Source organism: Mesorhizobium sp. M7A.F.Ca.CA.001.04.2.1 (assembly GCF_003998485.1).
Classification (GTDB): domain Bacteria; phylum Pseudomonadota; class Alphaproteobacteria; order Rhizobiales; family Rhizobiaceae; genus Mesorhizobium; species Mesorhizobium ciceri.
The window spans coordinates 1-56,179 of the sequence record NZ_RZQT01000018.1 but is presented as its reverse complement, the minus strand read 5'-3'; the positions used below and the strand labels follow the sequence as shown (position 1 = coordinate 56,179).

General features: G+C 62.6%; 56 protein-coding genes and 1 tRNA gene (1 of these 57 cut by a window edge). 19 read left to right on the top strand and 38 right to left on the bottom strand.

Annotated features, from left to right (window positions below):
- On the bottom strand, positions 1-323 hold the start of the coding sequence (locus tag EN955_RS08615; RefSeq protein ID WP_013529302.1) for a response regulator transcription factor. The gene continues 379 nt to the left of window position 1, outside the view; only the first 323 of its 702 coding nucleotides appear in the window; it begins with the start codon at positions 321-323; its stop codon lies off the left edge, out of view.
- A 94-nt stretch (positions 324-417) separates the two neighbouring features.
- On the opposite strand from EN955_RS08615, the gene EN955_RS08610 reads away from it, so the two are divergent.
- Positions 418-1,143, top strand: a complete 726-nt coding sequence (locus tag EN955_RS08610) for a response regulator transcription factor (protein WP_024503023.1) — start codon at positions 418-420, stop codon at positions 1,141-1,143.
- A gap of 67 nt (positions 1,144-1,210) precedes the next feature.
- Positions 1,211-3,298, top strand: a complete 2,088-nt coding sequence (locus tag EN955_RS08605; RefSeq protein ID WP_024503022.1) for an ATP-binding protein — start codon at positions 1,211-1,213, stop codon at positions 3,296-3,298.
- A gap of 113 nt (positions 3,299-3,411) precedes the next feature.
- Here the strand turns inward: EN955_RS08605 and EN955_RS08600 are convergent, their stop codons facing one another.
- The 6 genes from EN955_RS08600 to EN955_RS08575 form a co-directional block, all read right to left on the bottom strand.
- Complete coding sequence (locus EN955_RS08600; protein WP_024503021.1) at positions 3,412-3,822, bottom strand: hypothetical protein; 411 nt, start codon at positions 3,820-3,822, stop codon at positions 3,412-3,414.
- Positions 3,823-4,031: 209 nt separating this feature from the next.
- Positions 4,032-5,342, bottom strand: coding sequence for a flavin monoamine oxidase family protein (locus EN955_RS08595; protein ID WP_024503020.1), 1,311 nt, complete (start codon positions 5,340-5,342; stop codon positions 4,032-4,034).
- Between the two features lie 98 nt (positions 5,343-5,440).
- On the bottom strand, positions 5,441-6,499 hold the full coding sequence (locus tag EN955_RS08590; RefSeq protein WP_013529297.1) for a dipeptidase: 1,059 nt from the start codon (positions 6,497-6,499) through the stop codon (positions 5,441-5,443).
- A gap of 140 nt (positions 6,500-6,639) precedes the next feature.
- Positions 6,640-6,939, bottom strand: a complete 300-nt coding sequence (locus tag EN955_RS08585) for a GNAT family N-acetyltransferase (protein WP_013529296.1) — start codon at positions 6,937-6,939, stop codon at positions 6,640-6,642.
- Positions 6,940-6,941: 2 nt separating this feature from the next.
- Entirely contained in the window at positions 6,942-7,562 is a 621-nt protein-coding gene (locus tag EN955_RS08580; protein WP_013529295.1) for an alpha/beta hydrolase, read from the bottom strand.
- Between the two features lie 4 nt (positions 7,563-7,566).
- Positions 7,567-8,499: a VOC family protein gene (locus EN955_RS08575; RefSeq protein ID WP_024503019.1), complete on the bottom strand. Its 933-nt coding sequence runs from the start codon at positions 8,497-8,499 to the stop codon at positions 7,567-7,569.
- 226 nt (positions 8,500-8,725) lie between these two features.
- Here EN955_RS08575 and EN955_RS08570 point away from each other — a divergent pair, with 226 nt between their 5' ends.
- Positions 8,726-10,297: an alkaline phosphatase family protein gene (locus tag EN955_RS08570; protein ID WP_024503018.1), complete on the top strand. Its 1,572-nt coding sequence runs from the start codon at positions 8,726-8,728 to the stop codon at positions 10,295-10,297.
- A 51-nt stretch (positions 10,298-10,348) separates the two neighbouring features.
- On the opposite strand, the gene EN955_RS08565 is transcribed toward EN955_RS08570, so the two are convergent.
- Positions 10,349-11,668 carry a PRC-barrel domain-containing protein gene (locus EN955_RS08565; protein ID WP_024503017.1) on the bottom strand — a complete coding sequence of 440 codons (1,320 nt, stop codon included), beginning with the start codon at positions 11,666-11,668 and terminating at the stop codon, positions 10,349-10,351.
- A 251-nt stretch (positions 11,669-11,919) separates the two neighbouring features.
- Between EN955_RS08565 and EN955_RS08560 the strand changes: the two genes are divergently transcribed.
- Positions 11,920-12,840 (top strand): diacylglycerol kinase family protein, encoded by a 921-nt coding sequence (locus EN955_RS08560; protein ID WP_024503016.1) that lies wholly within the window; start codon positions 11,920-11,922, stop codon positions 12,838-12,840.
- Between the two features lie 29 nt (positions 12,841-12,869).
- Here EN955_RS08560 and EN955_RS08555 read toward each other — a convergent pair whose 3' ends face one another.
- On the bottom strand, positions 12,870-13,073 hold the full coding sequence (locus EN955_RS08555; RefSeq protein WP_013529290.1) for a hypothetical protein: 204 nt from the start codon (positions 13,071-13,073) through the stop codon (positions 12,870-12,872).
- Between the two features lie 206 nt (positions 13,074-13,279).
- On the opposite strand from EN955_RS08555, the gene EN955_RS08550 reads away from it, so the two are divergent.
- Positions 13,280-14,755, top strand: a complete 1,476-nt coding sequence (locus EN955_RS08550) for an HWE histidine kinase domain-containing protein (protein WP_050580454.1) — start codon at positions 13,280-13,282, stop codon at positions 14,753-14,755.
- Positions 14,756-14,768: 13 nt separating this feature from the next.
- On the opposite strand, the gene EN955_RS08545 is transcribed toward EN955_RS08550, so the two are convergent.
- The 3 genes from EN955_RS08545 to EN955_RS08535 form a co-directional block, all read right to left on the bottom strand.
- Positions 14,769-15,227, bottom strand: a complete 459-nt coding sequence (locus EN955_RS08545; RefSeq protein ID WP_013529288.1) for a hypothetical protein — start codon at positions 15,225-15,227, stop codon at positions 14,769-14,771.
- A gap of 11 nt (positions 15,228-15,238) precedes the next feature.
- Entirely contained in the window at positions 15,239-15,565 is a 327-nt protein-coding gene (locus tag EN955_RS08540; protein WP_013529287.1) for a DUF883 family protein, read from the bottom strand.
- A 128-nt stretch (positions 15,566-15,693) separates the two neighbouring features.
- The gene (locus tag EN955_RS08535) at positions 15,694-16,455 is read right to left on the bottom strand and encodes a Crp/Fnr family transcriptional regulator (protein WP_024503014.1); all 762 of its coding nucleotides are present in this window, start codon (positions 16,453-16,455) and stop codon (positions 15,694-15,696) included.
- A gap of 168 nt (positions 16,456-16,623) precedes the next feature.
- Here EN955_RS08535 and EN955_RS08530 point away from each other — a divergent pair, with 168 nt between their 5' ends.
- Complete coding sequence (locus EN955_RS08530; protein ID WP_027163154.1) at positions 16,624-16,995, top strand: response regulator; 372 nt, start codon at positions 16,624-16,626, stop codon at positions 16,993-16,995.
- A gap of 13 nt (positions 16,996-17,008) precedes the next feature.
- Here the strand turns inward: EN955_RS08530 and EN955_RS08525 are convergent, their stop codons facing one another.
- A complete protein-coding gene (locus tag EN955_RS08525; RefSeq protein ID WP_013529285.1) occupies positions 17,009-17,560 on the bottom strand; it encodes an RNA polymerase sigma factor in 552 nt (183 codons plus the stop codon).
- 3 nt (positions 17,561-17,563) lie between these two features.
- Positions 17,564-17,767, bottom strand: coding sequence for a NepR family anti-sigma factor (locus EN955_RS08520; protein WP_032809255.1), 204 nt, complete (start codon positions 17,765-17,767; stop codon positions 17,564-17,566).
- A gap of 213 nt (positions 17,768-17,980) precedes the next feature.
- Here EN955_RS08520 and EN955_RS08515 point away from each other — a divergent pair, with 213 nt between their 5' ends.
- The 6 genes from EN955_RS08515 (at position 17,981) to EN955_RS08490 (ending at position 21,487) form a co-directional block, all read left to right on the top strand.
- Complete coding sequence (locus EN955_RS08515; protein ID WP_013529283.1) at positions 17,981-18,775, top strand: response regulator; 795 nt, start codon at positions 17,981-17,983, stop codon at positions 18,773-18,775.
- Between the two features lie 256 nt (positions 18,776-19,031).
- Entirely contained in the window at positions 19,032-19,199 is a 168-nt protein-coding gene (locus EN955_RS08510; protein WP_024503012.1) for a DUF1328 domain-containing protein, read from the top strand.
- 179 nt (positions 19,200-19,378) lie between these two features.
- Positions 19,379-20,410 carry a sensor histidine kinase gene (locus tag EN955_RS08505; RefSeq protein ID WP_027163155.1) on the top strand — a complete coding sequence of 344 codons (1,032 nt, stop codon included), beginning with the start codon at positions 19,379-19,381 and terminating at the stop codon, positions 20,408-20,410.
- Positions 20,411-20,533: 123 nt separating this feature from the next.
- A complete protein-coding gene (locus EN955_RS08500) occupies positions 20,534-20,713 on the top strand; it encodes a hypothetical protein (protein WP_013529280.1) in 180 nt (59 codons plus the stop codon).
- A gap of 121 nt (positions 20,714-20,834) precedes the next feature.
- Complete coding sequence (locus EN955_RS08495; RefSeq protein ID WP_013529279.1) at positions 20,835-21,161, top strand: hypothetical protein; 327 nt, start codon at positions 20,835-20,837, stop codon at positions 21,159-21,161.
- A gap of 83 nt (positions 21,162-21,244) precedes the next feature.
- A complete protein-coding gene (locus tag EN955_RS08490) occupies positions 21,245-21,487 on the top strand; it encodes a lipoprotein (RefSeq protein WP_024503010.1) in 243 nt (80 codons plus the stop codon).
- Between the two features lie 98 nt (positions 21,488-21,585).
- Here EN955_RS08490 and EN955_RS08485 read toward each other — a convergent pair whose 3' ends face one another.
- The 4 genes from EN955_RS08485 to xylF all read right to left on the bottom strand — a co-directional run bounded on the left by EN955_RS08485 (position 21,586) and on the right by xylF (position 26,689).
- Positions 21,586-23,214, bottom strand: coding sequence for a CHASE domain-containing protein (locus EN955_RS08485; RefSeq protein ID WP_024503009.1), 1,629 nt, complete (start codon positions 23,212-23,214; stop codon positions 21,586-21,588).
- A gap of 127 nt (positions 23,215-23,341) precedes the next feature.
- Positions 23,342-24,142: an ATP-binding cassette domain-containing protein gene (locus EN955_RS08480; RefSeq protein ID WP_024503008.1), complete on the bottom strand. Its 801-nt coding sequence runs from the start codon at positions 24,140-24,142 to the stop codon at positions 23,342-23,344.
- Between the two features lie 11 nt (positions 24,143-24,153).
- A complete protein-coding gene (locus EN955_RS08475; protein WP_024503007.1) occupies positions 24,154-25,506 on the bottom strand; it encodes a sugar ABC transporter permease in 1,353 nt (450 codons plus the stop codon).
- Between the two features lie 142 nt (positions 25,507-25,648).
- Positions 25,649-26,689: a D-xylose ABC transporter substrate-binding protein gene (gene xylF / locus EN955_RS08470; protein WP_013529274.1), complete on the bottom strand. Its 1,041-nt coding sequence runs from the start codon at positions 26,687-26,689 to the stop codon at positions 25,649-25,651.
- A 269-nt stretch (positions 26,690-26,958) separates the two neighbouring features.
- On the opposite strand from xylF, the gene EN955_RS08465 reads away from it, so the two are divergent.
- A complete protein-coding gene (locus EN955_RS08465; protein WP_024503006.1) occupies positions 26,959-28,206 on the top strand; it encodes an ROK family protein in 1,248 nt (415 codons plus the stop codon).
- A gap of 16 nt (positions 28,207-28,222) precedes the next feature.
- Here EN955_RS08465 and phoB read toward each other — a convergent pair whose 3' ends face one another.
- The 9 genes from phoB to EN955_RS08415 all read right to left on the bottom strand — a co-directional run bounded on the left by phoB (position 28,223) and on the right by EN955_RS08415 (position 41,385).
- Entirely contained in the window at positions 28,223-28,912 is a 690-nt protein-coding gene (gene phoB / locus EN955_RS08460; RefSeq protein ID WP_010911896.1) for a phosphate regulon transcriptional regulator PhoB, read from the bottom strand.
- 16 nt (positions 28,913-28,928) lie between these two features.
- Entirely contained in the window at positions 28,929-29,636 is a 708-nt protein-coding gene (gene phoU / locus EN955_RS08455) for a phosphate signaling complex protein PhoU (protein ID WP_013529272.1), read from the bottom strand.
- A gap of 26 nt (positions 29,637-29,662) precedes the next feature.
- Positions 29,663-30,481 (bottom strand): phosphate ABC transporter ATP-binding protein PstB, encoded by an 819-nt coding sequence (pstB, locus tag EN955_RS08450; RefSeq protein ID WP_013529271.1) that lies wholly within the window; start codon positions 30,479-30,481, stop codon positions 29,663-29,665.
- A 17-nt stretch (positions 30,482-30,498) separates the two neighbouring features.
- A complete protein-coding gene (gene pstA / locus EN955_RS08445; RefSeq protein ID WP_024503005.1) occupies positions 30,499-31,815 on the bottom strand; it encodes a phosphate ABC transporter permease PstA in 1,317 nt (438 codons plus the stop codon).
- Positions 31,812-33,278 carry a phosphate ABC transporter permease subunit PstC gene (gene pstC / locus EN955_RS08440; RefSeq protein WP_024503004.1) on the bottom strand — a complete coding sequence of 489 codons (1,467 nt, stop codon included), beginning with the start codon at positions 33,276-33,278 and terminating at the stop codon, positions 31,812-31,814. The genes pstA and pstC overlap by 4 nt, the downstream gene beginning before the upstream one ends.
- 96 nt (positions 33,279-33,374) lie before the next feature.
- Positions 33,375-34,403 (bottom strand): substrate-binding domain-containing protein, encoded by a 1,029-nt coding sequence (locus EN955_RS08435; protein ID WP_013529268.1) that lies wholly within the window; start codon positions 34,401-34,403, stop codon positions 33,375-33,377.
- 512 nt (positions 34,404-34,915) lie between these two features.
- Positions 34,916-39,481 carry a PAS domain-containing protein gene (locus tag EN955_RS08430; RefSeq protein WP_024503003.1) on the bottom strand — a complete coding sequence of 1,522 codons (4,566 nt, stop codon included), beginning with the start codon at positions 39,479-39,481 and terminating at the stop codon, positions 34,916-34,918.
- Between the two features lie 629 nt (positions 39,482-40,110).
- Positions 40,111-40,347, bottom strand: coding sequence for a hypothetical protein (locus tag EN955_RS08420; RefSeq protein ID WP_013529265.1), 237 nt, complete (start codon positions 40,345-40,347; stop codon positions 40,111-40,113).
- Positions 40,348-40,470: 123 nt separating this feature from the next.
- Positions 40,471-41,385 (bottom strand): DUF2865 domain-containing protein, encoded by a 915-nt coding sequence (locus EN955_RS08415; protein WP_024503001.1) that lies wholly within the window; start codon positions 41,383-41,385, stop codon positions 40,471-40,473.
- A 306-nt stretch (positions 41,386-41,691) separates the two neighbouring features.
- On the opposite strand from EN955_RS08415, the gene EN955_RS08410 reads away from it, so the two are divergent.
- Positions 41,692-41,904: a hypothetical protein gene (locus tag EN955_RS08410; protein ID WP_013529263.1), complete on the top strand. Its 213-nt coding sequence runs from the start codon at positions 41,692-41,694 to the stop codon at positions 41,902-41,904.
- 15 nt (positions 41,905-41,919) lie between these two features.
- On the opposite strand, the gene EN955_RS08405 is transcribed toward EN955_RS08410, so the two are convergent.
- The 7 genes from EN955_RS08405 to EN955_RS08375 form a co-directional block, all read right to left on the bottom strand.
- A complete protein-coding gene (locus EN955_RS08405; protein ID WP_224620216.1) occupies positions 41,920-42,249 on the bottom strand; it encodes a hypothetical protein in 330 nt (109 codons plus the stop codon).
- A 413-nt stretch (positions 42,250-42,662) separates the two neighbouring features.
- On the bottom strand, positions 42,663-43,520 hold the full coding sequence (locus EN955_RS08400) for a glutathione S-transferase family protein (RefSeq protein ID WP_024503000.1): 858 nt from the start codon (positions 43,518-43,520) through the stop codon (positions 42,663-42,665).
- 22 nt (positions 43,521-43,542) lie between these two features.
- Complete coding sequence (locus EN955_RS08395; RefSeq protein WP_013529260.1) at positions 43,543-44,124, bottom strand: VOC family protein; 582 nt, start codon at positions 44,122-44,124, stop codon at positions 43,543-43,545.
- A 274-nt stretch (positions 44,125-44,398) separates the two neighbouring features.
- Positions 44,399-44,575 (bottom strand): Flp family type IVb pilin, encoded by a 177-nt coding sequence (locus tag EN955_RS08390; RefSeq protein WP_013529259.1) that lies wholly within the window; start codon positions 44,573-44,575, stop codon positions 44,399-44,401.
- A gap of 249 nt (positions 44,576-44,824) precedes the next feature.
- Positions 44,825-44,899 (bottom strand) — tRNA-Glu (locus tag EN955_RS08385).
- Between the two features lie 90 nt (positions 44,900-44,989).
- Positions 44,990-45,397 (bottom strand): VOC family protein, encoded by a 408-nt coding sequence (locus tag EN955_RS08380; protein WP_023810974.1) that lies wholly within the window; start codon positions 45,395-45,397, stop codon positions 44,990-44,992.
- A 48-nt stretch (positions 45,398-45,445) separates the two neighbouring features.
- A complete protein-coding gene (locus tag EN955_RS08375) occupies positions 45,446-45,829 on the bottom strand; it encodes a fimbrial protein (RefSeq protein ID WP_013529257.1) in 384 nt (127 codons plus the stop codon).
- 27 nt (positions 45,830-45,856) lie between these two features.
- On the opposite strand from EN955_RS08375, the gene EN955_RS08370 reads away from it, so the two are divergent.
- Entirely contained in the window at positions 45,857-46,897 is a 1,041-nt protein-coding gene (locus tag EN955_RS08370; protein WP_024502999.1) for an RluA family pseudouridine synthase, read from the top strand.
- A gap of 201 nt (positions 46,898-47,098) precedes the next feature.
- A complete protein-coding gene (rpoH, locus tag EN955_RS08365; RefSeq protein ID WP_013529255.1) occupies positions 47,099-48,010 on the top strand; it encodes an RNA polymerase sigma factor RpoH in 912 nt (303 codons plus the stop codon).
- A gap of 139 nt (positions 48,011-48,149) precedes the next feature.
- Here rpoH and EN955_RS08360 read toward each other — a convergent pair whose 3' ends face one another.
- The 4 genes from EN955_RS08360 to EN955_RS08345 all read right to left on the bottom strand — a co-directional run bounded on the left by EN955_RS08360 (position 48,150) and on the right by EN955_RS08345 (position 50,699).
- Positions 48,150-49,022 carry an MBL fold metallo-hydrolase gene (locus tag EN955_RS08360; RefSeq protein ID WP_024502998.1) on the bottom strand — a complete coding sequence of 291 codons (873 nt, stop codon included), beginning with the start codon at positions 49,020-49,022 and terminating at the stop codon, positions 48,150-48,152.
- A gap of 143 nt (positions 49,023-49,165) precedes the next feature.
- Positions 49,166-49,825 (bottom strand): peroxiredoxin, encoded by a 660-nt coding sequence (locus EN955_RS08355; protein WP_013529253.1) that lies wholly within the window; start codon positions 49,823-49,825, stop codon positions 49,166-49,168.
- A 224-nt stretch (positions 49,826-50,049) separates the two neighbouring features.
- The gene (locus EN955_RS08350) at positions 50,050-50,415 is read right to left on the bottom strand and encodes a cell division protein ZapA (RefSeq protein WP_013529252.1); all 366 of its coding nucleotides are present in this window, start codon (positions 50,413-50,415) and stop codon (positions 50,050-50,052) included.
- 11 nt (positions 50,416-50,426) lie between these two features.
- Positions 50,427-50,699 (bottom strand): DUF4164 domain-containing protein, encoded by a 273-nt coding sequence (locus EN955_RS08345; RefSeq protein WP_013529251.1) that lies wholly within the window; start codon positions 50,697-50,699, stop codon positions 50,427-50,429.
- A 263-nt stretch (positions 50,700-50,962) separates the two neighbouring features.
- On the opposite strand from EN955_RS08345, the gene tkt reads away from it, so the two are divergent.
- From tkt to EN955_RS08330, 3 genes are all read left to right on the top strand, one after another.
- Entirely contained in the window at positions 50,963-52,954 is a 1,992-nt protein-coding gene (gene tkt / locus EN955_RS08340; protein ID WP_024502997.1) for a transketolase, read from the top strand.
- 158 nt (positions 52,955-53,112) lie between these two features.
- Positions 53,113-54,123 carry a type I glyceraldehyde-3-phosphate dehydrogenase gene (gap, locus tag EN955_RS08335; RefSeq protein ID WP_013529249.1) on the top strand — a complete coding sequence of 337 codons (1,011 nt, stop codon included), beginning with the start codon at positions 53,113-53,115 and terminating at the stop codon, positions 54,121-54,123.
- Between the two features lie 218 nt (positions 54,124-54,341).
- Positions 54,342-56,179: potassium/proton antiporter (locus EN955_RS08330; protein WP_127223403.1), on the top strand; the 1,838-nt coding region annotated here is incomplete at its 3' end.

The window sequence follows — 56,179 nt, the reverse complement described above, 5'->3', positions numbered from 1 at the left end:
TCGACGACGTCGGCCGCACCAAGCTCCAGCGCCAGCACCTTGTCGACAAGATCGGCCGGGCGGCAGATCAGAATGAAATCCGGTCCGCCCTCACCGCCTCCTCCTTGGCCGCCATAACGTCTGAGCAGGTCTCGCCCCTCCGCCTGGCTGAGGCTGTCGCCGACGACGACGACGTCGATGCCCTTTCCCGACAGCAGCGATTCGGCCTCCCAGGGCTGGCGTGCCTGATGCACGTCATGGCCGCGCCGTTCAAGATGGTCGGCGAGTTCGGTCGCGACCACTTCGGCTACCGAAACGAGCGCAATGACGGATCGTGCGGCCATGTTTTCCAACCGTTCCCTGGCAACCCCGATATGAGTGCTGGACATGATGTTTATACCCAATCTACTTTCCACTGAAAGTGGGAGCGAAAGCATCGTGCGGGCAAGAATTGTCATCGTCGAGGATGAGCCCGACCTGAGGGACGCTGTCGCCGAATACCTTGGCGCCGCCGGATATGACGTGGCCACCGCTGAAAGTGCGGCCGCCGCGCGCAGCCTCGTTGAAACGCAGTCGTTTCATCTTGCCATTCTCGACATCGCCATGCCCGGCGAGGACGGCCTCTCGCTTGGCCGCTGGCTGCGTTCGAAACTGCCGATCGGCATCATCTATGCGACCGCGGCCGGCACCGCGCTCGACCGCATTGTCGGGCTGGAACTCGGTGCCGACGACTACATCGTCAAGCCTTACGAATTGCGCGAGGTGCTGGCCAGGGTGCGCAGCGTGTTGCGCCGGGTTCCCCAGCCCAAAGAGCTGCAGGACAAGAGGGCCGGGGCGGATCGCCGTTCCGTTGCCTTCGGCCCCTTCCAGGCCGATCTCGACGGCAGGCTGGTCACCGGCGCCAATGGCGTGGTGATCGACATGGCCAAGAGCGAGTTCGACGTGCTGGAGATTTTCCTCACCCGCGCCAACCGGCTGCTGACCCGCGCCGCTATCTCCGAGGCGATCGGTTTCACCGAAGATCCGGAATCGTCACGCGCGGTCGACATTCGCATCATGCGGCTGCGCAAAAAGATCGAGGCCGATCCCGCCAATCCGAAATTCCTGCGCACGGTGCGCGGCGAGGGCTATATCTTCTCGCTGCCGGCCGGCGACGGCAACTGAGCACCGGGCCAGAAGGATGTGGTTGCTCGCCGGCCGAATTGGCGCGACTCCGGAATGACAGCACAAGATGATCGCTGAAGCAGCAAGCACCGATATGCAAGGGTTCCGGCAGGGCGCGGCGATGGCGGCCGTGCGCGTCGTTCGCCGGCTGCGCGAGGCCGGCGACTGGCAGCGCGAGATGGACGGCATACTGGAAACGCTCTGCCGGGCCATGGATTGCCAGCGCGGCATCCTGTTTCGCTTGCGCGAACTGCCCGGCCAGGGCTTCGCCCAATCCGTCGCCGCCTACTGGATCGACCCTCTTTTCGGCGGCGAACTGGCATCACCGACCGTCATCATGCAATCGATCGTCAATTCCGACCCGCTGCTGGAGCGGCTTGCCGAGGACGAGAGGCAAGGCAAGATCTTCGCCGGTCATACGCGCGACCTCGAAGGCTTTCTGAGGACCGATTTCGAGAAGCAGAACATCAAATCGTTCCTCTCGGTCTCGGTCTTCGCGCACGGCCATCTCTGGGGCACGCTGGCGGTCAATGACTGCATCAACGAGCGTGCATGGACCGACGAGGAAGAGGCGACGCTGCACATCATCGCGCTGGCCATCGGCGACGCCATAGAGCGCTCGCCCTCCGACGCCCACGCCAGCGAGGTCATTCGCCGCACCATGCTGCAGGCCTCGCTCGACGCCATTGTCGTCATCGACGAGACCGGCTCGATCATCGAATTCAATCCGGCCGCCGAGAAGATGTTCGGCTTCCAGCGCAGCGACATCCTCGGCAAGGACCTGCTCGATACGATCGTGCCGATCTACTACCGCAAGGGCTATGCCTCAGGAGCCGAATACATGTCCGGCCGCGGCGCGCCGATGGTCGGCCAGCGGCTCGAGACGGTGACCCAGAATGCCGCCGGCGAAGTGTTCCCGATCGAGCTGACGGCCACCGAGATGCGGGTTGCCGACCGCCGCCTGATCTTCGGCTCCATCCGCGACCTGCGCGACAAATTGCGCGCCGAGGAGGAAATCGGCCGGCAACGCGAGAAGCTGCACCAGAACGAGAAGATGGCGGCCATGGGTTCGTTGCTGGCCGGTGTGTCGCACGAGCTCAACAACCCGCTGGCCGTGGTTGTGGCGCAATCGACGCTGCTGCACGAATTCGCCTCCGATCCGCAAACCAAGGTGCGCGCCGAAAAGGTCCGCGCGGCCGCCGAGCGCTGCGGCCGCATCGTCAAGAGCTTCCTGTCGATGGTCCGCCTCCATCCCGCGGCACAAGCCGAGACCGACCTCAACCAGGTGATCCGGGCGGCACTTGAAGTGACCGCCTATGGCGCGCGCTCAAGCGGCATCATCATCGACACCGATTTCGCCGCAGGCCCGCTGCTGGCCATGGCCGACGCCGACCATGTGACGCAGGTGGCGGCCAATTTCCTCATCAACAGCCAGCACGCTTTGGCTGGCATTGCCGGCGACCGGCTGATCAAGGTGCGGACGTTCCGCAGCGACCGGGATCATCCCTGCTTCTCGGTCGAGGACAATGGGCCCGGCGTGCCGGAAGCGATCCGCGGCCGCATCTTCGAATCCTATTTCACCACCAAGCCGGTCGGCGTCGGCACCGGCATCGGCCTGTCGATCTCGAAATCGATCATCGAGCGGCACAATGGCAATGTCTGGTTCGAGGAAGTGCTCCCGAGAGGCGCGCGTTTCGTCGTCCAGCTGCCGGCCATCGTGGCCGGCCTCGCCACCGCCGGCGACAACCAGCCGCGATCGAGCGGCCTGCGCCATGCCTTGATCATCGACGACGAGCCGGATGTCGCCGGGTCACTCTCCGACATCCTCGAACTGATGGGCATCAAGTCGCGGATCGTGCCGGTCTGGGAATCGGCCGCCGCCACCTTGAGCGGCCATATGCCGCCGGACATCGTTTTTTCGGACCTGCGCATGCCCGGCGTCAGCGGCATATCGATCTATCGTGAGCTGCTCGCCGAAAAGCCCGTTTTGGCGCGGCGTTTCGTGCTGGTCACCGGAGACCTGATCGGTGCCAAAGCCGAAATCGAAGCCTTGCCGGCGCAGCAGCGACCGCAGATTCTGGAAAAGCCGTTCAGCACGCTGGATGTGCGCAGCGTGCTCTCCGCCATCGCCGAACAGGCGGCCTTGAAAGGATAAAAAAGAGGCTCCCGGGGGCGGGAGCCAAAAGGAGCGCACTGGAGGGCGCTCGGGGAGGTCAGAGCATGATCCACAAAACGGGAACGGTTTTCGGGACCATGCTTCGACGGAAATCAGAAAATATTCGGCGTGCCGGTCAACGGCGCGGCATTGGCGATCATGCGGATCGCCCGGCTTTTGTGTGTTCCGGACTGTTCGGCGATGGCGCGCAGGCAATCCATGCTCTCGGCACCCCAGGCCTGGCCCTTGCAGGCGAAGTCGGTCACCGGCACCGGCAGACGCGCGGTCCTGGTCGTCGTCTGCGCGCCGTCGATGAGATTGGCCGGCGGATTCAACGAAGCGAAGGCCGGCCCGATTGTCGGCGTGAACGCCATGCCGACGAAGGCGCAAGCAGCCAGCACCATGAACATCGCCATGGGGTGGTCGCTGGCCCGCTGGCGCAGCGCCAGTTTCGGACGGCGGTCATTGCGCTCTGGAGCCTGAAGGCGGCTCTCGCCGCGGATCGTCTGGATTTTCGCATGCATTACCTTCCCCTTCGCTGAGTTTCTTTTGGCGGCGAAATGAACTTATCCGCGCTTTGTAACGGTGATGGGGTGGCGAAGGATTGGCACTGTAACGAATTCGAAACAACATTGGGGCGAAGTCGGGCAAAATCGGGCATGGCTTCGACGGCGCCGAGGCTCGAGGCGCAACTTGACCGATCTTACCGAACAGTCTTTCGAAAAGATCAGGCTCAGCCCGGAGCTTGAAGCTCGGCAATGATCTTGTGCGCGGCGATGCGCCCGGCAATGATGGCGCCCTCGACATACCCCGGAAACGATGGCGAGAGTTCTGAAGAGACGAGATACACCGGCGGTGCGCCGGCAAGGATCGTTCGCTCGGCGTCTGTCGCTGTAACATCGACAATAAGATCGCTGTACGCGCCGCCGCTCCAGCGATCTCCTGTCCAGTCACGCAAACTGAAATCGATGACGTCACCGGCATCCGGACCAAGGGCTGCCTCCAGCCGGCCGGTCACCTCCGCACGCAGTTCCGCCTCGCCGAGGTCGCGCCAACGCAGCGCGAGCGAGCCGCCGGCGAACACGACGAGCGCCGCATGCTCCGCATCCTTGCCGGCGTCGCAGGCAAACAGCCCCGGCGGCTCGAGCCACATCACCATGCCGCTCAAATCCCGCGCCCGCCAAAACGGTTTGGCATAGCGCACCAGGATCTTGATAGCCGCGCCGCTTTCCCAGGCGCCGAGTGCCCGCCCCAGTCCGGCCGGCAAAGCGGGGGCAAAGGCGAGCTCCGTCACCTTCGCCGGCGGGACGGCAACCAGAACCGTGCGCGCCTCGACGGCACCCCCGGCCGAAACGACAAGAACACCTGGCGAACTGTGCTCGATGCGCGTGACCGGCTCGCTTAGCCGCAACCGATCGCCAAGGTCGCGGGCCAGATCGTCGGCCAGCGAATGCATGGTTTCGCGCACAGAATATTGCAGTTCCGTCACCTCGTTGGTGACCCGCCGGTCATTGTCGATCAAATACCAGAGAGGAATCTGGTCCAGCGCCATGCACCAGAGACCTTCGATCATCGAACGGAACGCCACCCTTGCATCGGCCGAATCGTGCTGGCAGGCAAGCCAGTCGGCGACGGTCAGTCCGGCAATCGAGGCATCGTCCGGATCGATCCCGTTCATGCGCTCGCGGATCGCCATCGCGGCATGATAGGTCCGCTCAGCTCGTTGTGCGGACATCGTCGGCTGGGTGATGAAGTCGCCATCGACATAGGTTTCAACCAGCGTCTTGCCGCGCGCCTCGACCATGGCCATCAATTCCGGCATGTCCTCGCACAGGAACTGGCCACCACTATCGATGCGTTCGCCAAGTCCGTTCAGTCGGGACTCGACGCGTCCGCCGACGCGGTCGCGTGCTTCGAGCAGGATGAAATCGATGCCGGCCTTCTTCATCTCAAGCGCCGCCGACAGGCCGGTGAAACCCGCACCGACGATGACGACATCGGTTCGCTCGAATTCGCCGCCCTCATCCGTGAAGGTCTTCAGCATTGCCGGCTATCCACCCAATCGTATCCGGCTTCCACCGACGAACTATGTCCTTGTCGACATATGCCGGCGGGCCGAACACACCATGCCGCAGGCTGTCTCTAACCTATCGTTTTCTCGAGCATATTGAGCCAGTTGCGATAGGCGATTTTTTCGATCAGCGCGCGGCCGAAACCGCGTGCCGCCAATGCATCGATCAGCTTCGGCAGGCCGGCGACATCGCCGATGACGGCCGGGATCATGGCGCCGTCGAAATCGGAGCCAAGACCAACGCCGTCCTCACCCAGCGCCTGCAGCAGCGAATCGATATGGCGCACCATGATATCGAGGCTGGTGTCGGCATTCATGCGACCGTCCTCGCGCAGGAAGCCGGTTGCGAAGTTCAGCCCGACCATGCCGCCGGTTTCGCGGATCGCGCCGAGCTGCCAGTCGGTCAAGTTACGCGAATGGCCGCAGATCGCGTGCACGTTGGAATGGGTCGCCACCAGCGGCGCATCGCTGAGTGCGGCGACATCGCGAAAGCCCTTCTCGTTGAGATGCGACAGGTCGATCATGATCTTCAACTGGTTGCAGGCCTTGACCAGCGCCTTGCCGGCATCGGTCAGGCCAGGGCCGGTGTCGGGCGAAGACGGGAAGCGGAACGGCACGCCGTGGCCAAAGGCGTTCGGACGGCTCCAGACGATGCCGAGCGAGCGCAGGCCGGCTTCATGCAGCACGTCGAGCATGGTGAGCTCGGGATCGATCGCCTCGACCCCTTCGATGTGGAACACCGCGGCGATCGACCCTTGCGCCATGGCATTGCGCACATCGCCGGCGCTGCGGCAGACGGTGAGCGCTCCGGCCCGTTCCAGCCTGAACAGGATCGAGGCCATCGCGATGGTCGAGGTCAGCGCCTCATTGCGCGGAACCTCGGGCGGCAGCGGTTCGGCGGCGCCCGGCGCCAGGGGCACGGCGCCGCGCCTGGATTTCTCGACAGGCGGCGGAAAGATGGCGAACATGCCCCCGGCGAAGCCGCCGGCTTTCGCGCGTGGCAGGTCGATATGGCCGCCCGATTTCCCCTCGATGAACAGTTTTTCGACGTCCGTGTCTTTCGACTGATGGAGTCTGAGCAACGTATCGTTGTGGCCGTCGAAGACGGGAACGAGATCGGTTTCGGTCATTGGGGGATCATTCGGTTCGTTTGTCGGCGCGGCTAAGATATATCCTATCTACTTAGGCAGGATGCGCCACCCGCGCAAATGCCAAAGCCGCCCCGGTGGGATGGCAGCCGCTTGCCGCGCCGTTTCCAAGCAACGAATCCCTACCGCTTCAGCACGTCGGCCCATTCCTGATGGCGGCGGAACTGGGCGTTGGCGAACGGGCAGAGCGGGATGATCTTCTTGCCCGCCGCACGCGCATCCTCGACGGCGCGGGTGACAAGCCGAAGCCCGGCACCCTGGCCGCGAAAGACGTCCGGCACTTCGGTGTGGTCGATGATGATCTGGTGCTCACCGATCTTGGTGAAAGTCATCTCGGCCTCGGCGCCATCGGGTCCACGCAGGACGTAGCGGCCCTTGGAACCGCGATCCTCAAGTTCGATCTCAGGCAGTTGGTCAGGCATTGCTATGCTCCTTGGGCAGTATCGGCAAAGAACCGCCGTGCCGCCTCGATCTCGTTTGGCCGCACCTCGTGCCCGCCATCGTGCCATTCCACTGTGACATCGGCGCCGTCGGCACGCAAATAGGCCTCGAGCCGCGTGGTCAGGTTCGGCGGGCAGATCGGATCGCGCTTGCCGGCGGTCACCAGGATATGGCGGCCGGCGAGGCTGCCCTTGACCTCAGGTTCGAACGGGATCAGCGGATGCATCAGCACCGACGCGTCGAACAGCGCTGGAACCACGAACACCACCGAGGCCAGGACATTGGCGCCGTTGGAATAGCCGAGACCCAGCACGGCCGATGGCTTCGCTGCTTCAACATGGGCCTTGACGAAGCCCGCCATCTTGGTCGTCGCCCGCGCCAGGTCGTCCATATCGTAGATGCCCTCGGCGGCGCGGCGAAAGAAGCGCGCGGCACCTTGTTCCGACACATCACCGCGCGGCGAGACGATGGTTGCCTGGGGCGCGAGATCGCGCCCCAGCGACAAAAGCTGATTCTCATCGCCTCCCGTGCCATGGAAGACGAACAGCAATGGACCGCCCGGCGAACCGGGCAGCACCTTGTGGATGTAAGCGTCCTTGCTCATGGTCTCAGCCTTCCAACTTCTGCAGATGCTGTTCGAGATAGGGCCGCAGGTGCTGGTGCTGCGTCGGCAGCTTCAGCGCCTCGCCCAGATGAGCGGTATCCTCGTCGCGATCGAAACCCGGCTCGTTGGTGGCGACTTCGAACAGCACGCCACCCGGTGTGCGGAAATAGATCGCCCAGAAGTAGTCGCGGTCGATCACCGGCGTCACCCCATAGCCGGTGTCCATCAACGCCTTGCGTACTTCCAGCTGCCTGGCGCGGTTCTCGACCGCGAAGGCGACGTGATGGACGGAGCCGGCGCCGAGGTCGGCGAAGGCAGTGCTCGGCAGCGATTCGATGTCGATGACATCGGCGCCATTGCCGTTCTTCACCGCCAGCCGCCTGAGATTGCCGGACTTGTCGACTTCCTCATAGCCCATGAACTTCAGCAGCTCTTCCGTGGCGCCGCCATCCTTCAGCCTGAGCGACACGGAATGAAAGCCTCGGATCGCCTCATCCGTGGGAACGCCGCCTTTCGCCCAGGGTGCTCTGCTGTCGCTCTTGCACTCGACCAGCGCGAAGCCGTCACCATCCGGTCCGGCAAAAGCCAGGCGCTTCTCACCGAAGGTTTCTTCGCGCGAGAGGCCGGTGACGCCCTCATCGGCAAAGCGTTTTTCCCAATAGCCAAGCGTGCCTTCCGGCACCGAGTAGACGGTGGTTCCGACTTCCCCGACCCCATGCCGGCCCTTGCCGATGTCGGGGAAGGGGAAATAGGTCATCACCGAACCCGGCGTACCGGCCTCGTCACCGTAGTAAAGATGGTAAACATCGGGCGCGTCGAAATTGACGGTCTTCTTGACCCGGCGCTGACCGAGTTTCCTGGTGAAGAAATCGTTGTTCTGGCGGGCATCCCTGGCCATCGACGTGACGTGATGCAGGCCCTTGATCTGGTCGAGCATTGTCTCGCTCCTTCCCTTGGTACATGTGCGGCCCTCGCCGCTGTCCACGCCAATATGAGGACCAGGGCAGTTTCCGCAAAGGCGGCAAACACAGAATGGACTGTGTCATAAAAGTGAACGATGGAACAAGGTTCGTTCACCAATTGGCTCGCAGGTCAGACTTGCGCCAAGGCCAGAATTCGGTTCCATAAACGGCGTTCGACATCCCGGGACAAAGGTATCGTGAGTGACTGGAAAAGCCAGGCGGCCTAACATTCTCCTGATCACATGCGACCAGTGGCGCGGCGATTGTCTGTCCGCCGCCGGTCATCCGGTGGTGCGAACGCCGAATGCCGACGCTTTGGCCGCGGAGGGCGTGCTGTTCAAGCGGCATTATGGCGGCGCGGCGCCCTGCTCGCCCGCCCGCGCCTGCCTCTACACCGGCCTCTACCAGATGAACAACCGCGTCTGCCGCAATGGCACGCCGCTCGACGCTCGCCACGGCAACATTGCGCTTTCGGCTCGCGCCCTGGGCTATGATCCGACGCTGTTCGGCTACACCGATGTGTCGCTCGATCCGCGCCTGCTGGCGCCGGGCGATCCGCGGCTGCAAAGCTATGAAGGCGTGCTGCCGGGCTTTACGGTGCGCCAGTTGCTGCCCGAGCATCAGAAGCAATGGCTATCCTGGCTGGAGCTGCAAGGTGTCGACGCCAGCGCCGGATCCCCCGACATCCATCGCCCGGTGGCGGACCGCGCGGTCGGGACCACTGTCGGCAACGCGCCGCCCGTCTACTCCGGGCAACAAACTCCGGCGGCCTTCCTGACCGGCGAATTCGCGCGTTGGCTTGGCGAACAGGAGCACGCCGCGCCGTGGTTCGCGCATCTTTCCTTCATCAGCCCGCACCCGCCCTTCATAGTGCCGGAGCCCTACAACACAATGTACGATCCGGCTGACGGCCCGGCCTTCCGGCGCGCGGCAAGCTGGCAGGAGGAGGCGGAAAACCATCCCTATCTAGCCTATGATCTCGGCCGGCAGAAACAGATGAAATTTCGCCCCGAAGCCAGAGGCAAGGTGCACGACTGGAGCGAAGACGATTTTCGCGTCCTCCGCGCGATCTATTACGGCATGATTTCCGAGGTCGACGCCCAGCTCGGCCGCATCTGGCAAGCGGTCAAGGCGGCCGGCGCGTGGGACGACACCATCATCGTGCTGACCTCGGACCATGCCGAGATGATGGGCGACCATTTCATGCTGGGCAAGGGCGGCTATTTCGACGGCAGCTACCACATTCCGCTGATCATCCGCGATCCGCGCCACGGCAAGGCGGCCGGCGGCAAGGTAGACAGCTTCACGGAAGCGGTCGACATTTTGCCGACGTTTCTCGACCTGCTCGGCGAAGAGCCCGCGCCGCATCTCGACGGCAGGTCGCTGAAGCCGTTCCTGAGCGGGGAAACCCCTGCGGCGTGGCGCGATGCCGCGCATTGGGAGTTCGATTTCCGCTCGGTTGCCGCGGGCGAGGCCGAACGCCATTTCGGCATCGCCTCACGCCAATGCAATCTCGCCGTTATCCGCACGGAGCGTTTCAAATATGTGCATTTCGGCGGCAACCTGCCGCCGCTGCTGTTCGATCTGGAAAACGATCCGGACGAATTGGACAATCTCGCGGCCGACCCCAGCCATCTCGCCGTGCGTCTGGAATTCGCCGAACGGCTGCTCGCCTGGCGAGCTGAACATCTCGACCAATCGCTGGCACTGGCCGAATTGACCGAGAACGGCCTCGTCGGCCATGCCGCTGGCCTGCCTCCATGCCACACATGAACACAGGCCCGCATCGTTGCCGGCGCGGGCCTGTATCCGACTGGGTGGAAACTACCTGACGATCATGCGCTGCTGATCGCGCTTCTCGGCATAGCTGCCCTTGTCATAGGCGGTTTGTGCCTCGAGCTGTTCCTTGGTGAAGGTCGTGTACAGGTATTTGTTGCCCGCCTTGTCGGTCATGAATTTGAGATTATCCATGCCGACCGCGACTTCCTTCTCGCCAATGCCGAGGAAGCCACCGACGTCGACGATCACCGCATCGGCCTTCTTGTCGGGCGCAAGCACGACATCGCCGATCTCGCCGACCTTGGCGTCGTTGGCGCCATAGACAGTCGTGCCCTTGAGGTCATCGGCGCGAATCTCACCAACCGGCATCTCGGTCAGCGTCGACTTGTCGATGGCTGCGGTCTTTGTCTGGTCCGGAGCCGAGGCATCGGGGGTCGTGGGCGCCGGAGCCTGTGCCGTCTTGTCGGACGGAGCGGCGGCAGGGGCTGCGGCAGGCGCGACTGCTGCCGGCGCATTCGAAGCCGTCGTTGCCGGCGCCGGGTCATAGGCCTTGCGGTTGAAATCCGGCTGCGCCTGCAATTCTTCCTTGGTGGTCTGGGCGACCAGCCAGCGGTCGCCATTCTTCTCGGCCCACTGCGCCTTCGAGAAGTCATAGGTGACGTTCTTGGCGCCAAGGCCTAGGAAACCGCCGACGCCGATGACCAAGTACTGCGCCTTGCCATCCTTGGTCAGCACAATGTCGTTGACGTCGCCGATGTTCTGGGCGTCATCGCCGGTGCCGTTGTAGACGTTTTCCCCGATGATGTTGGTGGCGAGATTGCCATCGGCGCGCTTGACTGGTTCTGCCGAAGCGGCGTTCATGTCGACAGGCTTTTGCGCTGTGTCCGTCGTCGCGGGTGCTGCCGGCGCTGTTGCGTCGGTCGATGCCGCAGGTGCTGGGGTCGGGCTGTAAGGCTTTTTATCGAATTCTGCCTGCGCCGTCAGTTCGTCCTTGGTCGTCTGGGCCACCAACCAGCGGTCGCCATTCTTTTCGGCCCACTGCAGTTTGCCGTAGTCGAAAGCAACGCTTTTGGCGCCGACACCCAGAAAACCGCCGACGTCGATGACAACGGATTTCGCCTGCCCATCCTTGTCGAACACGACGTCGCTGACCTTGCCGATGTTTTCGGCATCGTCGCCGGTGCCGTTGTAGACGGACTCACCGATGATGTTGGTGACGATGCTGCCCTCTGCGCGTGGCACAGGAGCGGCGGCGGGCTCCTGGACGGCGGGCGTGGCAGGCGCCGTATTTGTTGCGTTCTGCGCATAGGCGCCGGTCGCGACAAAGGTTGCGAGCGCCGTCGTGGCTAAAAGATTGCGGATCATGGTAGTCTCTCCTCGTGCCTGATCTCATGCGCCGCGTCTTCCTTGGGGAACGCGGCATCTACAGGTTCACAACGTCGTGACCGGGTCAGTTGTTCCGACAAAGCGCTGCGGTCCGGGAACGAAACCACGGAAATTATTGAGCCGCTGGGGTAGTCACCCCGCGGCAAGGGGAACCTTTCTGTCGACGCCGCGTTTCAGCCGTTGGCTGGGTACATCCCGGCCGCCTTTTGGCTGACCTGGTGGAGCGGGGCATGAGATTTGCAGCGGTGCTGAACCGGGACGGCGGCACTTTGCGCACCACCGACCTCGCCGCTTTCTCCGACAGGATGCATCAGACGTTGGAAACGGCAGGCCACTCGCTCAACATCGAAATTGTCGCCGGCAAGGATGTGGTGGAGACGCTGGACAACGCCGCTTCGCGTCGCTCGGTCGACATCGTGCTGGCAGGTGGCGGCGACGGGACCATTTCCGCCGCGGCCGCCCGACTGATGGGCACGAAGAAGGCGCTTGCCATATTGCCAGCCGGCACCATGAACCTGTTCGCACGCGGGTTGGGCATTCCGCAGTCGCTCGACGGGGCGCTGAAATCCTTCGCCGACGGCGAAATCATTGCTGTCGATGTGGCGACGGCCAATGGCCAACCTTTCGTGCACCAGTTCTCGATCGGCATGCACGCGAAGATGGTGCAACTGCGCCAGAAGATGGAGTTCGGTTCGCGGTTGGGAAAGATCCGCGCCTCGGCCAAGGCGGCTTGGGCAACGATCAACAATCCACCTGCGATGAATGTGACGCTCAGCATCGGCGATGCCGAAATGGCGGCACGCATCACCGGCATCGGCATCACCAACAACTTATTCGGTGAAGGCCATCTGCCTTATGCCGACAATCCTGCGGGCGGCGTGCTCGGTGTCTATGTCACGGTGGCGAAGCAGCGCGCCGAACTGGTCAAGTTCTTCTTCAACATGGCGCGCGGCAAATGGCGCGACAACGAACATGTCGAAATCCACCAGACAAACAGAACGGTGCTGAAAATCCATTCGGGCAGCCGCAAATTTCGCGCCGTCATGGACGGCGAACTGGTCAGGCTTGACCGTGAAACGGTAATCGAGATCCAGCCTGGCGCACTGAATGTATTGGTTCCGGCGAGCGCGGCCCAGTCGAGAGCCGCCTGATGAGGTGCGACGCAACGGACAGACCGGCTTTACCCGGCAGGAGCCTGCTCGGTGGTGTTGGGCGGTGTGGGGACATGCTGTTCATCGCTGTTAGGCGCCTTGATCAACACACCATAGATCTCGGCAATGCCCCATGCAGCAAACACCAGAAGCAGTGCGGCGATCAGGATCCGAAATCCATGCCAGCCCCATCGCCCCTGCCGCGCCTTGTTTTCTGGAATGATCTTGGCCATGCTCGATCCCTGTCTCATTCTGCACCAACTGGCGCGCCCGGCAAATCATGGTCGGGTAACGGTTCCTCGCTAGGATGGTTCCGGAAAAGCGTGCTGGCCTTGCAGCAGCGCAAGCATGCGGCGACGAAGACCGGGACGAGGCAATTGGGGTGATTGGCAAGACGCAAACAGCACCCGATCTGCCGGCCGAAGTTGCGCTAGCAGTCATGGATATCGACCGGCTGGCCGTGCTGCACGGATTGGAGATGCTGGATACGGCGGCCGACCCCGATTTCGACCGCGTCAGCAGCCTTGCCGCAGCGGTGATGCAGGTGCCGATGGCCCTGGTCACACTCGTCGACCTTGAACGGCATTGGTTCAAATCCTGCTTCGGCCTGGACGAGACCGAAACCGCGACCAACGTCTCCTTCTGCGCCCATGCGATTGCCGCCGGCGACGAGCCGATGGTGGTCGTGGATGCAACGGCGGACCCCCGTTTCAAGACCAACCCGCTGGTCACCGGAAAGCACCATGTCCGCTTCTATGCCGGCGCGCCGATGATCGTGGCAGGTGCCCGCATCGGCACGCTGTGCGTGCTCGACCGCGAGCCGCATGGTTTTCCATCCCGAGCCGAGCTCGACCAGTTGAAGGCGCTCGCCGGCCTCGCCGCCAGCCTGTTCACCCTAAAGGACGCAACCCGCAGCGGCGCGATCGCCGAGGCCGCACTTGCGCGCGAGGAAAAACGACGCGCCATCGCACTCGATGCGGCCTCGCTCGCCAGCTGGGCATGGGATATCCGCACCGATGTCATCGAATGCGACACATTGATGTCGGAGCTGTTCAACCTGCCGCGCTCCAACCGGCTGCGCGCACGCGACATCCTCACCGCCATCGATCCGCGCGACGTCTACCAGACCGAAACCCGCTTTCGCGACGCCTTGACCGGCAGCGACGACTATTTCGGCGAATACCGGGTGAAGGGCTTTCACCCGCCGCGCTGGCTCGCCACGCGCGGCCGTGTCATCGAGCGTGACGGCGACGGCAAGCCGACATTGATCTTCGGCGTCAATTACGACATCTCCGAGCGCAAGCTCGGCGACGAACGGCAACGGCTGCTGCTGCGTGAACTCAACCATCGCGTCAAGAACACTCTGGCGACCGTCCAGGCGCTGGCAACCCAGACCGTGCGCCATGCCCGCCAGCCAAGCCAGTTCCTCGAGGCCTTCGGCGCCAGGCTTCAGGCCTTGGGCATCGCCCACAATCTGTTGTCGGACCGCGAGTGGCGTGGCATCGGCATCAGTGAACTCGTCCAGATCGAGGTCAGACCTTTCGAAACGGCCGAGCAGCCGCGCATGACGATCTCCGGCGACGACCTGCTGCTGTCGCCCGACCAGGCCGTCGGGCTTGGCCTGATCCTGCATGAACTCGCCAGCAACGCGCTGAAATATGGCTCGCTGTCGGTGCCGTCAGGCAGGGTCGACCTCGGCTGGAGGACGCAAGGCAGGAAGGATGCCCGGCGTCTTGTGCTGACCTGGCGCGAAAGCGGCGGGCCGCAAGTCGCTCCGCCGGATCGGCAAGGCTTCGGCTCTATCCTCATTCGCCGCAGCCTGGCCAAGGTCATTTCCAGCGAAGTGACCCATGAATTCCGGCCGGAAGGCGTGTTTGCCGAAATATCGATGCCTCTGGAAGAGCTGTCGAAGTGATCTCCCAACAGCTCTATGTCCGCTCGCTCTCATCCGGATCGTCGGATTTCACATTCTCGCGGTAGATGGCGTAGGCCGCGAGCGCCACGGCCGGCCCCAGAATAGCGCCGAGACCGCCTTTTCCCTTGAGCAGGCTCGGCAGCACGGCGAGTGCGGCGGTGACGCCGATCGCCTTCATGTCGGCATTGCGGCGCTGCGCCCGGCGCCGGGCGCGCGAACCTGCGGATATCCGGTAGATCAGCAGGATAAGTCCGGCGAGCACCAGGAAACCGGCGCCAAACCCCAGCGCGGCGGCAAGCGACCCGTAGCGCATCGCCGTCCAGATATAGGCGGCCCCGACCAGAAAGCCGAGACCGCAAAGCGCAGCGGCCATGGCGATCACATAGACGATTGCCGCCGTGCGCGCCCGATGAACGGCGGCCACGGTTTCCCCCGAGGCGAGGCCCGAGATCAGGGTTGCCAACATTCCCATCTGTAGCGCGACTAGCGACGCGCGATGAGCGCGAAAAGGAAGCCGACGCCAGCGGCGATTGCCAGTGACGTCACCGGCTTTTCACGCACGCTTGCCATCATCTGCGCTTCGATGTCCTTGGCATTGCTGCGCAAGCTGTCAAAGGCTGCTTCGCCCTGCGCGCGCAACTGCTCGACCCCTTCTGTCGCTGCACGGCGCGCGGTGCCATAGCCATGCTCGCCGGTCTTGGCCAGTTGTTTGGTGAGCTTGTCGATGTCGGCCTTCAACTGCCTGATGTCGGCTTCCAGGTCCGCATTTGCACGGGCGTCGGTTGCGGTCTTTCCTGCGGCAGTGGCCATGGCTTAACTCCTTGTGATTGCTCGGTTTCAAACGCGCTGCGCGCCTCATGGTTCCGGCACTGCGGACAAAGTAGCCGAAAACGCATCAGCGCGCACCCGATCCGCCGGCTTCGCAAAAAGACGCTTCCTCAGATTAATGGCCGGCGCGCCTCGCCCAGCCCTTCCCAGCCGGCGAGCCGCTTGAGCCCTTCATTGTCGGAGACCGCGCAGCCGCCGTCGCGCCAGACGATCAGCTTGCGATCCATCAGCTTGCGGATCGTCTTGTTGGTGTGAACCAGCGACAGGCCGAGCGTATCGGCAATGTGCTGCTGCGTGATCGGTATCTGGACGGATTGGCTGCCATTCAGTCCGACGACCTTGGCCCGGCTACCGATGAAGGCGATGAGATAGGCGGCGCGCTCGATCGCACTGCGGCGCCCGAGGCTGAGCAGATTCTCGTCCAGCATCCGCTCCTCGCGCGATGCGATCCAGGTGATGTCGTAGGCCAGCCCGGGATGATTGCGGTACAGCTCGTGCAGATATTCGCGCTCGAAAACACACAGCAGCATCGGTGAGAGTGCCTCGACGGAATGCTGCATCTCGCCCAGCACACTGCCTTGCAGGCCGATCAGATCCCCGGGCATGAGATAATTGAGGATCTGGCGACGGCCGTCCCGCAGCAGCTTGTAGCGAAACGCCCAGCCGGAGAGCACGGTGTAGAGATGGGCGCTATGGCTTCCCTCCACCAGCACCGTGTCGCCCTTATCGACCGCGAGTTCACCCTTCTTGAATTTGCTGATGAAGGCCAGCTCCTGTTCTTCGAAGTCGCGGAAAACCGGCAACGGCCGCAATGGGCAGTTCTCGCAAGGATATTGGCGGCTGGAGAAAGCGTTATTGTTCTGGACTGACATTTCGCCCCCTTCGAAAGCCCGCTCGACCCCCTTCGAAAGCCGCTCTTGGAGAGCCGCGTTTCAACGCGTTGCAAGGATTGAGGTTCCGCCCGCTGGCCACATGTCTTTTTTAAATGACAGCAAGCCAATTAGCGATCATGACTCCGGCGTTTCAAGGAGTCTTTGCCTGTGCCCACATTGCTTGACGGATTGCGGATTCTCGTTTTGGAGGACGAATTTCTCATCGCCATGGATGTCGAGCAACTTTGCCGCGATCATGGCGCCGATGAGGTGGTGATCGCCCGTGACCTGACCGAGGTCGATGGCCGGGAAGTCGCCACGCGATTCGATGCAGCCATTGTCGACTTGATGCTGGGCGGCGCCTCGACGATCGATTTCGCTTCCGGGCTGCGCGCGGCAGGCATACCTTTCGTGTTTGCGTCCGGCTATTCGGATGCCGATGAAATCAAGGCATCGTTTCCGGGCGTCAGGCTGGTTGGCAAACCCTACTCAGGCGAAGACCTGGTGCAAGCGGTCGCGGCGGCCTGCGGACGCGCTTGAGACGCGATCGCGGTCAGCTCGCCGGCGAACTCGTTACCTGGGCCGAAATCGCGTCCGGACCATACTCGTCCTCACCTGATATTTTCAGGATCTCCTGCAAGCGGGTACGGGCTCGGCTGACGCGGCTCTTGATCGTCCCCACCGCGCAGCCGCAGATCTCCGCGGCCTCCTCGTAGGAGAAACCAGATGCGCCGATGAGGATGATGGCTTCGCGTTGGTCCTCCGGCAACTGCTCCAGCGCCCCGCGAAAGTCCTTCAGGTCGAGTTGACCGTGCTGGGCCGGATGAACGGCAAGCCTGGCCGTCATGATACCGTCGCTGTCCTGCACTTCGCGCCCGCGCTTGCGCATTTGCGAATAGAACTCGTTGCGCAGGATGGTGAAAAGCCAGGCCTTGAGATTGGTGCCGGGCTGGAAGCTCTCATGCTTGTCCCAAGCCTTGACGAGTGTTTCCTGGACGAGGTCGTCGGCTTTATCGGCATTTTGCGTCAGCGACACGGCAAACGCGCGCAGACTTGGGATTGCCCCAAGCAGATCAGTCTTGAAGCCTTGTGAGACCGCGGCCATGCCTCAGTCCTTCTTCTGTGCGGGTTCAGCCTGTTCCAGTTGGCTAAGCAACTGCGAAAAGCGATCCGGCACATCGTCGGAGACCAGCGCGTCGTAATATTGTTTGAGTTTGCGTCCGATTTCGGAGTTCGGCCCAAGAGCGTCACCAGAACCGTTCCGGCGCCTGCTCTCGGCGCCAGTCAGAATATCTTTCGTCATATCCTTCATTTTGCCCTTGTATTCCCAGCGCTCAAGCCGCTCTTGCCGTACTCAACACAACGCAAGCGGCGCCCTCGTCTGGTTGCCCATCCCCACCACAAACGCCACTCCCCGGCTTTTGTTCCGTCGAGGTGGAACTTTTTCAAAAAATCGGCGTTATCAGGGCTTGCAGTCAGCTTGACCTGCTACGCAATCGCGTCATTCTGAGGGAGACGTCTTACCATGAGCTTATCCGCCACCATCGCACCACATCTGCCCTTCCTGCGCCGCTTCTCGCGGGCTGTTTCCGGGTCGCAAGAGAGTGGTGACGCGCTGGTCGCTGCGATGCTTGAAGCCATCATCGCCGATATCGAGATATTTCCCGAAGCATCGAGCGACCGCATCGCGCTGTACAAGGTTTTCGCCAAGCTTTTCACATCGGTCGCCATCCGCGTTCCACAGGAACAGGCGCAATCGGCGTGGGAACAGCGCACCGCCGCCAATCTGAATGCGATTGCACCACGGCCCCGTCAGGCCTTCCTGCTCGTGGCGGTCGAAGGCTTCAGCGAGGAGGAAGCGGCTGAGATCCTTGACGTCGGTGACCAGGAGTTTTCAGAGTTGCTTGCCCAGGCGAGCAACGAGATATCCCGTCAGGTGGCAACCGACGTTCTGATCATCGAGGATGAACCACTGATCGCCATGGATATCGAAGAAATGGTCGAGAGCCTCGGGCACCGCGTCGTTGGAACGGCGCGCACCCATGCCGAGGCAGTGATGATGTTCGGCAAGACGCGGCCGAAGATGGTGCTGGCCGACATCCAGCTTGCCGACGGCAGTTCCGGCATCGAGGCCGTGAACGAAATCCTGTCATCGACGTCGGTGCCGGTCATCTTCATCACCGCCTTCCCCGAGCGCCTGTTGACTGGTGAACGACCGGAACCGGCCTTCCTGGTCACCAAGCCGTTCAATCCCGACATGGTCAAGGCGCTGATCAGCCAGGCACTGTTCTTTGACCGGCAGGCGAAAGCAGCCGCATAGTCGCGAATTGAGGAGTGGAGGAATTGACGAACCGAAGGCGATAGCCTCGCTTGCCGATTTCTCCAGATCATCAAATCGTCAATTCATCAATTCCTCAATTCTTCACTTCGGGCCGCCTGATGCACGCATCGCGCGGTGACGGCTAATTTCCTGCGCGTCCTGCTCGAACGATTGCAAGCACGGTCTTTTTCGGCAAAGGGTGGGAACAAACCGCAACCACCGACGTTTTCATCGCACCATTCGAAGGAGATGGATCATGCTTTACTGGGCGCTCGTATTTTTCGTCGTGGCGATCATCGCCGGCGCGCTTGGTTTTGGCGGTATTGCAGGCACGTCCGTTGGAATTGCCAAGATATTGTTTTTCATCTTTCTCGCCTTCCTGATCATTTCGCTTCTTGCGGGCCTGTTCAAGCGGGCTTCGTAAGGACGGACGGCCGAACACTGGAAGCCGCACCCCTCAAACGGTTTCCAGCCACCGCCGGGCGGTGTCCCTCAAAGGACGCCGTCCGGCGGACCGTTTTTGGCGGCGGGTTTTCCGGAAACCTGTTTGGAACCCATTCAACGATGAGCCGTTCAGCCTGAATTGGGTGGACAGATTGGCCGATGGGTTCCAGGACCGGAAACAGGAAAGACGCCGTGCAAAGCGATGAAGTCATCGCCCTCCATCCCGCCGACAGCGGCATGCAGCTCGGTCGTGCTCTTCTTCACGCGTTGCACAATGCCGGCATTTCCGTTCTCTACCAGGATCGCGAGATGAAAACCGTATGGGCGCGCAACATGCGTGCGCCCTGGGTTTCGGACACCGCCGACAGCATCGGCATCCTGCCGGAGGCGCAGGCCGACCGCATCGGCGCGGCCAAGCGCGACGTCATTGCATCCGGCAACCCTCAACGTCTCGAGATCAGCGTTCCCGTCGAGGATGGCAGCCGCTGGTTCGAGGTGTGGATCGATGCCGATCACGGCGATGGTGGCACCGTGCAAGGCGTCGTCACCACGATGGTCGAGACGACGGAGCAGAAGCGCCGCGAGCAGACCCTGACGACGCTGTTGCGAGAGGTGAGCCATCGCTCCAAAAACCTGCTGGCGATCATCCAGAGCATAGCCACCCAGACCGGCCGCTACTCCGACAGCATCGGCGATTTCCTGACACGCTTTCGCGGCCGGCTGCAATCGCTGGCCTCGTCCCAGGATCTCGTGACCTCTTCCAACTGGCGGGGTGCAGCACTTCGCGAACTCGTATCGGGCCAGGTTGGCCGCTATGGCGGCGATCCGGTTCGGAGCCTGAGGTTTCAGGGGGCAAACCCCTATCTCAATCCCAACGCTGCCCTGCATATCGGCCTTGCGATGCATGAACTCGCCGTCAATTCGGTGAGCTACGGCGCCCTGTCGCGGCCCGGCGGGTACGTCAACGTTACAGCCAACCTGACCGCCGACGACACGGGAACCTCCCTGTCCCTGACATGGGCGGAGGCAATCGGAGCCGGTGATGTCAGGCGTAGCGAGAAGCGCTTCGGCAGCGTCGCACTCGAACGGGTCGTGCCGGCGTCACTGAACGGAACGGCGACGCTCGAAATCGCGGCTGGCCGCCTTGAATACCGCCTTGTCGTTCCGCACGGCAATTTCGAGACGGATTGAGCGACCTTCCTTAACCCGCCGTTCACCATAAAAGCAGATGCTGTTTTTCCCGGATACCGCTGGAACTTGTTGCATCACCGAACATTTCCGCAGCAGGATTTGCAGCATGGTGGGAGGAATGCCTTGACGGTTGCCGACATGAACAGACTGGAGCAGGCCGCCCGGATTTCCATGGGCGAGTTTGAGGACTCCGAGGCTTCCGCGCCACCGCTGGCTCCTGTTCCCAACGGAGCTTTGCGCCTTGTTGCGCTGGCCTTGGTGGCGGTGATCATGGCGGTCGCCCTGCACCAACTGGTCTACTAGGCCACGTCGTTTCGGCCGGTGGCCGAATCGGCTGTAGCGCCATCTTATTTCCCCGGCCGATCAAGCCAACCAGGAACTTTGGCGAATGTAGACCGTTACTATGGCGAGAGGACTTCTCGCCATGGAACATATCGCTGCATTGTTGCTGGTCATCGGTTGCTCGAACACGATGGCCGACTGCCGTGAACTCCAGGTGCCCGTAAGCGTTTTCGCGACGGCCGAGCAATGCGTGGCCGAACGCCCATTTGTCTTGGGCGACGTGCAAGGGCAGGCTGACCACATCGTCGCCAAATGCCTTGCGGTCGATCCGGCGCTTGAGGACGACTATGATCAGATCGTCTGGAATGTGCGCGCCGATGGTACGCTTGACGCGTCTTTGGCAATTTCCAGCCTGGTAATGGCATCGAACACGATACGCCCAGAAAAAGACTATCTTCACCAACAATAGATTGCAGCAGCAAAGGCCGTCATTTCATGCTAGATGGCAGCTGGAGCTTTACGAAGTGAGGACAAAAAGTGAGGAGTGACTCTATGCGGAAGATGATTATTGCCCTGGTTGCGGTGGTTGCCGTCAGCGGCTGCACAACGACCGAGCAGGACGTGGTTGGCGGCGGCTTGATCGGCGCCGGTGTCGGCGGCTTGGTCGGCGGCGGCAAGGGCGCGCTGATCGGCGCGGCTGTCGGTGCCGGATCGGGCCTGCTGGTTCGCAAGCTGCGGGATGGCCGTTGCGTGTACCGTGATCGTCGCGGCACCTACACGGCTCGCTGCAACTAATCAGCGATGATAATCTAGCCATCGATCCGGAGACCGGTCTGCCGGCCTCCGGATTTTCTATGTTTGGATGCTTGATCCTGGCCGCCTGACGATCACCGTCAGCTTGCCAGCGGGATTTTGATTTCCACGTTCAGCCCATTGGCCTGGTAATCGCGTTTGATCGTACCGCGCAGTTCGCGCGTCACGTTGAGGTCGATCAGCTTGGTGCCGAAGCCGGTTTTGTCGGGCGCTTCGAGTTTCTTCTGCCCGTTTTCGCGCCAGTTGAGAGCCAGCAACCTGTCGCGCCCGCGCCCTTCGACCGACCAGTCCACCTTCAGCGCTCCAACGGAATTGCCGGCTTCGCCGTACTTCAGCGCATTCGTCGCCAGTTCGTGGAAGGTCAGGCCGAGCGCTTGCGTTGTGGTTTCGTCGAGCAGCACCTGTGGTCCCGACAACAGCTCAGCGGGTAGCTCCTTGCCGAACACCTGACCCAGCTCGATGCGCAGGAGATCGCCAAGATCGGCCTTCTGCCAGCGTGAGCGCGTCAGCATGTCCTGGGAGGCCGCCATCGCCTGCAGCCTAGCCGAGAAGGACGCTGAAAACTCGTTGACGTCGGTCGCCCGCGATGCCGTCTGACGCGCGATCGCCAGCACCCTGGTGATCGAATTCTTGATGCGATGCTTCATCTCCTGCAGCATCAGGTCTTTTTCGATCAGGCTCTTTTCCGTCGTTTCGTGCAATCGCGACGCTGCCTCATAGGCCCGCTCCTGATAGCGCGCCACAAGCGCGATTGCGCCCGCCAACAGCAGGCCGAACAGCCCCAGCATCACCGGAATGGCGCGCGACGACGGCTGCGAGAAGGCGCTTGTCGGCCGGAACAGGACAGTCCATGGCTGTCCGGCGACGATGATCTTTCGCGTGACCAGCAGCCTGTTCCCGAAAGTGGAAGCCGGCGGCGTCTCCGACCGGAACAACAGATTGTCGCCGTTCACGGCACCATCGCCATCATAGATTTCGGTGTTGACCGGCAAAAGCGGCGACCGGCTGAGCGCGGTCCGGAACAGATCGCGAGCCCGAAAGGCCGCATAGAGAAAACCTGATGTCGAGGATCTCGAAGCATTGATGACGTCGGGAGCGGTTTCGACATTGAGCCGCACGAAAACGAAGAAGCCGGTGAACGTCTGCGCGGCGCCCGTGTCCTGGCCTAGCTGCACCAGCCCGCTGGCATGCTGCTGGTCGTCGGACATCGCCTTTTCGATCGCCGCACGCCGCACCGGTTCGCTGAACATGTCGTAGCCGATGCCGGCTTGATTGGATGGATCCAGCGGTTCGAACAGCACGATAGGGGTGCGCCAGGGTTGCGTGGTGTCCGGGTAGATTGGATGACTGACGCCATAATCGTGCAGCATGTCGCGTTCGACCGTCGCCTCGTCGCCCGTCTTTGCCAGCCTGAGGAAGCCGATACCGCGCAAGCCGGCGAAATTCTTGTCGACATCGAGCGCGGTGAAGAAGGCCTTGAACTCATTGCGAGAAATATCGCCATTGCGGGCGTCGAACAGGGCCTGCGTCGAGCGCAGCAGCGACAGATGCAGGTCGATGCGGCTCTCGATCCGGTTGAGCGCATCGTCGGCAGTCGCCTCGAACTTGATGCGCGCGGCTTCCTGCGTGGCGAAGTAGGCAAAACCTGCCATCACCATGCTGATCAGCGCGACGGCGATAAAGGCGATGATCGGGAAAAGCTTCTTCAACGGATCGTGCGGTCCCTGAGCAATGTCGGACCTTTATGCGCAAGTCGCCCTGCCAACACAATGCCAAGGCCAAGCCATCCCTACGGCTGGCATATCACGTGTCCGGCAACCGCGATCTGGCTTGATCTCAGGCCGCGATCTTCGCCGCGCCCGGTCCGGGAATGGCGCCTGGCGGGCATTTGCCCAGAATGATCATGCCCAGCACCTCGTCCTGGGTGACATCAGTGGTGCGGGCGGTGCCGACCACCTGGCCGTTCTTCATGACGCAGACCCGGTCGGCAAGCTCGAACACATCGTGGATGTCGTGGCTGATCAGGAAGATGCCGATGCCGTCGGACTTGAGCTGCTTAACCAGTTCGCCGACCTGCGCCGTTTCCTGCGGACCAAGTGCGGCCGTCGGCTCGTCCATGATCAGGATGCGGGCGTTGAACAGGATCGCACGCGCAATCGCCACCGATTGCCGCTGGCCGCCCGACAGCTTGATCACCGGCTCCTTGAAACGCTGGAACCGGGGATTGAGCCGACCCATCACCTTGCGCGCCTCGGCCTCCATGGCAACGTCGTCGAGCGTGCCCCAGGCGGTCATCAACTCGCGGCCGAGGAACAGATTGGCGGCGGCGTCGACATTGTCGGCCAACGCCAGCGTCTGGTAGATCGTCTCGATGCCGTATTTCTTGGCGTCGCGCGGGTTGAAGATCGATGCCTCCTCGCCGTTGACGAAGATCTGGCCCGAATCGCGCTTGTAGGCGCCGGACAGGATCTTGATCAATGTCGACTTGCCGGCGCCATTATGGCCGAGCAGCGCCACGACCTCGCCGGGGAAAAGATCGATCGAGGCGTCGTCGACGGCGCGGATGCCGCCAAACGCGATCGAGATGTTCCTCATGTCGATCAGCGCGGTGGCTGCAGGAGCAGTCTTGTCAGTCATGGCATGCCCTCCTAGACGCGCTTGCGATAGACGGTGTCGAGCCACACGGCGATCACCAGTACGGCGCCGACGACGATGCTCTGCAGCGGCGAGTCGACACCAAGCAGCACCATGCCGGACTGCAGCGACTGCATCAGCAGGGCGCCGAGCATGGCGCCGATGATCGTTCCCGACCCGCCGGCTAGCGATGTGCCACCGATCACGGCGGCTGCAATGACGAGCAGCTCGTCGAGCGTTCCAAGCACGTTGGTGGCCGAATTCTGCCGGGCCGAGGAGATCGCCGCGGCAATCGTGGCCAGCACGCCCATGATCATGAACACCTTCATGGTGATCCAGCGCGTGTTGATGCCGGCGAGATTGGCCGCCTCGGGATTGCCGCCGATGGCGAAGACATAGCGGCCGAAACGGGTGCGGTTGGTGATGAAGGTCATGACCAGCCCGACGGCGACCGCCATCAGCACCGGTATGGCGATACCGTGGGCGATGAACAGGCCGCCTTCGGGAACGGTGATGTTGTTGGCGGCCGCATATCTGTTCACGATGCCGATCGGCCAGGGGTAGGAGTTGGCGAGCCAAACCGCACCCATGATGGCGCCGCAGGTGACGACACCGAGCAGCGCCTCGGCCCAGATCGGACGTAGCGGAAAACGGAAACGCTTGCGCTGCACCCGCCCGTTGAACAGCCCAAACACCACGGCGAGGCAGGCGACGATCCCGACAACCCAGCTCCAGGTTGCGCCGATCGATCCCGCCGGCCCGCCGCCCATCAGCTGAAAGGTGGCGTTAAGCGGCGCCACGGTCTGGCCTGATGTGACCCACCAGGCAGCACCGCGCCAGACCAGCAGGCCGCCCAGCGTCACGATAAAGGCGGGCACTTCGAGATAGGCGATGACGAAGCCTTGAAAGGCGCCGATCAACAGGCCGAGCGCCAGGCCGATGACCAGCGCCAGGACCCAGATCCACGGATTGCCGAGTTCGAGCCCGACAAAACGCACCAGGAAATGCACCTGGGCAAATCCCATCACCATGCCGATCAGGCCCTCGGCGGAACCGACCGACAGGTCGATGTTGCGCATGACGATGACCAGCACCATGCCGCAGGCCATGATGGCGACCGCGGATGTCTGCACCGACAGGTTCCACAGATTGCGCGGCGTGAGAAAGGTGCGGCTGTCGAAATCGAGCGGGTTGACGCCGAGGCGCAGGCTGGAAATGACATGCAGCCCAATCCAGATGACCAGCAGCGCGCCGATCATGCCGATCATCCGGGTGTCGATCTCGGTCGCCTTCAGGAACCGGGCGACGGCGCCGAGTTCCGACGCGCGCGCCGTATCGGCCTGCGGGTTGGACGTCGTGTCGGTCATGATTTCCTCCCACCGGCTGGCCGTCTGACGCGCATGCCGGAGCCCAGCCTAGAAGCTATCCGCATGATGCGGAAACACAATTCTTTGAGAAAACGCCGCGGCTTTTGGGCCGCGGCGTTCAGATATTTCGAAGTGGTCCGGATCAGTTACAGGCCGCGACGGTGCCGGCAGCGACACCCGCGCAGACTTCGTCCTTCTTGATCCAGCCAGCGTCGATGACGACGTTGAGATTGTCCTTGGTGATGGCAACCGGGGTCAGGAACAGCGACTTGACGGTGTTGCCGCCCGGCGTCGTGAAGTCCTTGGCGCCGGCGATGTCGCTCGTCTTCTTGCCGTCGGCCAGTTGCGAGGCGATCTCGGCGGCATTCTTGCCGAGCTCGCGCGCGTCCTTCCACACCGACACGGTTTGCGTGCCCAGGGCGATGCGGTTCAGCGCGGCGTGGTCGCCGTCCTGCCCCGAGACCGGCACGGTGCCGGCCAAGCCTTGAGCCGTCAGCGCCGCGACGACGCCACCGGCAGTGCCGTCATTGGCCGCGACCACCGCGTCGACCTTGTTGTCGTTGGCGGTCAGGAACTGTTCCATGTTCTTCTGGGCGTTGGCGGGCAGCCAGCCATCCGTGTAGGCTTCGCCGACATTCTTGATCTTGCCGCTGTCAATGGCTTCCTTGAGCACTTCCATCGAGCCCGAGAACAGGAAGTCGGCATTGGGATCGGCACCGGAGCCCTTGATGAAGACGTAGTTGCCTTCCGGCTTGACCTTGAACACTTCGCGGGCCTGCATGCGGCCGACTTCCTTGTTGTCGAAGGTCAGATAGAAAACATCCTTGTTCTCGATCAACCGGTCATAGCCGACGACCGGAATGCCTTCGTCCAGGGCTTTCTGCACGGCCGGGCCGATGGCCGAAGCATCCTGCGCCAGGATGATCAGGGAATTGGCGCCCTGCGAGATCAGGCTTTCGACGTCGGTAAGCTGCTTGCCGGGATTGGACTGCGCATCGGCGGAGATGTACTTGTCGCCGGCGGCCTCGATCGCCGTCTTCATGGCGGCCTCGTCGGTCTTCCAGCGTTCCTCCTGGAAATTGGACCACGAAACGCCGACGACCTTGTCCTTCGCCTGCGCGACAGACGCGAGCGTCAGCGACATGGCGGCACCCGCCAGGATGGCGGCTGTGAATCTTTTCATATTATCCTCCCTGCGCCGCGTATGGCGCGACCAAACTGGCCCGAGGGCCGGCACAGAGGCCCTATTTTTTCGAGCCTCGAAAAAATACTGGGCCAACGCCCGAACGCTGTCAACATCGATTCTGATGGATTTTGATGTCGTTTCGAATTTTTTTCGGGCCTCGGAATAAATAAATGACACGGCGCGCGGCTTCTGCCAGTATTTGACCGCGTCACCGACAGCGTTCCAGGGCAGGAAGAACCGCGGCGACCGGGAGGATATGAAAGAGCATGTCGGTCGGAATCCGCCACGACGATTTGCGCCGCCGCAACCGCGCGATGGTGATCGCGGCGGTGCGCCGCGCCGGACAGCCGTCGCGCACCGAGATCGCCGCAACCACAAGCCTCAGCCATTCGACGATCTCGGCGATCTCATCCGACCTGATCGTCGAAGGCATCCTGACCGAAAGCAAGCCGAGCGAGGCCGGCTCGCTCAAACGCGGCCGTCCGCAGGTCGGCCTCAGCCTCAATCCGGAAGCGGCCGCGGTAATGACCGTGGTGCTGTCGCTGAACTTCCTCTCGGTCGCCGTCATCGACTATGCCGGCCAGGTAATATCCGAGGAACAGCGCCGGCTCGACACGCTGACGATGTCGCGCGACTCGCTGATCGGTGAGTGCACGGCAATCGTGCGGCGCCGCCTGGAAGATCCCGACCTGGACGTGCGCAGCATCGCTCGTATCGCGCTGGCCGTCCAGGGCATCACCGACACCCGTGCCCGCGCCATGCTGTGGTCGCCGATCACGCCGCACACCGACATCGCCTTCGCCGACATATTCGAAGAGGAGTTCGGCATCCCAGCCATTATGGAGAACGATTGCAACATGATGGCGGTGGCGCTGCGCTGGCGCGACCCCGATCGTTACCGCGACGATTTCATCGCCATCCTCCTGTCGCACGGCATCGGCATGGGGCTGGTGCTGAAGGGCGAATTGTTCACCGGCACCCATTCCTCGGGCGGCGAATTCGGCCACATGATCCATCGGCCGAACGGCGCGCTGTGTCGCTGCGGACGGCGCGGCTGCGTCGAAGCCTATGCCGGCAATTATGCCATCTGGCGCAACGCGCGGCAGATGGGCGAGGATGCAGAGCCCGTCGCCGATGTCAGCGACGCCGACATGCGCGCCCTGGCTGCCGCCGCCCGCGAAAGGGACGGACCCGAACGGGAAGCCTATCGCAAGGCCGGCGAAGCGCTCGGCTACGGCCTCGGCAGCCTGTTCGCGCTGATCGATCCGGCGCCGGTCGCCATGGTCGGCGTCAGCGCCGCCGCCTTCGACCTGATCGAGCCGGCATTGCGGCAAGCGATTGCCCAGACCGCCGGCGGCCAGCATTCCAAGTCGATTTCCTTCGACACCGAGCCGAACGAACTGCCGCTGATCCGCGAAGGCTGCGCCATGCGGGCGCTGATCTTCGTCGATCAGGAGATTTTTGCGCCGGGCGTGCAGGCGAGATCCGGTCTCGGCGGCAAGAACGTGGCGTAAGTTCAAACGAGGGAGTTCAGTCCTCGCGAATGGCGTAACCCGCCCCACGGATGGTGCGGATGACATCGGGCATACGGCCGTTGTTGACCGCCTTGCGCAGCCGGCCGACATGCACATCGACCGTGCGTTCGTCGATGTAGATCGTCTCGCCCCAGACATTGTCGAGCAGTTGGCTGCGCGAGAACACGCGGCCTGGATGGCGCATCATGAATTCAAGCAGGCGGAATTCCGTCGGCCCGAGCCGGATCTCGCTCTTCTTGCGATAGACACGGTGCGATTCGCGATCGAGCACGATATCGCCGACCTTGAGCACGCTGGACAGCACTTCCGGCTTGGCCCGGCGCAGCAGCGCCTTGACCCTGGCCATGAACTCCGGCGTCGAGAAAGGCTTGACCAGATAGTCGTCGGCACCGGTCGAGAGGCCGCGCACGCGGTCGCTTTCCTCGCCTCGCGCGGTCAGCATGATGATCGGCAGCCGCTCGGTCTCGGGACGCATCCTTAGCCGGCGGCAGAGTTCGATACCGGAAACCGCAGGCACCATCCAGTCGAGCACCAGAAGGTCTGGAACGTTCTCCTGCAGCCGGATTTCGGCCTCGTCGCCGCGCGTCACCACCTCGACCTGGTAACCTTCGGATTCGAGATTGTAGCGGAGCAGCACGCCTAGCGGCTCCTCATCCTCCACCACCATGATGCGTGGCGCGATCATCGGCTGGTCACCCCTGTCATGCCGCTGGCGCGGACATTGCCGTCTCGTCCTGCTTCGGACGATTGGCTGGCAACTGCGTGCCGGTCAAAACATAATAGGCATTTTCGGCGATGTTGGTCACGTGGTCGCCGATCCGCTCGAGGTTCTTGGCGCAAAACAACAGGTGCGTGCACGCCGTGATGTTGCGCGGATCTTCCATCATGTAGGTCAGAAGTTCGCGGAACACCGATGTGTATTTGACGTCGATGCGTTCATCATTGTTTCGGAGCGTGGCAAGCGCTGCCGCGTCAGCGGCGGCATACTCGTCGACGACCCCCTGCACCTGGATCAGCACCAGCTGCGCCATCGCGTCGATCGAATGCGAAAGGTCGTGCGGCGTGACGCTCAGCCCGACAGTGCCGACGCGCTTGGCGATGTTCTTGGCAAGGTCGCCGATGCGCTCGAGGTCGCCGGCCATGCGGATCGAACCGACTACCGCACGCAGATCGTTGGCCATTGGCTGGCGCTTGGCGATCAGCGTGATGGCACGATCGTCCAGCTCGCGCTGGCGTGCATCCATGATGGCGTCGTCGGAAACCACCCGCTGCGCCAGCGCATTGTCCGAATTGAGCAAAGCCCTGGTCGAGCCACCGACCATCGAGCGGGCGAGATCGCCCATGTCGCGGATCAGCTGGCTGATCTGCTCCAGATCCTCATCGAAAGATGCGACGGTATGTTCACCCATGATCTTCGTCCCTCATATGCCAGAGATCAGCCGAACCGGCCGGTGATGTAGTCCTGGGTGCGTTTGTCGTCGGGGGTGGTGAACATCTTGTCGGTGGCGCCCTCCTCGACCAGATAGCCAAGATGGAACATCGCGGTGCGCTGCGACACGCGCGCTGCCTGCTGCATCGAATGGGTGACGATGACGATCGTATAGTTCTGACGCAGTTCGTCGATAAGTTCCTCGACGCGAGCGGTGGCGATCGGGTCGAGCGCCGAACACGGTTCGTCCATCAGGATCACCTCGGGTGACACGGCGATGGCGCGTGCAATGCACAGGCGCTGCTGCTGGCCACCGGAAAGACCCGTGCCAGGTTCCTGCAAACGGTCCTTGACCTCGTTCCAGATCGCCGCCTTCTTCAGGCTGGACTCGACGATCTGATCCATGTCGGCCTTGCGCTTGGCCAATCCGTGGATGCGCGGACCATAGGCGACGTTCTCGTAGATCGACTTTGGGAACGGATTGGGTTTCTGGAACACCATGCCGACGCGCGCCCTGAGTTCGACGACATCGATGTTCTTGTCGTAGATGTCCTCTTCGTCGAGCGTGATCTTGCCGGTTACCCGTGCTGAATCGATGGTGTCGTTCATGCGGTTGAGGCAGCGCAGGAAGGTGGACTTGCCGCAGCCGGAGGGGCCGATCAGCGCCGTCACCTGGTTCAGGCGGACGTCGAGATCGACGTCGAACAGCGCCTGCTTCTCGCCGTAGAACACGCCGACCTTGTCGCCGCGCATTTTTATCACTTCGTTCGACTTCATCTTGTCGCCCACTGCGTTTTCAAGGGACTGTTCGGTCATGATGTTCATACCAAAATGCCTTTTTTCTACCAGCGCCGCTCGAACCGACGCCGAAGCACGATCGCGGTGATGTTCATGGCCATGAGGAAGACGAGCAGGATGATGATGGCGCCGGACATGCGCTCGACGAAGGCGCGTTCGGCCTCGTTCGCCCACATATAGATCTGCACCGGCAGCGCGGTGGCCGGATCGAAAGGCGTCGTCGGTGGATCGGCGACGAAGGCGACCATGCCGATCAACAGCAGCGGCGCGGTTTCGCCGAGCGCGCGCGCAAGACCGATGATGGTGCCGGTGAGGATGCCGGGCGCGGCAAGCGGCAGGATGTGCTGGAACACCATCTGCATCTTGGAGGCGCCAAGACCGAGAGCTGCCGAGCGGATCGACGGCGGCACCGCGGCAAGCGCGGCGCGCGTCGCGATGATGATCGTCGGCAGCGTCATCAGCGTCAGCACCAGGCCACCGACGAAAGCGGCGGAGCGCGGCATGCCCAGGAAATTGATAAACACCGCGAGGCCGAGCAAGCCGAAGACGATTGACGGCACTGCGGCCAGATTGTTGATGTTGACCTCGATAAGGTCGGTGAAACGGTTCTTCTTGGCGAACTCCTCCAGATAGATGGAGGCGGCGACGCCGATCGGCAGCGCGAGCAGCAGCACGATCACCATCATATAAAACGAGCCGATGATCGCCACGCCCATGCCCGAGGTTTCCGGGCGGCTGGAGGCGCCGTAGGTGAACAGGCCGCTGTTGAAGTGCTCGGCCATCGCGCCCTCGGCCTTGAGCTTGTTCATCCAGGTGATCTGCTGGTCCGAGACCTTGCGTCGCGCTTCCTCGACACTGAGGTCGATCTGGCCCTTGAAAGCGGAGTCGAGATTGGCGGCGGCGAGGATGTTGACGTCGCGTGTCGTGCCGATCACCGAGGGATCGGCGGCAACGATGTCGCGCAACTGGACGCGGGCGCCTTCCGAAAGGAAGCCCTTGAGCTTCTGGATCATCGGCTTGTCATCAGGAGAGATGCCGAGCTTGGCCACCAGCGCGTTTTCGGCGAGCTTGGGATAATTCGCCTTGATCAGAACGCTCGGATCGGTTGCACGCTTGCCGGAAGGATCGATCACTTTCTCGTCGAACGAGATCGGCAGCGATACCGTCGTCTGCCAGAAGGCGGTGTAGCCTTTCGAGACGATGGTGATCAGCATGATTGCCAGGAACGCCAGGCCTACGGAAATCGCCACGACGCCATAGATGCGGAAACGGCGTTCGGCGGCGTAACGGGCCTTCAGGCCGATGTCGCGGCGCGGATGGGCCGCCGGCCTGACCATCGTCTCCATGGGAATGTCGGTCATTCGTACTGCTCCCGATATTTGCGCACGATGTAGAGCGCGACGATGTTCATCACCAGCGTCAGCGTGAACAGCGTCAGCCCGAGCGCGAAGGCGACCAGCGTCTGCGGCGAATTGAACTCGAGGTCGCCGGTGAGCTGGTTGACGATCTTGACGGTGATGGTCGTCATCGCCTCGAACGGGTTGATGGTGAGGTTGGCGGCGACGCCCGCCGCCAGCACGACAATCATCGTTTCGCCGATGGCGCGCGAGGCAGTCAGCAGGATGGCGCCGACGATGCCGGGCAGTGCAGCCGGCAGGATCACCCGCTTGATCGTCTCGGAGCGGGTCGCGCCGAGGCCGAGCGACCCGTCGCGCATGGCGCGCGGCACCGCGGTTATGATGTCGTCTGAGAGAGAGGAGACGACCGGGATCAGCATGACGCCCATGACCAGGCCGGCGGTGAAGATGCTCTGGCCCTGGATGAATGGCGAGCCGCCGGTCAGCGCCGCGGACAGGTCGCGCAGGAACGGCCCAAGCGTGACGACGGCGAAGATGCCGTAGACGATGGTCGGTATGCCGGCCAGCAGTTCAAGCGCCGGCTTGACCACCGAGCGCACCCTGGGCGTTGCGTATTCGGCCATGTAGACAGCCGACATCATCCCGACCGGCACCGCAACCAGCAGCGCGACGGCGGCGATATAGAGCGTGCCGGCAAGAAGCGGGATCAGGCCGAACTGGCCCTGGCTGCCGCCCGAACCGGCAGCGGCAAAACGCGGATCCCAGACCGTGCCGAAGAAGAAACTCATCGGCGAGACGCTCTCGAAGAAGGTGATCGTCTGGAACAGCATCGAAAGCACGATGCCGACGGTGGTCAGGATGGCGATGGTGGAGGCGGCAAGCAGCCCCCACAGCATCAACCGCTCGACATTGTTGCGCGCCCTGGCGCGCGGCTCGATCTGCCTGAGCGCATAGAAGGCGCCGGCGATCGAGGAAGCGAGAATGACAATGGCACCGAACAGGCTGAGCCGGTCCTGGACCTTGTTCGCCTCGACGGCGATCGGGATCATGTAATCCTGTGTGTCGCTCGCCAGTGCCACGCCCTTGGCGGCGAGCAGCGGCTGCAACTCGGCAAAGCTGGCCGGCATTGCGGCCAGTGTGCCAGCATCGAGTTTGCGCAGGCCCCTGGCGAGGCTCTTTACCAGGCTGACATCCAGTGCCTCGCTGGCAACCTTGCTGTCGACGGTACGCTCGGGCAAGGCAGCGTGGATGTGCCGGTCAAGATAGACCGAAGAACCGACGGCCCAGACGGCAAGCAGCAAAAGAGCAGGCAGGACGGCGAGCAGGAAGGCCCACCAGCCGTGATAGTGGGCACGCGAATGCGGCTTGACCTTGCCATTGTCCTGGGCCGCGGCACGCTGCCGGCCGATGAAAAAGGCAACCAGGCCGACGGCAACGACGATGGCCAGTACGAGCAAGGACGACATGCACCCACCCCAAGGGAAATTCTAACGCAGCCGCCATTGCGGCCTGCGGTGAAACCGGGGCGCGGATTTGACCCGCACCCCGGTTCGGCAGCTTGATTACATCGACTTTCCGGCGGCGAAAGCGTCACGCTGGGCCTGACGCTCGGCATCCGGAGCAGCAACGAGGCCGTATTCGGCGAGCGGGCTTTCCGGGCCAACCATCTGGTCGTCGAGGAAGAACTCGACATATTCCTTGAGGCCGGGAACGACGCCCAGATGCGCCTTCTTGACGTAGAAGAACAGCGGGCGCGAGACGGGATACTTGCCGCTGGCAATCGTCTCGGTCGAAGGCACGATACCTTCCACGGTGGCGACCTTCAGCTTGTCGGCATTGTTCTCATAGAAGGCGAGGCCGAACACGCCGACGCCGGTCTTGTTGGAGTCGATGCGGGCGAGCGTCTCGGTATAGTCGCCATCGATGTCGACGGCCTTGCCGTCCTTGCGGATGGCAATGCAGGTTTTGCCGATTTCCTTGTCGTCGGCAACGCCGGCGGCCTTGAGAGCAGCCTTGTCACAGCCGGCATCGAGAAGCTTGGTCTCGAACACTTCGCGCGTGCCGTGCTTTTCGCCCGGAATGTAGGCGGCGATGTCCCAGTCGGGCAGCTTCGGATTGACCTGGCTCCACTTGGTGTTCGGATTGTCGACGAGCTTGCCGTCGACGACCAGCTTGGCCGCGAGCGCCTTGTAGATGTCGGCGGGAACCAGCGCCCAGTCCGGGCCCTTGATGTCGGTGGCGAAGACGATGCCGTCATAGCCGATCCGGACTTCCTGGACTTCCTTCACGCCGGCGGCGGCGCAGGACTTGAGTTCGTCCGCCTTGATCGGACGCGACGAGTTGGCGATGTCGATCGTGTCTTCGCCGACGCCCTTGCAGAATTCCTTGATGCCGGCGCCGCTGCCGCCGGATTCGACGACCGGGGTCTTGAAGTTGGTGAACGTTTCGCCGAACTGCTCGGCAACGATCTTGGCATAAGGTAACACGGTCGATGATCCGGCGACCTGGATCTGGTCGCGCGCGGCGGCGAAGCCGGACGACGCGGCGAGCGCAAGCGCAGCGGCCGACGCCGTATAGAGGAATTTCTTCATGTGGCCTGCTCCTGTTCGGAAGATGGTCTCTCGGCGCTCGTCAGTCGGCGCCCGCTGAGGCCAATAGCCTTCGATTATAACAGTCGCATGACAGTTTGATGTCACCCCGGTAACGCGTCATCGCGATGAGCAAAACGCCGCCTGGCCGGCACTGACCACGCAGCCCGGCTTTGTCCCCGGAATCAGAGACTTGCTCCGCTTGGGGCCGAGATTGGCCGGCGATTTGGGGTTAGCCGGCCTTTACGAAAAAAAGCCGGACGGGAGCGCGTTGCTCTCAGCCAGACGGTGTCATGGCCGGGCCATCGCCGAAAACAGGTCCGTTGGGGTAGGTTGACGCTGTCTCATGCCGGCGGTCGCTGCTCCCGCCCGTAACTGGAAAGGGAGGAATCGAACGCCGCCATTGTCTCGACTGGATACAACCTTTGATATGGTGCGATCGCACCATAGTCTTGGCCGCTGGCAGGGCGCGAATCTTCGCCGTATTTCCGGCACTCGGACAGGCAGGACCGGCCCTACCCGGCGTTGCGCTGAGCCTGCCGGCTGGCGCCGACCCAGCGCTCGACCTTCTCGAGCAGCGCCCGGGGACTGATCGGCTTGGGCAGATAGTCGTCCATGCCTGCCTCCAGGCAGCGCTCGCGGTCGCCCTTCAGCGCATGCGCGGTGACGCCGACGATCGGCACATGCGTGCCGGTTTCTTCCTCCAGCCGGCGAATGGCGGCGGTCGCTTCGAGACCGTTCATCTCCGGCATGGAGACATCCATCAGGATCATGCACGGGTTGAGCCGGCCGAAGGCGTCGAGCGCCTTGCGGCCATTGCCGACGATCTCGAAACCATAACCGGTCTCGCCGAGGATCTGGGTGAACACCATCTGGTTCACCTCATTGTCCTCGGCCACCAGTATGTCCAGCCTGTCGCCACCAGCCGCCACCGGTGGCCGCGGGCGAATCGAAGGCGGCTGCAGCAGCGCCCGCTGTTCGGACGGTGCCGAGGGCTGCGGCCGCGTCACATTGCTCGCAGCGACGTCGGCCGCGAGCGGCTGCGCGTCGCTGCCGCCAGTGTTGTGGCGATGCCGCTGGATGGTGGCGACCAGCGTTTCCAGCAGCACCGAAGAGCGCGCCGGCTTGATCAACTGGGCATCGATGCCGAGATCGCGATAGCTGGTGTTGGCGAGCGACTGGTCGACCGAGGTCAGCATGATGATCGGCGTTCCGGCAAGGCCAGCGGTGTTGCGCACGATCCGCGCCATTTCGGCGCCGCTCATTTCAGGCATCTGGTAGTCGAGCACGACGCAATCGACCGGCACGCCATAGGCGGCTGCGGCGATCAGCACCTTGAGGCCTTCGGCGCCGCTTTCGGCCGCGCAGGAATCGAACGTCCATGATGTCATCTGCTCGGTCAGGATCGCCCTGTTGACGGCATTGTCGTCGACGATCAGCACGCGCGCGCCGGTCACGTCGATCGGCATGATGCGTTGTCCGTTCTGCTGTCCGGCCCTCGGCAGCGTCACCGAGAACCAGAACGTCGAACCCTTGCCTTCGGCGCTTTCGACCCCGATGTCGCCGCCCATCAGCTCGACGAGCCGCGAGGTGATGGCGAGGCCGAGGCCGGTCCCCTCGTGCCGCCGCGTCGATGAAGTGTCGACCTGGCTGAATTTCTCGAACACCAGTTTCAGTTTTTCCTCGGGGATACCGATGCCCGTATCGGTGACCGAAATGGTGAGCTTCGTTCCGGTTGGAACCCTCTCGCCGGTGACGTCGACCAGCACATGGCCCTCATCGGTGAATTTCACCGCATTGCCGAGCAGGTTGGTGACGATCTGCCTGATGCGGCCGACATCGCCGATGAACAGGCTCTCGAGCCGAGGCTCGACACGTACGATCAGCTCGAGGTCCTTCTCCTTGGCGCGCGTCGACACCAGCGTCGCCACGTCCTCGATCGCTTCGGCAAGATTGAACGGCGCCGGATCGAGCACCAGCTGACCGGCATCGATCTTGGAGAAGTCCAGTATGTCGTTGATGATGGTGAGCAGCGCATTGCCCGACTTCACGATGATGTCGGTAAACGTCTTCTGCTTCGGGTCGAGGTCCGATTTGGCCAGCAGTTCGGCCATGCCGAGCACGCCGTTCATCGGCGTACGTATCTCATGGCTCATATTGGCGAGGAATTCCGACTTGGCGCGGTCGGCGAGCACGGCGCGCTGACGCGCCTCGCGCAGTTCGGCCTCCCGCATCTTCAGCTCGGTGATGTCGGTGGTCGAGCCGATCAGGTAGAGCGAACCGTCGGAGGCGATCATCGCGCCCTTGCGGGCGAATTGATGCCTGACGCTGCCGTCGGCCAGCGTCACCGTCTCTTCGACCTCCTGAGTTTCTCCGGTGCGCAGCACGGCGAGGTCGCCATTGACAAAGGCCTCGCCATCCGGCCCGAAAATCTCGATGTCGGTCTTGCCGATGGCCTCTTCCTTGCTGAAGCCCGTCAGATCGCACCAACCCTTGTTGACATAGAACTGCCGGAGATCGGAGCGCTTGGCGTAGATCGATACCGGTACATTGTCGATCAGGCTGCGGAACACCTCGTTCTCGCGCATGCTTTCTTCCAGCGCACGCTCGCGTGCCTTGACGTCGGTGATGTCGGTGCTCGAACCGACCAGATGCACCGACCCGTCCAGCGCCACCAGGCGGCTCTTGCGGGTCATCAACTGCCGAACCGTGCCGTCGCGATGGGTGACGGGTTCCTCGACCTCCTTGACGACGCCCGTCACGGCGACTTGCGTGTCGTCATGGCTGTAGCCATCCGCGTCCTGCGCGCCGAACAACTGCCGGTCGGTGCGGCCGATGACATCCTCCTTGGCCAAGCCGGTGATCGCGCACCAGGCCTTGTTGACGAATTCGATGCTCAGGTCCTGCGCCTTGATGAAGGCGGCCACCGGCAACTCGTCCATCACATGCCGGAACAGGTCGATCTGGCGCATGGAATCGCGCAATGCCGCCTCGCGGCTCTTGATCTCGGAGATGTCGACGCGAACGCCGATGAAGGTGCCGTCGTCGGTCCGCATGTCGTAGACCTGATACCAGCGGCCATCGGGATTGTGACGCTCGTAGGAGGAACTGGGCAAGCGGTAGCGGGCGAGGATCGCGTCCAGCCAGCGGTCATGATCGCTGTCGTAGAGCTGGTCGATTTGCGGATCGCCGCTGCTGCGGAAATAGCCGTTCGCATGACCCAGCACGAGTGCTTCGCGGAATGTACAGCCGGGCTGCCACGCCGGCTTCAAGGCCGGCAGCGTATCCTGGATCTTGCGGTTGGCGAAAACGAACCTGTCGTCGCGATCGTAGATGATCACGGCGGCCGGCAAGGATTCCAGCACGCTGGCGAGATGCTTGCGTGCGTCCTGCGCCTCCGTCTCGCGGCGCTTCATGTCGGAAATGTCGAACAGGAAGCCGGCAACGTAGTTGCGGCCGCTGGCCATGCCGACGCGGCTCTTCCGGACGATGCGCGAGCGGCTGGCGCCGTCGACCTCGAAATTCTCTTCCACTTCGTACGGCCGCCCGGTGGCAAGGACGTCACGTTCGCTCTGCTCGAAAAGCGCGACAGCGTTCGTTGGGAGGAAATCGCCGCCGGGCTTGCCGAGCATGGCTTGCGGCGTCTGGCCAAACAGAGCGGCGAACGCCTCGTTGACGAAGACGAAACGCAGATGGTCGTCCTTGACGAAGATCGGATCCTTGACGGCGTTGATCACCGCTTCCGCCAGCCGCGCTTTCTCCAGCGCGTCGGCAAGTTCGGCCTCCCGGTCCTTCATGTCGGTGACGTCGACATAGGAGATCAGCCGCTTCCCGCCGGCCAGCGGCGCCATCGACGATATCAGCGTGCGGCCGTCATTGCGTGGGAACTGCCGCGATCCGGCGATACCGGCCCTGATTTCCGCCTCGCGCTCAGCGATATGCCGCTGCCATGACGCGTCGTCGGAGCCAAACGGATCGATGTCGCGGCTGGCGTCCATCAGATCGCGGAAGCTGCAGCCGATCTCGGCGCGCCGCGCGTCAATCTGCCAGAAATCATAGAAAGCACGGTTGATGATCTCGGCGCGCATATCGGCGTCGAGCACGAGGACACCGATCGGCATCTGGTCGACCATTGTGCGGAGACTGGCGAAGGTCTCGGCATTCCTGGCATTGGCGCTTTTGATCTCCGCATCGCGCTGCTTGATCTCAGTGACCTCATAGTAGGTCAGCAGCCGCTTGCCCCCGGACAACGCCGTCACCGAAAACATCATCGTCCTGCCGTTGGCATGGACAAATTCGCGCGGCGCGACGGATCCGGCGCGAATCTCGTCGAGGCGAGTAGCGAGGTAGCGCTGCCATTGCTGTTCGTCGATGTCGCCATAGATGCCGCTGCTGCGGTTGAGCTCCATCAACAGGCTGAACGGAGCGCCGACGGCAACAGCGCCGTCCGGAATCCTCGAGAGGTCGCGATAGGCCTTGTTGACGATCAGCGTGTCGAGCCTGGCATCGAGAAGCACGACGCCCATATGCATGGCGTCCATCGTCCGCTCGAGGTCGGCCGGATGCTGGTCGGGCTCGCCGTCACCCGATGGTTCCCGCCCCAGATTTTTGAAGGCGCCGGCCAGAGCCGTGACGTTGCGGCCGATGCCGCGATAGCCGGCAAATCTTCCTTCGTCGTCGAACTTTGGAAAGCCTGACGTCAAAACCCAGCGACAGTCGGCGCTGCCAGCCTTGAGCTCGTAGACGAAGTCGCGAAAAGGCCGGTGCGCCTGCAGATCCTCCAGATGCGCCGCGCCACTGCGATCGCCGTTCAGGACCTGGTTGAGGAAGTCGAAGCGGAACCGGCCAAGCACGTTTGCCGGATCGATGCCGGTGGCGGCCTGGTAATTTTGCGAAAGCCAGGAGAAGCGCAGTTCGGCGTCCGTTTCCCAGACCCAGTCCGAACCGGCTTCAACGAGTTGGCGAAGCGCATCGTTCGAATCCATGCAAGAGGCGGACGATGAGGCATCGTCGCCATGCACTGTGGATCTGCGAGGCCCGCGCTTGCCGCGCGCGCCGATTGTTTCGTCCGCTTCCGCCATGCCGTCCCCACCCCGAAAACCAAGGCCGAACCCTCCTCCGCGGTTCGTCGGCGGAATCTGCCCGAGAAGCATTAAGGATCCGCTAACCTTAACGGTCGGTTGGACAGGATTGCGCGGCGCGGTCTGCTTCATTCCGCCCGGTTGTCGGCGGGGTCGAACCCGCTATATAAGCAACGGCAGGGGTATTGCTGATGCTTGGACGGATTGTGCCTTTTTTCATGGGGCTGGCGCTGCTTTTCGGCGGCGGTTGCTCGCGCAGTTATGACGGCACGGTCGTCATCCCGAGACCGCTTGATGTTCGGCGATTCTGGGATCGGCCGCCACCGAATGTCGACTATGGGCAATCCGAGGTCGAGAACGGCGCTTTTCCTGTGGCGCCGCAGCCGGACCGGCGTTTTTCCGAGCGCAAGGTCAGCCATGCCGCACCGAGACGGCACCAGACGAGGTTGCCTGCGTCCGCTTCCCTATCGGCGCCAGCGAAACCGCTGACCTGCAGGAACGTCAGCGAGCCTGGCAAGAGAGCTCGCATGGTCTGCGATTAGATCGGAGCGGGTCCCTAAAAGCGGGACCCGGTTTTCGGATGGGATGCGATCAAGACGCGATCCGCGGATAGCTTCGGTGACCTGGCCTCACAGTGAAGCAGCGCCCTTTTTCGGCTCCTTCGCACCGAGCTTGTCGAGTGCAAGACGAACCTGACGCAGATCTTCCTGCCAGCCGTCATCGTCGTCCATCGGACCCTCCGAGGCAGCCCGCTGCAGCCCACGCGCCTCGGATTCGATCTCGCGCAGTTCGGCGATTTTCTGTTCGGTGGTCAGCGAGTCATCTTCGACGATCTCCAGCACCCGCATTTCCCGGAACGTAGCCACGGCGTTTCTCCCGGCTGATGTCGATCACAACGCCGTGAGCGCCTCTCTGTTCCAGCCGGATCAGGCAACCGCATCGCAGCAGGCACGCCGCAGCCGGTGATCGCCAATTGGGGAAGCCGGCGATCATTCGGCCGGGAAAAACGCCGGGCCGACCACGCGCACCGACCGCTTGCCGGCCTCGATCGAAAGGTGCTGGGCGGCACCTGGCGCTTCGGCATCGATTCCAGGGACGGCCGCAACCGTGCCGAGATCCGGCTTCGCCGTCGGCAGCGGAATAATGGCATTGCGCATGTTGGCGGGCGTCACAGTCCTGGCTCGCAGTTCGGTGACCCGCTGGTAGTATCGCTTGACGTCGCATGCCTTGAAATTCGCATCATCGCGATATCTGAAGGCTGCCGGCAGTTCGGTATAAGGCTTGCGCGTGTCGAGCGCGACCATCTGGTCGGTTTCGAGGCTGGCATCGCTCAACGTGTAGAGGTCGACGCTGGGGTCATCGCAGATGTAACGGCATTGATCGGCCGTCTCCTTCAGATCACCGCTGGCGGCGAATTGCGACTTTGGCGCCGGGAAGAAATACCCGTCCGACAGACGCACGCAAAACAGCATCGCATTGCCGCCGAACGTGGTGCTCGCCGATTGGGTGCCGGGCGCGGCGCGCGCAGACCGTTGCTTTGCCGAAGGCGCGCAGCCAAGCGCCACGAGGCGCGCTTGCAGACCCGCCGTGTCGCGGCCTGAATTCCCGGCGGCAGCGATCCGGCGCTGCACATCCGAGCGGCTCCTGGCGAGATCGGCGCAAGCGTTGAAGAGACCACCAAGCGAACTTTTCGCCGTGCACTGGCGCTGTCTCTCGATAGTCTGGATGGCTGCAAGTTGCCGACGCAGTTGAGCAAGCTCCGGGTTCGCCCCGTTGCTGCGGCCACCCGAAAGCAACTGGCTTCTGATCGCGCCGCAGCTGTCCGCGTAGGACGAAAGCGTCCCGAACAAAACTGCCGCCAGCGAAATCAATGCGACCATCATGGAAGGCCAGAAACGGATCATCGGGACAACTCGGTCCTTTTTGCGGAGAACCCGGAATTACAGTCCATAAATTACACAAGCTTCAGCTATATGAGTAAACTCTAATTATCTCAAGAACTTCAGCCCGAGTAAGCTTTTGTCTATTGTATTATGTCATCTCGTGTAAATTCGATATTACATTTTTATTTCAAGATTGAGACGAACCTCGAAGGAAAGCGCAAGCCCGACCCTCGCCGCGGACCTGCAACGAAACGGACCGCCATTATCGCCAGGCGTTCGAAACCTTTGCCCGGTCTTCCGCGTTGAAGGACCAAAGGGAGAACGCAGATGTCGATCCACTTCACCGTCTCGGACCTGACAAGAAACCTGTTTCACTCGCTGGGGCTGGATCAGCGCGCGCCAAGGCCTCTCAATCCCGAACAAAGCCTGTTGCTGGAATGCTATCTGGCCGGTCAGGTTCCGGAATCGGCCTGGAACGACTACGTCTTCGAAACGCCCGATCTTGCCCGGCATGCCGCGGCAAGGCGCAGTCACCATTGAGCCGGCGGCGGGTGCCTACTTGGGAGAGGCGAATTGCAACGTGAACACGTTGCCGGCGATGCCTTGCGCCAGTTTCGCTGAGAAGGTCAGGGGCAGACAATTCTGCAAGGCGGTCGTTGCGGCGTCGACAAAGGACTTCTTCGCCTTGGCATCGCCTTCTACCTTGATGGCTGTCGGCCTCGGTGGGCCGATCAGCGTGCCGTCCCGCTTGAAGCTGAAGCTCAAGGTGACGCTGGCGGTTCCCGCTCCCGCCGGCGGTGTCCAGCAAGCCTGGATCGCGGCCCCGACATCGTCCATCGTGTTGAGTTCAGCTGCACTTGACGCATGAACAGCGCCCGCCAGCATCACGCCCGCAACCGCAATCCGTCTCGCAACGCTTTTCATCGCCAGCCCTCACGCCTGACCACGGTCCATCTGGGACGCTCAATGGATGGTAGGGCCAACGTCGGCAATGGCAATATCTCTCGGCAAACTTGACGCCGAAAAAGCGACACCTGACTGGGCTTGCGCGGTCTGATCGCTGCTCGATCGCGCCTGGCGATAAAGCAATGCCGGTTAAGTGTGAAACGGTTTTCCCGGAAAAGCGCATAACGCTTTTCCCTTGGGAATTGCGTCGAACAAAGCGTGCGAAAAGCAAAAGGCCGGCATTGCGCCGACCTTTCCTATCGCTGCGACGTTCTGCGCCAGTACATCCGTGGTCGCGGGCCGAAAGCGAATTGCCTGCAGTAGACAGGGCTTTGGTTAACGAACCCTTAAGCTCAGGCCTTGGCCTGGGACTTCACATGGGCGATATAACTGCGCACGTCGCCGGCCGGCTCGCTATAGGCCTTGCCGAGCTTCTTCTCGATCGCCGCCACATAGTCCTTCGCCCATGTGGGCAAGGCATAGTCGATGACGGCCAGAAATTCGAGCGTCGCCGCCAGCCGGATATCGGCGATCGACGGATGCTTGCCGCCGATGAACGGCTTGCCGTCCCTGAAGAAGCTGTGAAACACTTCGAGCGGCTCGGCGATCGCGGTCATCGCCGCCTTCTGGGCTTCGGACTTCTTGTCGGGATGGGCGTCGCTGTGGCCGACCTCGCCGGCATAGTGCGGGAAGCCGAGCGCCGGATAGGTGGCGCGCGCCACATAGGGGTAGAGCGTGCCGATCAGGTAGAACATCGCACTGTCGACCATCGCCCGCTTGGCCGGCGCCTTCGGATAGAATTTCTCCAACCCGTGCTTGTTGGCGAGATACTGCATGATAGCGCAGCTTTCCCACAGCACGCCTCTGGGCAGGCCCTTGTCCTCGATCATCGGTGTCAAATGGGCGGGATTTCGCGCCATGAACTCCGGCGAACGGGTGTGGCCCCAGGCATCGGTCTCGGCGTGGTCGAAACCCGCCGCGCGCGCAAACACCCGCACGGTCATGTTGTTGACGCTGGGCTTCAGCATGCTGAGCTTCAGCGCCGGCTTCTTGGCCGGCTTGGCCTTGGCCCTGGGCGCGGCTTTTGCCGTCGCCTTCACCGCAGGCTTGGCGGCCGCCTTGGCTTTTGGCTTTGCCGCAGCTTTCGCCGCCGGCTTGGCGGCAGCTTTGACCGCGGATTTCCCGGCAGTCTTCGTCGCTGTCTTGGCCATCTTGTTCCTCCCTCTGGTCTGTTCAGTATGGGTTCTTCGGCGCCCGATCGTCCGACAGGGTGGCACGGGAACGCTCTACGAGCGTCTGGATCGCATCGGCGAGATGCACTTCGGCGATGTTGTAGTCGCCGCGCCCGACCCGCAACCTGTGCGCTTCCATCAGCACATCCGCATGGGTGAAGCCCGCCGGCGGTTCGAAGCGGTAGGACGCCAACTCGATCAGCAAGCCGAGCGGATCCTCGAAATAGATCGAATCCATGAAACCGCGATCCTTGACGCCGCTGTGCTTGATGCCGCGCTCGTCAAGCCGGGAGACCGCCTGCAGGAAGGTGACGCGCGACACCGAAAAGGCGATGTGGTGAACACAGCCCGGATCGGTCGGCGTGCGCCGCTTCTCCGGCGTCCGGCTCTCGTCGGTGAAGATAGTGATCAGCCGGCCGTCGCCGGGATCGAAATAGAGGTGGCTTTCCCTCGGCTTGTCGAGATTGGGCTGTTCGAAGATGAACGGCATGCCGAGCACGCCTTCCCAGAAATCGATAGAGGTCTGGCGCCCGGCGCCGACCAGCGTGATGTGATGGACGCCCTGCGATTGCAGCTTCTGCATTGGCCTTCCTCCCCCATGGATCAACTGGCCTTACGGACAGCGCGGCGTTCTGCGCGCCGCTGGAGCCGTACCCCAGGATCCATGATGTGATGCTAATGCAAACAGCTCCGCGGCGCCAGAAGCGACGAACGCGGTGACGCAACGGATAAAGCCGACTGATGGAAAGTGCGCCGTCCGCACTTCCGATGCCCGGCATCGGAAGCACGTACGCGCTGCGCTTTGGAGGCTGAGATCGGCGAATCCGGCCGATAGCCGACCGAATTGATGTACCGACTTACGAGCCGCTGCTGTTGACCGTAGTGCCGACGGTCGTGAAGATCCCGTTGAGCGAATTGCCAACCGCCCCGGCGCCGGTGATGATCGCGAGCGCGATGAGAGCCGCGATCAAGCCATACTCGATCGCGGTCGCGCCAGACTCGTCCCAAGCGAAACGACAAGCTATTTTCTGCATTTCAACCTCCTACAGCTACTAAAGCGAAAACTAATATTCGCCGTGAGTTGCGGGGACGTTAAGGTTCTCGGTTTCGCGTCCGTTAACATTTGCCAGACGAATGAAATAAAGGCCGGGTTGGTTGGTGCCACTGGGAGTTTTTAAGGCTGCGGCTACCTGTGCAGAGCGGGTTTCCCGGACGCCACAGTATCGAGGCTCCGCGACTTCAGAAACGAAATCGACGGCATCCTGCAAAGTTGTCGAAAAACTTGGTACGCCCAAGGGGAATCGAACCCCTGTTCCCGCCGTGAGAGGGCGGTGTCCTGACCGCTAGACGATGGGCGCGTTCAAGAACCGGCGATATAGGCTGAGCGCTGGGAAAAAGCAACTGGGGTTAGGCCGCTTTCCCCGGTCGAGGAAAAGCCGGCCGTCAGCCTATCGTTTCGGTTCGATCAGATCCCAGAGATTGCCATGCAGATCGGCGAAAACCGCCACCGTGCCGTAGGGCTCGAAGCGCGGTGCTTCGCGGAATTCGACGCCTTTCTCCAGCATCGCCGCGTGGTCGCGGGCAAAGTCGTCGGTTTCCAGGAACAGGAAGACACGGCCGCCGGTCTGATTGCCGATACTTTTGCTTTGCGCCTCGTCGGAAGCCTCGGCCAGCAGCAGCCTGGCGCCCTGCCCGTTGGCCGGCGCCACTGTGACCCAGCGCTTGCCGCCGCCGAGATCGACATTTTCGACGAGCAGGAAACCCAGCCTCTCGACATACCAGGCGATCGCCTCGTCATAATTGGCGACGACCAGGGCGACCGTGGCGACGCGACGATGTTCGGCGAACCCGCTCATCCCCGAGGCTTGCTCATGGGCCTGCTGCCGTTCATCGTTGCGGCTCGGTCACTTGTTGCGGATCGCAAAGCGGCCGATGAGGCGTCGCTCGGTGATGTCGTAGACGAAGATCGTCCGGCTGCCGTCGGCAAGCTCGGCGTCGATCGAGACACGGTTGCCGGACAGCGACTGGCTGACCACCTTGGCCCCGACCGGCAGCACGATGTCGCCGCTGACCGGTTCGCCGGCGGGTGTCTGGATATCCCCGGCCAGCGGCGGGTTCGCCGGCGGTGCATTGCGCGCTTTGTAGACAAGGGCGCCAATCACCACCATAAGGGCGAGGAACAGCAGGCCGAGATTGATCCCGACGAAGCGGACGAGTTTCCTGCGCACCTTTTCGACCTCGGGGTCGAGCGGCTTATCCTGGTCTTCTTCGGCGATCGGGCTGGCCATGGCAAACAGTTCCGGAACGGTTTTTCAATGAGCGCTCATAACGAAGAGGCCCCTGAATTGATAGAGGCGGTACCGACCGTGCTGGTGGCGGATGCGGACGCGGCCGGTCAGCGCCTCGACCAGTGGCTGGCGGCAAGGCTTGGTCCGGACATGTCACGCAGCCGCGTGCAGATGCTGATCAGGCAGGGCGCGGTCTCGGTCGACGGCAAGCCTGTCGATGAGACCAAGCGCAAGATGGCGCCGGGCGAAAGCGTGTCGGTTACCATGCCGGAGCCGGAGCCGGCGGAGCCGCAGGGCGAGAACATCGCACTCGATGTGCTTTATGAGGACGACGAGCTGATTGTCATCAACAAGCCGGCCGGGCTTGTCGTGCATCCCGGAGCGGGCAACTGGACCGGTACGCTGGTCAACGCGCTGATCCATCATTGCGGCGACAGCCTTTCCGGCATTGGCGGCGTGCGGCGGCCAGGCATCGTCCACCGCCTCGACAAGGAGACCAGCGGCGTCATGGTGGTCGCCAAGACTGACCGCGCCCACAAGTCACTCTCCGAGGCTTTCGCCGATCACGGCCTCACCGGCGATCTCGAACGTGCCTATCTGGCGCTGGTCTGGGGCATACCGCAGAGGCCGACCGGAAGGGTCGACGCGCCGCTCGGCCGCGCCGCCGACCGCGTGCGCCGTGCCGTGGTGCCGGAAGGACGCGACGACGCCCGCCATGCGGTCACCCACTTTGCCGTGCAGGAGCGCTTCGGCGAGAGCCAACAGGAGTTTGCCACGGCCAGCATGGTCGAATGCCGGCTGGAGACCGGCCGCACCCACCAGATCCGTGTCCACATGGCGCATATCGGTCATCCGGTGATCGGCGACCCCGATTATGGCCAGGCCTTCCGCACCAAGGCCAACCGGCTGCCGGAACCGCTGAAAAGCCAGGTCAAGGCATTTCCCCGGCAAGCTTTGCATGCCTGGCTCCTTGCATTTCGCCACCCCACTACCCATTTAACGATGAGGTTCGAGGCGCCGTTACCGAGGGACATGGAGGAACTCGTCGGCGGTTTTCGCAAATTCTGAACCCGTCACCGACAAACCATCAAAAAACCTGACTGACATTGTTCACTTCACCGTGACACACTGTTTCGTGTTGAACAAATGCCTGTCTTTTCTGGTTTTGTTCCTGTATAAGATCCGATGTCGCGGGCGAGCCTTTTGGTGCTCGCGTCACATGCCCGCCGCGTTTCGGGGGCATCACTCCAATAGAGAGGGGGCGCTATCATGGCCCAGTCACTACCCAGTATCGTTTCCGGCGAAGGCGGCCTCAGCCGCTACCTGGAAGAAATCCGCCGCTTTCCCATGCTGCAGCCGCAGGAAGAGTACATGCTCGCCAAGCGTTATGCCGAGCATGAAGACACCTCCGCTGCGCACAAGCTCGTCACCAGCCATCTCAGGCTCGTCGCCAAGATCGCCATGGGCTATCGCGGCTATGGCCTGCCGATCGGCGAAGTGATCTCGGAAGGCAATGTCGGCCTGATGCAGGCCGTCAAGAAATTCGAACCCGAGCGCGGCTTCCGCCTCGCGACCTATGCCATGTGGTGGATCAAGGCCTCGATCCAGGAGTACATCCTGCGCTCGTGGAGCCTGGTCAAGATGGGCACGACCGCCAACCAGAAGCGCCTGTTCTTCAACCTGCGCAAGGTGAAGGGCAAGATCCAGGCGCTCGACGACGGCGACTTGAAGCCCGACCAGATCGCCGAGATCGCCACCAGGCTGAACGTTTCCGAAGCCGAAGTGGTGTCGATGAACCGCCGCCTGTCGGGCGATGCCTCGCTCAATGCCCCGATCCGGGCGAGCGAAGGTGAGTCCGGCGAGTGGCAGGACTGGCTGGTCGACGACCACGAAAGCCAGGAAGAGATGCTGATCGAGCAGGACGAGCTGGAAAACCGGCGCGGCATGCTGTCGGGCGCTCTTGCCGTGCTCAACGAGCGCGAGCGGCGCATCTTCGAGGCCCGTCGCCTCGCCGAGGAGCCGCTGACGCTGGAAGAGCTTTCGTCCGAATTCGACATCAGCCGCGAGCGCGTGCGCCAGATCGAGGTGCGCGCCTTCGAGAAGGTGCAGGATGCGGTCAAGGCCGCCGCCAAGCGCCAGACCCAGGCGCTGCGCACCATTGAGGCGCAGCCCGCAGCCTAAAGCCGGCTAAAGGCAACAAGATCTAAAGGCGGCGCCAGGAAACTGGCGCCGCTTTTTTTCTTGTGTGGTTGGCGAAAGCGGAGGCGACATCCAATCTCCCCCGCAAGGGGGAGATTGCAGCTTCGCCGGCAGCGATCTCTCAAAGCCCATCCAGCGGAAACTTTAGATACCGCCGGCCATTCGCTTCGGGTTCGGGCAGCCTCCCGCCATTCATGTTGACCTGCAGCGCATGCAGGATCAGCCGCGGCATCGGCAGCGTCCTGTCGCGCGCCTCGCGCAGGGCGACGAACTCGGCCTCGCTGCGGGCGGCGGCAAGATGGGTGTTGGTCGCCTTCTGTATGGCGACCGTGCTTTCCCACAAGGGTTCGCGGCCGCCGGCCTGATAGTCATGACCGACGAACAGCCGCATCTCGTCCGGCAACGCCAGTATGTCCTGGATCGAGCGCCAGAGCCGCGCGGCACTGCCGCCGGGAAAGTCCGTCCTCGCTGTGCCGCTGTCGGGCATGAACAGCGTGTCGTGGACGAAGGCGGCATCGCCGATCACATAGGTGATCGACGCCAGCGTATGGCCGGGCGAGAACAGCACCTTGACCGGAAGCGTGCCGACCGTGAAGGTTTCGCCTTCACCAAACAGCCTGTCCCACTGCGAACCGTCGGCGGGAAAATCCGGCCAGTTGTAGATCGCCTTCCACAAATTCTGGACGTCGACGACCCTGTCGCCGATCGCTGTCGGCGCTCCGGTCTTCTCCCTCAGATAGTACGCCGCCGAGAAATGATCGGCGTGCGGATGGGTGTCGAGGATCCATTCGACGCTCAGCCCCTGCTCGCTGACGAAGTCGAGCAGGATATCGGCATTCCTCGTTGCCGTAGCACCGGATTTCTCGTCGAAATCGAGGATCGGATCGATGATGGCGCAGCGTTTCGTCGCCTGGTCGGCGACGACATACTGGATGGCCCCGGTCGGCTTGTCGTAGAAGCCGCTGACCTGCGGCCTGGCCAAAGCTACGTCCAATACTGGCTTCCCCAACTCTCGGTCGTCAGGAATGATTTTCTCTGACGACACCCGAGAGGAGCATGGTTGTCCGCTCGGGCGAGCCAGTCAAGTATCATTTCGCTCGCGGCGACAGGAAAGCCAAAAACTGTTCCGAGGAGCGGTCAGGCAGAGGGCTGCTTGGTCTTCCGCAGATACGGCAGGATGGTCTCATAAGCGCCGAAGCGCCTGATCGCGTCCTCGTTGGAGACGGCAGCGGTGATGATGACGTCCTCGCCCTGCTTCCAGTTTGCCGGCGTCGCCACCTGATGCTTGGCGGTCAGCTGCATGGAATCGACCGCACGCAGGATCTCATCGAAGTTGCGGCCCGTGGTCATCGGGTAGGTCAGCACCAGCTTGATCTTCTTGTCCGGTCCGATGACATAGACCGAGCGCACCGTGGCATTGTCGGCCGGCGTGCGGCCTTCCGACGTCTCGCCGGCACCGCCCGGCAGCATGTCGTAGAGCTTGGCGACCTTGAGGTCCTTGTCGCCGATCAGCGGGTAGTTCACCGAATGGCCGGTCGCCGTCTTGATGTCGTCCTGCCACTTGCCGTGGCTTTCGACCGGATCGACCGAAATGCCGATGATCTTGACGTTGCGCTTCTTGAATTCGCCTTCGAGCCCCGCCATCGTGCCAAGCTCGGTCGTGCAGACCGGCGTGAAATTCTTGGGATGACTGAACAGAATCGCCCATCCGTCCCCGATCCAGTCATGGAATTTGATCGTCCCTTGCGTGGTCTCGGCGGTAAAATCCGGCGCAATGTCGTTGATACGAAGGCTCATGATACATCTCCCCTGTAAACGGAACCCGTCGGCAGCGAGGAACGACAAGCGGCAACCCATGCCGCCATCGAGCTGCCCCGCCCGGGCATCGTTGCATCTTAGCGCAAAAATCGTGACTGCAAGATAATATGAAACTCTTGTCGGCGGCACGCGAGCATTTTTATGCTGCCGAATGCTCGGCACGCGGATGAGAGCCTGTTGAGCTGGACAGGAGAGATCCTGCCTCAGCTCTTGTTGACCGCCATTGTCACAGTCAGGTCTTCCATGCGCTGTGCCAGCGCGCTGAGCGCGTTGGTCAGCACGCTATCGCTCTTGTCGGCCTTGGTCAGAGCCTCGTCGCGGGTCTTGCGCAAGGTCAGCACTTCGCTTTCCATGCCCTTGACGCGTTTCTGCAACTCCGAGAGTTCATCCATCACCATGATGCCGGCCATCACGGTCAGCCGCTGATCGCCAATCTCGCCGAACGAGTCCTTCAGGTGTGAAACATAGCGGTCGAAACGTTCGGCAAGATCGATCAGATGCTCTTCCTGGCCCTCGTCGCAGGCCATGCGATACTGCTTGCCGTCGATTGAAACCGTGACCTGTGCCATCGGGCCAGCTCCTATCTGTCCAACACGGCGCGGATGGTTTCCATGGCGGTCACCAAACGTCGCGAGACTTCCTTGTTGGCATCTTCCAGCCGTTCGGCGCGCGCTTCGGAATTGTCGAGTTCCTGCGCCAGCCGCGAGCGATCGGCATTCATCCGCTGCACCTCGGCCTCGGCTTCGGAGTAGTCGCGTTCATGCTCGAGCTTGGCCGCGACGGCGTTTTCCAGCCCCTCGATGGCCTTGCCCAGCCTCGCGATGACTTCCTTGAGTGTGGCTTCCCCGGTCATGGCCTTCGTCCTGTGCCCTGCCCATCACCGAATCGTTCACGTTCAGAACGCGTTATCCCTGAAACATTAGGCACCGGGTGAAGGCAACGTCAACAAAGCTCTCGCGACTGTCCCCCGCTAACGCTAATGTAGGTCCGCCGCCGGCATCACAAGACCGGCAAATGTGCACCCGATTTGTTGACTAAAAGCCCGCGCCTGCTATGTGTCGCGCACCCTTTTCAAGGGCTCTCCCAAGCCCCCAAACCCCCACTTCTGGAGGAACCATGACGTCGCGTGAACAACATGACCGGATGGCCAATGCGATCCGCTTTCTCTCCATGGACGCCGTCGAGAAGGCAAACTCCGGCCATCCCGGCCTGCCCATGGGCTGCGCCGACATCGCCACGGTGCTGTTCACGAAGTTCCTGAAATATGATCCGAAGGCCCCCCATTGGCCCGACCGGGATCGCTTCATCCTGTCGGCCGGCCACGGTTCGATGCTGCTCTATTCGCTGCTGCACCTGACCGGCTACGAGGACATGACGATCGACCAGATCAAGCATTTCCGCCAATTGGGCTCGAAGACCGCCGGCCATCCCGAATACGGCCATGCCACCGGCATAGAGACGACCACCGGCCCGCTCGGCCAGGGTCTCGCCAATTCGGTCGGCTTCGCGCTCGGCGAGCGCATCATGAACGCAGCCTTCGGCAACGACCTCGTCGACCATTACACCTACGTACTGGCCGGTGACGGCTGCCTGATGGAAGGTGTTTCCCAGGAAGCCATCGCGCTTGCCGGCCATCTCAAGCTCAACAAGCTGATCGTCTTCTGGGACAACAACAACATCTCGATCGACGGCCCGGTCTCGCTTGCCGACAACACCGACCAGGTCGCCCGCTTCCAGGCCTCGGGCTGGAACGCCAGCCACATCGACGGCACCGATCCGGAAGCCATCGCCTATGCCATCGAAGCCGCTCGTCACTCCGACAAGCCGACGATGATCGCCTGCAAGACGACCATCGGCTTCGGCGCTCCAACCAAGGCCGGCACCAACAAGGCGCACGGTTCGCCGCTCGGCGCCGACGAGATCGCCGGTGCGCGCAAATTCTTCAACTGGGACTCGCCGCCCTTCGAGATTCCGGCCGACATCCTTGACGCATGGCGCGCCGCCGGTAAAACCGGCGCCAAGCCGCGCACCGACTGGGAGGGACGCCTGGCCAAGGCCGAGCCCAACTTGAAGGCCGAGTTCGAACGCCGCCTCGCCGGCAAGCTGCCGTCGAATTTCGACGCCGTCATCGCCGACTACAAGAAGAAGCTGTCGGCCGACAAGCCGAAGGTCGCCACCCGTAAATCCTCGGAAATGGCGCTGGAGGTCATCAACGGCGCCGTGCCGGAAACCATAAGCGGCTCCGCCGACCTGACCGGCTCCAACAACACCAAGACCAGCCAGACCAAGAACATTACGCCCGACGATTACGGCCAGCGTTATGTCCACTACGGCATTCGCGAACATGGCATGGCGGCCGCCATCAATGGCTTGACGCTGCATGGCGGCCTCATCGCCTATGGCGGCACCTTCCTGTGCTTCTCCGACTATGCCCGTCCGTCAATGCGTCTGGCTTCGCTGATGGGCATCCGCTCGATCTTCGTCATGACCCATGATTCCATCGGTCTGGGCGAAGACGGCCCGACCCACCAGCCGGTCGAGCATCTGGCGGCATTGCGCGCGATCCCCAACCACAATGTCTTCCGCCCGGCCGACGCGGTCGAAACCGCGGAATGCTGGCAGATCGCCCTGGAGTCGGAAAAGACGCCGTCGACCTTGGCGCTGACCCGCCAGAACCTGCCGACGGTGCGCACCGAATTCTCGGCCAAGAACCTCAGCAGCCAGGGAGCCTATGAGCTGGCCGCTGCCAGCGGCGAGGCGGCGATAACGATCTTCGCCACCGGCTCCGAGGTCGAGATCGCACTTGGCGCGCGCGAGCTGTTGGAAAAGCACGGCCATCCGACCCGCGTCGTCTCGGTTCCCTGCTTCGAACTGTTCGACCAGCAGAGCGACGACTACCGCAAGAAGACGATCGGCAATGCGCCGATCAAGATGGCGATCGAAGCCGGCATCCGCCAGGGATGGGATCATCTGATCGGCTCAGACGGCATCTTCGTCGGCATGACCGGCTTCGGCGCGTCGGGCACGATCGAGCAACTCTATCCGCATTTCGGCATTACCGCCGAGGCCGCGGCCAAGGCGGCGGAAGCCCGCCTGCACGCCAAGTAAGATTCTGGGCCAGTTCGGCGAAACCGCGAAAACGGCTTCGCCGGGCCGGCTCAACTTAATCGATTTAAATCCACGCCAGTGCGGCTGGATTCTTTCTGCTTCCGCCGCTATGAAACTGCAGACCCCTCGTCCGCCCTCCAACTCCCAGGGAGAGAATTATGACCGTCAGAGTTGCCATCAACGGATTTGGCCGCATCGGCCGCAACATCCTGCGCGCTATCCATGAATCCGGCCGCAAGGACATCGACGTCGTCGCCGTCAACGACCTCGGCCCAGTCGAGACCAATGCGCACCTCTTGCGCTATGACAGCGTGCACGGCCGCTTCCCGCATGAAGTCTCGGTATCCGGCGACCAGATCACCGTCGGCAAGGAGACGTTCAAGGTCACCGCGATCAAGGACCCGACGCAGTTGCCGTGGAAGGAACTCGGCATCGACATCGCGCTCGAATGCACCGGCATCTTCACCGCCCGCGACAAGGCAGCGGCACACCTGACCGCCGGCGCCAAGCGCGTCATCGTTTCGGCCCCTGCCGAAGGCGCCGACCTCACCGTGGTCTACGGCATCAACCACGACCAGTTGACCAAGGATCATATCGTCATCTCGAATGCCTCGTGCACCACCAACTGCCTGGCGCCGCTGGCAGCCGTGCTGCACGAAACGGTCGGCATCGAAAAAGGCATGATGACGACGATCCACTCCTACACCGGCGACCAGCCGACGCTGGACACCATGCACAAGGATCTCTACCGCGCCCGCGCCGCTGCGCTGTCGCAGATCCCGACCTCGACCGGTGCCGCCAAGGCGATCGGCTTGGTGCTGCCCGACCTCAAGGGCAAGCTCGACGGCATCTCGATCCGCGTGCCGACCCCGAACGTCTCGGTCGTCGATTTCAAGTTCATCGCCAAGCGGTCGACCACGGTGCAGGAGATCAACGAAGCCGTGATCGCCGCCTCCAACGGCAAGCTCAAGGGCATTCTCGGCGTCACTCATCACCCGAACGTGTCGATCGACTTCAACCACGATCCGCGCTCCTCGATCATGGCGCTCGACCAGACCAAGGTGATGGACGGCAATTTCGTATCGGTGCTCTCCTGGTACGACAATGAATGGGGTTTCTCCAACCGCATGGGCGACACATCGGTCGCCTTCGGCAAGACCATCGCCTGATCACAAAGCCCTCTTTTCGAGACTTGGAACGCCCGGCTTTGCCCGGGCGTTTTTCATGAGCGCAGCTTGCGCCTTCCCAAATTGTGTCCCGGGCGCCAAAACATCCGAAAATCAGCGGCATAGACCAAAAAGCCACCCTGCCGCCTTGCACTGGTCACGTCTTCGCCCCACTCTCTCGCAAAGCAGGAGACAGACGAATTTGAGGGGCTGATTTCAGGATGGAGCATGCGATCTATCTCGTCACGCTGGTCGGCACAGCGCTTGTCGTCGCCGCCGCGTTTTCGAGCCTGATCGCCTTCCGCTTCGGCGCCCCTCTTCTGCTCCTGTTCCTCTGCATTGGCCTCGCCACCGGCACCGACGGTCTCGGCATCCAGTTCGACAATGCCCGCATCGCCTATTTTGCCGGCTCACTGGCGCTGGCCGTCATCCTGTTCGATTCCGGCTTCGGCACGCCGCTCAACGCCTTGCGGCAGGCAGCCGGCCCGGCGTTGTCGCTGGCGACCTTCGGCGTAATTCTGACCACCGGCCTGTTCGGCGCCGCCGCCCACTATCTGCTCGACCTCACCTGGCTGGAATCCTTCCTGCTCGGCGCCGCCGTCGCCTCCACCGATGCGGCCGCCGTGTTCTTCCTGCTGCGTGCCGGCGAGATCAATCTGCGCGAACGCGTGCGCTCGACGCTCGAGGTGGAATCCGGCACCAATGACCCCATCGCCATCTTCCTGACCATCACGCTGGTCGAGATCATCGCCGCTCATGCCAATCCCGAGACCAACGTCCTGGTCACCAGCCTTTTCCTCGGCTTCCTCCTCAACATGGGCCTTGGCGCTGTCGTCGGCGTGCTCGGCGGCCTCGCCATCGTGCGTCTCGTCGACCGGCTCAATCTCGACCATGGCCTGCTGCCGATCTTCGTGCTGACCTTGTCGTTGATGGTCTTTGCCGCCGCCGGCGCCATTGGCGGCTCTGGCTTCCTGGCGGTCTATATCGCCGGCCTCATCTCGGGCAATTCCGATATCCGCGCCGTCACCATCCTCAAGCGCTTCCAGGACGGCATGTCATGGCTGGCACAGATCATCATGTTCCTCATCCTCGGCCTGTTCGCGACGCCCTCGCAATTCCCGGCGATCATGGTGCCGGCGGTGCTGCTCGGCCTGTTCCTGATGTTCGTGGCGCGGCCGGTCGCAGTCTGGCTCTGCCTGATCCCGTTCCGCATGCCGCGCCCCGAAGTCGCCTTTGTCTCGTGGGTCGGCCTGCGCGGCGCGGTGTCGATCCTGCTTGCCATCACCCCGCTGCTCGGCGGGCTGGAAAATGGCCGTGTCATCTTCAACACCGCCTTCATCATCGTGCTGGTGTCGCTGGTCATCCAGGGCTGGACGGTCGGACCGCTGGCGCGCCGCCTCGGTTTGATCGTGCCGGCGCGGCTCGGACCGCTGGACAAGGTCGAGCTGGAATTGCCGGGTTCGGCCCATCACGAGCTTCTCGCCTATCGCGTCGCACCCGGCAGCCCGGTGGCGCGCGGCGAGCGCATCCCACGCTGGGCGCGACCCTCGCTGGTGCTGCGTGACGGCCGTTCGATGCGCTTCCAGGACATGGGCCGGCTCGCCGCCGGCGACCAGGTCTACATTTTCGTCCCGGATCGCTATCCGCGCCTGCTCGACAAGCTGTTCGCCAGCCGTGCCGTGGTCGATCCCGAAGATGCCGATTTCTTCGGCGCCTTCGCCGTCGATCCAGCGCGCCCCGCCGCCGAACTGGAAGCAGCCTATACGCCAGGTCTAACCGAAGCGGAGCAAAAGCTCACCGTTGGCGCGCTGGTCACGGCGCGGCTCGGCGGCCATGCCGAATATGCCGACCGCGTGCTGCTCGGCCCGATAGAACTGATCGTCCGCGACGTCGACGACAAGGGGAAGATCATAGGCCTCGGCCTGTCGTTCGAGCCGACCGCGCCGGTGGCGCGGGTGCCGGTCTTCCTCAGCGCCGGAGAAATCGGCGACCGTCTTTCCGCCTTCATCCGCAATTGGCGCAAGCCGACCGAGGCGCAGGCGGACGAGGCGCGGGCGGA

Bases quoted from the DNA above. Each gene is read 5' to 3' on its own strand.
- EN955_RS08605 (WP_024503022.1), top strand. From the start codon at position 1,211: ATGATCGCTGAAGCAGCAAGCACCGATATGCAAGGGTTCCGGCAGGGC.
- EN955_RS08600 (WP_024503021.1), bottom strand. From the start codon at position 3,822: ATGCATGCGAAAATCCAGACGATCCGCGGCGAGAGCCGCCTTCAGGCT.
- EN955_RS08595 (WP_024503020.1), bottom strand. From the start codon at position 5,342: ATGCTGAAGACCTTCACGGATGAGGGCGGCGAATTCGAGCGAACCGAT.
- EN955_RS08590 (WP_013529297.1), bottom strand. From the start codon at position 6,499: ATGACCGAAACCGATCTCGTTCCCGTCTTCGACGGCCACAACGATACG.
- EN955_RS08585 (WP_013529296.1), bottom strand. From the start codon at position 6,939: ATGCCTGACCAACTGCCTGAGATCGAACTTGAGGATCGCGGTTCCAAG.
- EN955_RS08580 (WP_013529295.1), bottom strand. From the start codon at position 7,562: ATGAGCAAGGACGCTTACATCCACAAGGTGCTGCCCGGTTCGCCGGGC.
- EN955_RS08575 (WP_024503019.1), bottom strand. From the start codon at position 8,499: ATGCTCGACCAGATCAAGGGCCTGCATCACGTCACGTCGATGGCCAGG.
- EN955_RS08565 (WP_024503017.1), bottom strand. From the start codon at position 11,668: ATGATCCGCAATCTTTTAGCCACGACGGCGCTCGCAACCTTTGTCGCG.
- EN955_RS08560 (WP_024503016.1), top strand. From the start codon at position 11,920: ATGAGATTTGCAGCGGTGCTGAACCGGGACGGCGGCACTTTGCGCACC.
- EN955_RS08555 (WP_013529290.1), bottom strand. From the start codon at position 13,073: ATGGCCAAGATCATTCCAGAAAACAAGGCGCGGCAGGGGCGATGGGGC.
- EN955_RS08550 (WP_050580454.1), top strand. From the start codon at position 13,280: ATGGATATCGACCGGCTGGCCGTGCTGCACGGATTGGAGATGCTGGAT.
- EN955_RS08545 (WP_013529288.1), bottom strand. From the start codon at position 15,227: ATGGGAATGTTGGCAACCCTGATCTCGGGCCTCGCCTCGGGGGAAACC.
- EN955_RS08540 (WP_013529287.1), bottom strand. From the start codon at position 15,565: ATGGCCACTGCCGCAGGAAAGACCGCAACCGACGCCCGTGCAAATGCG.
- EN955_RS08535 (WP_024503014.1), bottom strand. From the start codon at position 16,455: ATGTCAGTCCAGAACAATAACGCTTTCTCCAGCCGCCAATATCCTTGC.
- EN955_RS08525 (WP_013529285.1), bottom strand. From the start codon at position 17,560: ATGGCCGCGGTCTCACAAGGCTTCAAGACTGATCTGCTTGGGGCAATC.
- EN955_RS08520 (WP_032809255.1), bottom strand. From the start codon at position 17,767: ATGAAGGATATGACGAAAGATATTCTGACTGGCGCCGAGAGCAGGCGC.
- EN955_RS08515 (WP_013529283.1), top strand. From the start codon at position 17,981: ATGAGCTTATCCGCCACCATCGCACCACATCTGCCCTTCCTGCGCCGC.
- EN955_RS08510 (WP_024503012.1), top strand. From the start codon at position 19,032: ATGCTTTACTGGGCGCTCGTATTTTTCGTCGTGGCGATCATCGCCGGC.
- EN955_RS08505 (WP_027163155.1), top strand. From the start codon at position 19,379: ATGGGTTCCAGGACCGGAAACAGGAAAGACGCCGTGCAAAGCGATGAA.
- EN955_RS08495 (WP_013529279.1), top strand. From the start codon at position 20,835: ATGGAACATATCGCTGCATTGTTGCTGGTCATCGGTTGCTCGAACACG.
- EN955_RS08490 (WP_024503010.1), top strand. From the start codon at position 21,245: ATGCGGAAGATGATTATTGCCCTGGTTGCGGTGGTTGCCGTCAGCGGC.
- EN955_RS08480 (WP_024503008.1), bottom strand. From the start codon at position 24,142: ATGACTGACAAGACTGCTCCTGCAGCCACCGCGCTGATCGACATGAGG.
- EN955_RS08475 (WP_024503007.1), bottom strand. From the start codon at position 25,506: ATGACCGACACGACGTCCAACCCGCAGGCCGATACGGCGCGCGCGTCG.
- xylF (WP_013529274.1), bottom strand. From the start codon at position 26,689: ATGAAAAGATTCACAGCCGCCATCCTGGCGGGTGCCGCCATGTCGCTG.
- EN955_RS08465 (WP_024503006.1), top strand. From the start codon at position 26,959: ATGTCGGTCGGAATCCGCCACGACGATTTGCGCCGCCGCAACCGCGCG.
- phoB (WP_010911896.1), bottom strand. From the start codon at position 28,912: ATGATCGCGCCACGCATCATGGTGGTGGAGGATGAGGAGCCGCTAGGC.
- phoU (WP_013529272.1), bottom strand. From the start codon at position 29,636: ATGGGTGAACATACCGTCGCATCTTTCGATGAGGATCTGGAGCAGATC.
- pstB (WP_013529271.1), bottom strand. From the start codon at position 30,481: ATGAACATCATGACCGAACAGTCCCTTGAAAACGCAGTGGGCGACAAG.
- pstA (WP_024503005.1), bottom strand. From the start codon at position 31,815: ATGACCGACATTCCCATGGAGACGATGGTCAGGCCGGCGGCCCATCCG.
- pstC (WP_024503004.1), bottom strand. From the start codon at position 33,278: ATGTCGTCCTTGCTCGTACTGGCCATCGTCGTTGCCGTCGGCCTGGTT.
- EN955_RS08435 (WP_013529268.1), bottom strand. From the start codon at position 34,403: ATGAAGAAATTCCTCTATACGGCGTCGGCCGCTGCGCTTGCGCTCGCC.
- EN955_RS08430 (WP_024503003.1), bottom strand. From the start codon at position 39,481: ATGGCGGAAGCGGACGAAACAATCGGCGCGCGCGGCAAGCGCGGGCCT.
- EN955_RS08415 (WP_024503001.1), bottom strand. From the start codon at position 41,385: ATGATCCGTTTCTGGCCTTCCATGATGGTCGCATTGATTTCGCTGGCG.
- EN955_RS08410 (WP_013529263.1), top strand. From the start codon at position 41,692: ATGTCGATCCACTTCACCGTCTCGGACCTGACAAGAAACCTGTTTCAC.
- EN955_RS08405 (WP_224620216.1), bottom strand. From the start codon at position 42,249: ATGCTGGCGGGCGCTGTTCATGCGTCAAGTGCAGCTGAACTCAACACG.
- EN955_RS08400 (WP_024503000.1), bottom strand. From the start codon at position 43,520: ATGGCCAAGACAGCGACGAAGACTGCCGGGAAATCCGCGGTCAAAGCT.
- EN955_RS08395 (WP_013529260.1), bottom strand. From the start codon at position 44,124: ATGCAGAAGCTGCAATCGCAGGGCGTCCATCACATCACGCTGGTCGGC.
- EN955_RS08390 (WP_013529259.1), bottom strand. From the start codon at position 44,575: ATGCAGAAAATAGCTTGTCGTTTCGCTTGGGACGAGTCTGGCGCGACC.
- EN955_RS08380 (WP_023810974.1), bottom strand. From the start codon at position 45,397: ATGAGCGGGTTCGCCGAACATCGTCGCGTCGCCACGGTCGCCCTGGTC.
- EN955_RS08375 (WP_013529257.1), bottom strand. From the start codon at position 45,829: ATGGCCAGCCCGATCGCCGAAGAAGACCAGGATAAGCCGCTCGACCCC.
- EN955_RS08370 (WP_024502999.1), top strand. From the start codon at position 45,857: ATGAGCGCTCATAACGAAGAGGCCCCTGAATTGATAGAGGCGGTACCG.
- rpoH (WP_013529255.1), top strand. From the start codon at position 47,099: ATGGCCCAGTCACTACCCAGTATCGTTTCCGGCGAAGGCGGCCTCAGC.
- EN955_RS08355 (WP_013529253.1), bottom strand. From the start codon at position 49,825: ATGAGCCTTCGTATCAACGACATTGCGCCGGATTTTACCGCCGAGACC.
- EN955_RS08350 (WP_013529252.1), bottom strand. From the start codon at position 50,415: ATGGCACAGGTCACGGTTTCAATCGACGGCAAGCAGTATCGCATGGCC.
- EN955_RS08345 (WP_013529251.1), bottom strand. From the start codon at position 50,699: ATGACCGGGGAAGCCACACTCAAGGAAGTCATCGCGAGGCTGGGCAAG.
- tkt (WP_024502997.1), top strand. From the start codon at position 50,963: ATGACGTCGCGTGAACAACATGACCGGATGGCCAATGCGATCCGCTTT.
- gap (WP_013529249.1), top strand. From the start codon at position 53,113: ATGACCGTCAGAGTTGCCATCAACGGATTTGGCCGCATCGGCCGCAAC.